A 57,671-nucleotide genomic window follows, 5' to 3' on the forward strand; every position below is an offset into this window, starting at 1 on the left:
TTTTTGGGGTGTGTTTTTTCCTCCGCGCGCCCCGCTTTCCCCCCCCCCCCCCACCTCTCCAAAAGAAGACCCCGGTGGCCGAGCTTGCCGAGGCCCATTTAATTTGACTTCAATGTCAATCCACTTCTGAACATTATCAAACTGTTTTAAACGCAGAACCCGATGTCATTACATTTCTGTAAATGCCAATTTTGATAACTATCATTGACAAAGTTCAATCAGAGAGCGAGACAATCTATAATGGAAAATATTTTCCGTAATTGTGACTTTACTGGAAAATAATATCTTTTTACGTAATAACTTTCATTTTAATGGAAAATTTTTGCCCATTCCAAAATTCATTATGTTGGAAAATATTATCAAAAAATAAGCTTTTACTGGAAAATATTTTCCAAATTTATCTCAATCAATGGATTTAATGGAAAATATTTTACCAATACATCTTCAGGAAGTGGTTTTTTCTTCCAGCGAACCACAGGTAAGCAAACAAATTTCCAAGCTGGAAAAAGCAGGTAAATTGAGGAAAATAGCTCCTCGAATTTATACTCCTAATTTCACAGAAAGCCAGGAAACAATCATTAGACGAAACCTATTTGCCATTCTTGGTAAATTATATCCAGGTGCCTTACTCAGTCACAGGTCTGCATTGGAATTTAAGCCTACATCAGAAGGGCACATTTTTCTTACTTACACTTACACAAAAAAAATTAACCTGCCGGGAATAACCCTTCGGTTTATGGAAGGTCATGCAGCGATTGAGGGGGATAATCGGTTTTCCGGTGAATTGTTTGCTTCTCAAACGGAAAGGGCATTGTTGGAAAACTTACAAGTAAGCCGCCAAATAGGACCTCAATCAAAAACACTCACTCTGCCTGAAATAGAAGAAAGATTGGAAGGCATTATCAGGGTAAATGGCGAGGAAGGATTAAATGATCTGAGAGATAAGGCAAAGGAAATAGCTGACAAATTGGATATGAAAAGTGAGTTTGAAAAATTAAACAAACTCATCAGCGCTTTACTTGCTACACATCCATCAAAAATATTATCCTCTCCACTGGCAGTTGCGAGGGCATTTGGCAATCCTTATGACCCGGCAAGATTGCCCATATTTGAGAAATTGTTTGTTGCATTAAAGCAACAGGAATTCACTAATCGGCCAGAAAAAAATACAAGTAACCGATCATTCCGAAACTTTGCTTTTTTTGAAGCCTATTTTTCCAATTACATAGAAGGGACAAAGTTTGAAGTGGAGGAAGCGAGACGTATCATAGAAACAGGAACACCAATGCCCACCCGTGATGAAGATTCACATGATGTGTTGGGAACTTATAAACTTGTGAGCAATGAAACTGAAATGAGTATCACCCCGGCAGATCCCGGGCAAATGCTGGAAATACTTTTATACCGACATCAAGTTTTATTAAGTGCAAGGACATCCAAGAACCCGGGGCAGTTCAAAGATAAAAACAACAGGGCCGGTGAAACCCATTTTGTTGACCATACCCTGGTAAAAGGCACGCTTGCAAAGGGTTTTGACTACTATCAGGCGTTAACTCACCCCTTTTCCAAAGCGATTTATATGATGTTTTTGGTTAGCGAGGTGCATCCTTTTTTGGACGGCAATGGAAGGGTTGCAAGAGTTATGATGAATGCAGAATTAGTAAAAGGAGGGCAAACAAAGATTATTATCCCAACTGTTTACCGTGATGATTATGTTGGTGCATTGAGACGGCTTACTCGTCAAAATGACCCTGCTGCATATATCCGAATGATGGAAAGAGCCTGGGAATTTAGTGCAACTGTATATGGCGAAGATATGGATGCCATGGAGAATCATTTGGAAGCAAGTAATGCATTTAAAGAACATGATAAAGCCATGTTGAAAATCATTAGTACTTAAAAAAATACCCATTAGATGGACAGCATTGAAATCTATCTCAATGCGAGGCTTTACTTTACGGTGGATGTTTCGGTAGAAAAATAGGGGACATAAAACGTCACTTTACCACGCGTATATAAAGAATGGGCTTTGGCACTCAGTTGGTCGAGTTGCTTACCCGTCAGATCGATGGGAAACTGATTCAGGATTTAACTAACGGGACAATGATTTTAATCAACTTTAAAAGGCAGGAAGCGGTGAGCGCCTAGTATTTATAAAGTAAGGGGATTGATTTCCTGATTGTCATGCAAACAGGTCCTCAAGTCGAAATTGGAGGGTTCCAGCCTTGCCGGCAGATTTCTAAAGAATTTTATAATTTTATCTTTATTGAAATAAAACTTCTAGTCCTCTAACTGTTCATTAATTTTTAGAATGATGGCTTTAGCGCTTTCCTTCATATTATTTAATGATTGGTTTAAACTCATTTTGCGATACATATTCATTTTTATTGAATTTCTGAGGTCAGAAGAGTTCATTTGTTCAATGAATATAGCCTTTCGTGTAGCTTCGCTATGTGCAAATTTTATGTCATTTTCTTTGTAAAGTGTACCTTCAAAAATATCAATTTCAAAGCCCCTCGCAAACCATTGTTTACCGTCGTTTATAGTGTCGTCAATATCCCATTTTGTAGCGTTATTATATAAGTCAGATTGTACCGTGAAATAGGTATTTATGTCGTCGAAAAGGTCGTTGAATTCAAAGAAATCTGTGATGCCTGCATTGATGACTTTTTGATAACTCTGGTTTTTAACTCTATAAATGAAAGTAGTATAGGGTAGCCTATCAAATAATGAATTTGCAGATAAGGTATCTAATGCTGAGCTATTCAGAAGAAATTTGGCATCGCCAAAAATAACTGGAATGCGTTTAATGTCTGATGAGAATTTCACGGTATCTGCCACTAAATCGTATCGGATATTCTTCAATAGATTTTTAACTATTGATTTCTCTTTTCGTTCTTCATTCCAGGTGTTGATGCTTAATGCTATTAAAATACCTATGACTACGAGGACGATTTCGCCAATTGCGTAAGTAAGGTAACTGCCTATCTTGTTTCCTGCCTGTTCGGCAGGCAGGCTTTCAAGGAGATTTTGTCTGATTTTTCTGAAGAATTTTATCATTGGTTAGTGGTGTTTTCCTTTAAAAATTCCTCTATCAAAGGGTTAGCCTCTGATTCCATTTGTACAGTCCAACCATCGAATACCTCAATTTTTTTCATTCCTTTTCTTCTCCAAGTATTCATAGTGGCTGTTGTCCTGAAGAGTCCTTGACACTTTACTCTCTGGTAAAGGGCCCAATTGTTTTACGGAAAGCTCCATAGCCCGCATCATTTGAGCAGTCTTTTCTGGGTTTTCTTTAGCGAGATTGGTGGTTTCTCCGGGGTCATTTTTCAGGTTGAATAAAAGCGTGTCATGAGCATCCACTTTTTTCATACCCCTAGAACCTCCAAATCCAGCATAAGGCCGCTTGATTTTCCAATCACCTTCCCGATAGGCTTCCTGACTGGCAAGCATGTAATAAATGAAGGAATCTTCTTCCCGGTTTCCGTTTTCAAAAAGCACCGGGCCAAGGTCTTTGCCATCAATCTCCCGGTCTTGTGGAATTTCTGATCCTACCAGTTTGCAAAAAGTTGGAAACCAATCCATCTGCGTAGCCAAATCTTCATAGACTTGACCGGCATCAATTTTACCTTTCCACATGGCAACAGTCGGAACGCGTACTCCACCTTCAAAGGTATATTGTTTGCCTTCCCGAAGTGGACCTGCCGAACCTCCATGATCTTCCATCACGAGCCAAGGCCCGTTATCCGAGGAAAAGACGATCAAGGTATTTTCAAGGATTCCTTTCTCCTCCAACTTTCTCAGGACTTCCCCCACACTCCAATCGATCTCCTGAATCACATCTCCATACAATCCCCGATTCGAGGTTCCTTCAAACTCTGGTGAAGCGTAGATTGGCACATGAGGCATGCTGTGCGCGAGATACAGGAAAAAGGGCTGATCCCCATTGGAATCAATGAATTTTAAGGATTCCTCCGTGTAGGTTTTGGTGGTAAAGCGCTGATCGACCTTGAATTCTTCCACGTCATTTCCTCTCATGTAGACGACCGAGGCCATGTCATTGGAATAGGGGATTCCAAAATATTCATCAAAGCCCTGATTTAGGGGAAGATATTTTTCCATATGCCCCAAATGCCATTTGCCGACAATTCCAGTGCGATATCCTTTGGTTTTTAGAGTTTCTGCGATGGTGATTTCCTCGGGGTCCATTCCTGTCAGACTTTCAGGAAAAAACACCGAGTTGATGCCCATTCGCTGAGGCATACGTCCTGTAAGTAATCCTGCACGTGAGGGACTGCAAACGGGAGAAGCGGATAAGAAAGAGGTGAATTTTATTCCTTCAGCTGCTATTCGGTCGATGTTTGGAGTGGCGATATCTGAAGCGCCAAAACACCCAATATCACCATAGCCCAGATCGTCGGTGAAGATGAAGACGATATTTGGCAGACTGCCTGAAACTGATTTTTCTTCCTTTTGTCCACAAGAAAAAAGCAGAAATACCAAGAGGTAAAGAATAAGACGGTCCTTCATATTTTTTAGTGTTTATGTTCCAATCGATGTTTTTTCAAAATATCCTCTCCAAAGTCATTTCCATTTTCTCTCCAGATGGTATGAATGTGATTTGCATTGTCCAGAAAACCGACGTTGTCATATTCGATCAAAAAGTCCGGGCTGTGAATGACGTAATAGTGGGCTTTCATCGGCTCATAACTTCCGATCCAAGCAAAATAGACCTCGCCCATTCCTCGGGCATGTAGTTTATCAAGGTATTCTTCTGCCTTTTCTTTATCTAGGTTTCCAATGTACTCCTCGATCAGATAGTGAAGGATTTTCTGTTGGCCATCATTGAGTTCGGAGCCTTTGATTCCTTGGAAATCCTCCAGCCATTGAGGCCGATCTGGACTGGTAATGATATCCCCAGGGACTTTGTCACTTATTGTGGCCTTGGCTTTTTGGCTTTCATCCAGTGCATTGATCAGCCAAAAACCATAATCCTCTTCTTTGCTCAAAGGCCGTAATCCAGCATATTGAGTTTCCTCAACCACCGCAGGATCGGAGCCGAAAAATAGTGGTGTCATGGTGAATTCATCTCCGGCCACGGTCAAGTTGATGGAGATGTGGTGTCCTTCAAATTTCAAGCCCCAGATAGCCTCAGTTTCGGGATTTCCGGCGATGGCGACGTAGTAATTTCCATAGTCCCAGTTGAGCTTTCGGATAAATTCCATGGTCCGCTCAGGGACTTTCCCCTGTTGAAACTGAATCTCAAAAAGCTCATGCAAGATGTCATCCACCTGCATGATCGCAAAAGTTTTGAGATATCCCTGAGAGCTAAAAACCGAACTAAGAATTTTATGAAAAGCGATTTTGCTTTGCTCCGAAAGGTCACCATATCGAAGTCCGGAACGTGCGGCAAGTCCAAGGGGCAGATTCGTCCAATTGGTTCGGGCGCTGTCTTCAATTTTAATATTCAACACCAATTTTTCACCCTCATCTAGAGTTGAAAGAAAACTTAGGGCTGTTTTTTTCAATTGATCGGTGGATTGGGACCAAGTCAATGAAGTGGAGAAGATGAAAACTAATATGATCAGGTATTTATTCATTTGAAATCAGGTTAATAGGAAGCTGATTAATTTCTCCCAAGTGGGAGTTTGGGTGAGTGTTAAGTAAAAGATTTGCAGGGATATATAAAGTGCCAATGCCGTCAAAATTGGCCATGTACTTTTTTTATTTCTAACATCAAGAAAAAGGAGATAGAACAAGATTAGGTCAATAATTATAAACGATACTGCTTCAATGGGAACCCCAAAACCCATTGTTTCAAGGCCAAACCAAAAATATAATGTCCTGTCTAAAGTTGGTCCTAAAAAGGTAAGGACAGCAGCAATCATAAACCTGGCATGGATGGAAGCATTTTTTCTGAATCCCACTCCTAAACCATAAAAAGCACTTAGCCAAAAAAGGTAAACGAAGGTTAGAGCCGAAAAAGAAGCGATCATAATTTTTCCCTGCTCATAGGATAGCTCTGACAATCCTGCTTGGAAATCTTGGTCTAAAGCGGCCAGTTGAGCGAGGTAGCCGTTTTTCATTACAATCCAAGTACTCAAAATCACCATTGGGAGGAGCAAATAACTCAATTTGCCAAGACTCCGATGCAAGAGGAATTTTTTGTTCCGAATCAATAGGGGTTGAGTAATCGCAATCACCATCCAAGCCGCCATTAAGCTAAAATGAACATGGATAAGCGGGGGATTAAATTGAATTTTTGTGAAGTACGTAAAGTAAAAACCTCCGAAGGTTAAAGGCACGAATAGCATAAGCCAATACCCCAAATTCGGAAAAATTTTAGTTACAGACTCTTGCGCCTTCATACCATGAGGAATTAGTGGTAAAGTGAAATTCTTTTACAACGGAAATGGCTTGATTCCTTCGAATCGATAAAATTGAAGTAGTATTGCCCGAAAAGTCTGAGGCTAAATAGGTTGGCTCAGTAAAAGGTAAGGCAAAAATTCAAATTCTCAAGTGAGGACACCCAAAATCAAAAACAGTAAAATCAAAATTACCCTTTGGGACGAATTCTTTGGATCAAAGAGAATAATTCCTGTGCAAAGCTGGTAGAAAAGTGTAGATCTGTTAGCCTATGATTGGATAGGCAGATAAATTAAAAAACTGGTCCCTGAGCCTTCTTTCGAATCTACCTTCAATTCTCCACCGTGTGCCTTGACGATGTCATAGCTCAGACTCAACCCGAGTCCTGTTCCTTTACCAGAAGGCTTTGTAGTGAAGAATGGTTGGAAGATTTTGTCTTTAATCGACTCCGGAATACCTGGTCCATTGTCTTTTACTGTGATGATAATCTGATCTTGCCATTTTTGGGTTGAAATCTTCACAAGAGGCTTTATCTCAAAATTTTCTCGGTCTTTAGATTCACCGTTCTGATTGTGATCAGTACAAGCGTAGAAGGCATTGTTGATCAAGTTGAGCAAAACACGACCGATATCTTGAGATACGACCGCTATCTGTGGAAGACTTGGGTCAAGATCAGATTTGAAGTCAGCATTGAAGGATTTGTCTTTGGCTCTAAGGCCATGAAAACTCAGTCTGAGGCATTCGTCTGCCAGTTGATTAAGGTCGGTAAGCTCTTTTTTACTTTCACTTTTTCGACTGTGCTCAAGCATCCCTTTGACGATTGAGCCGGCTCTTTTCCCATGGTTGCTGATTCGCGAGAGATTCCCCTTAAGTTCTGATGTGAGGAATTTTACCTCTTCAAAGTCTCCTTTTTCTATCTCCTGATTGATGTCGTCCAGCATATCCATGCTGAGTTCGGAGAAGTTATTTACGAAGTTGAGTGGATTTTGAATCTCGTGTGCAATGCCGGCTGTGAGTTCTCCGAGAGAAGCCATTTTTTCAGATTGTATAAGGAGTTGTTGGGTTGACTTGAGTTGAGTCAACGTGTTTTCTAACACCGTATTTTTTTGTTCGATTTCCCGACTTTTTTCCTTTAGGCTGTAGTAGGCTTTGTTGAGTTGATTTCTGTTTCGGAAGACCAAAAACAGAATAACCAGAAAAGTGATCAGGCCAACACCTGTGGAGATAATCAACCAACGTTGCCTTATGGACGATTTTTCAAACTCAAGTGTTTTTTTAGAAAACTCATATTCAGACTCCAAAGCAGTAGCAAGTCGTTTTCCCTGAGCATTATTGATGCTGTCGCTGAATTGCTTGAATAATTTGTATTTATCCAAGGCTTCTTCAAAGTTTCCTTCTTTTTCAAGGATTTTTGAAAGTAGTTCATTTGCATTGCGGAGCTGCATGGGTTGTCCCATTTGCTGTGCCTGAATTAGTCCTTCATTGGCGAATGCGCGTGCCTCTTGATATTTTCCCTGATTAAAGAATAAGTCTGCCAAGCCAATCAATGAATGAGAGTAGGGAACTCCATATCCTTTTTCTCGGGCAATTTCGATGGATTGACGATAGAATCGCTCTGATTTTTCGGTGCTGTCAAGCGCGCCATAAATACCTGCAAGTGTACGGGCTGTCATCTCGATAAATTCCGGACTTTGGAGTTCGAGAGCGGAGCTATGTGCAATAGTCAAATTTTCGAGTGCCTCAAGTGGTCGGTTTTGCTTTAATTCTACGTCCCCGATATTGTTGTATGCAAGGATCATTCTGCCTTGATTTTCTAGCTTGCTGTAGATCTCCAGCATTTCCCTGTACTTGGTTTTGGCTTCTTCGAGTTTTTCTTGCTCAAAATAGATCGAGGCGATGTTGTTGATGGCAGCGGCCTTGACATACAGATTTCCAATAATTTCGGCCCCTTTGATCGCTTCATAAAACTTGCTCAGCGCTTCTGCATAATTTCCAAGGTTGTAATTCACCAAGCCTATATTATTCAGGATCCCCGGAACAAGCTTCTGCTCTGATAAACTCTCTGCGATCGTAAGGGCATCTTGGTAGTAGCCAAGTGAACCAGAAAAATCCCCCTTGTTTTGGAGCGCATTGCCATAGATCTTTAAAGCTTCGGATTCACCTTTTTTGTAGTTGGCTTTTCTGCAAAGCTGAATTTGTGTATCGAGAAAAGAGAAGGCACTGTCCGGATTAGTTTCAGCCAATAAAAAAGCAAGTTCATTGGCTTTATTTAGATAAACGGTGTCTTTAGCAAAGTTTGAGCTTTTGGCAAGCTGCTGAAGTTCACCTTGGAGACTTTGGACACTTTGGCCATTTACCCTAGCAGAAAAACTCACACAAAGAAGTAAAGCCAAAAGTGGAACTAAGTTTGCCTGTACTATGCGGAACACAAAACTAATTCTCAAAGAAAACCTCATTGATGAAAAGAGTGTAGATTAAAGAGGGTGATTTCCAGCCTGAAATGTAATTAAATTTGGAAGGATTCTTAAACAACCTATATTTAGTATAAACTATTTCGAAAATAAACGAATAATCATGAAAAAACTTAATGATAATGCGCTCAATACTTTCACCTTGGTTTTAATTGCTAAGTTATTATCTGATTATAAGGCGATAGAATTATCCACTGATGAGGAATCCGATTCAAATGGCGAGAATTCTCCAGAAGAGGAAGCGCAAGAACCTGAACAAGAAGAAAGCCTGACAAGAGGAGGCAGAGTAGATCCCGCTCGGACAGTGGTAGATCCGGCGCGTACTGCGGTAGATCCGGCCCGGACAGTGGTAGATCCCGCTCGAACCAGGTAATTCAAGGAAAAGAAAATATTTCTTAAAATACCCCAAAAAAGAAATTGACCCAATAGCCAGGACTTTTCCTTTTTCAAAACTTGGGTAAAACAGGGGGCTTGCGATGCTTGGTCCCCTGCTCATACCCATAAGCCAATTTGATCAAAACAGGCTCCGACCACATTTTGCCAAGAAACTGCAATCCTGCTGGAAGGTTTCCGGAGGTGAATCCCATAGGCACCGTAAAGGCAGGCTGCCCTGTATGCGGTGCAATGATTTGCGAATTATCCCCCAAGTATTCCTCTTGAAATCTGTCAATCCGAGCAGGCTTATGATTCCAACTTGGATAGACCAGTGCATCCAATCTGAGTGAATCCATTACTTTTTCGATCGCTTCTCGAAAAGCAATCCGCTTCAGGTCGGTGAAGGGATCTCCGCAATTCTCGCCCATATTTTCAGGCAAAGTGCTTTCCCGAAAGCTTTCCAATCCATTCCTTGAATAATCAGATTTTGTTCCAACTCGGATTACGTCTTCGAGCGTTTTCATTGTATCCCGCTTGACGTAGTCAGTCAAAAATTTCTCCAGATCCTGACGAAAGACCGGACACCATTGATTTCTTCTCAATGAATCGAAGTCCTTTACTTCGACAGAATCCACAATCACTGCTCCAAGAGCCTGCATGTCTTTTAGAGATTGGTTGAAAAGCGCAGCTATTTGAGGGTCAGGATTCGATTCGCTTAGTGTTCGGAAGATGCCGATTCTTGCCCCTTTCAAACCGTCTTTATCGAGAAATTGAGAATAATTCTCGGGGATTTTTCCTTCGGAAAAACTCGTGATCGGATCTTTTGAATCAACTCCAGCGATAGCTTCCAAGACTTTGGTCGCATCCTCGACAGTTCGGCACATCGGGCCAACGACATCATTTCTCAGGTAAAGCGGCACAATTCCTTCCCGGCTTACCAATCCTAAAGTTGTTCGAAATCCTACCAAAGAATTGTGTGAACTTGGTCCACGTATGGAATTTCCGGTGTCTGTTCCTAATCCAATCACACCAAAGTTTGACGCGATAGAAGCTCCGGTTCCGCCACTTGATCCAGCGGGGACGTGGTCAAGGTTGTAAGGATTTCGTGTGGTTCCTTTAGTAGAACTCTCGGAATGCATCGGGCTAAATGCCCATTCTGCCATGTTGGATTTGGCAATGATGATGGCTCCGGCCTCCACCAGTTTTTGGATGATAAAGGCATCTTCCTCAGGATAAAAATCAGCCAAAGCCAGTGAACCTGCCGTGGTCGGAAGTCCGACAGTATTGATGTTGTCCTTTACGATGAGTGGAATTCCATGAAGGGGTCTAAGTTTTCCGGTTTTTGAAAACTCTTTATCTAGTTTTTTAGCGATTGCCAAAGCCTCCGGATTGATGACCGAAATAGAATTGAAAGCACTGTCGTTTGCATCAATTCGGGCTAAGTATGCCTTCACTAAGTCTTCAGCGTTATATTTACCTTTGGAAAAACCTAGGTGAATTTGGGCAATAGTGAGTTCGTCGAGGTCAATTTGCTTCGGCTCGGGGCTTTTGCAAAAAGAAAAAAGGCCGAGGAAAAGCAGTGTGTAAATCTGTTTCATGTTGAAAGATAATTAACCAGAATTTTATTCACTACTGCTTAGTCTTTGTCAATTTGGAAATCCTTTTGATGGCCAATAGCTTATCTCATCGGAGGTGGAGGTGTCTTTTTTCTCCTAAGGAGGATAAAAAGAACAAGTCCAAAAACCAGGAAGAATGGCCAAAGATTTACTATGAATACGATAAACCATTGCAAGTTGGTCCAGCCATTTTTGATGCCCTGCTTAAGTTTTGAAATGAATCCAAATGCTCTTTGTCCCTCGACAAAGAAGGTCACATTGAGCGTACTCATGCTGGTTCGGTCGCTCAAATAATTGAGCCTTCCCTGAAAGGATTCAATTTCTCCGCGGATATTGGACAGTTCCCGCTCGATGCGGAGGATTTCATCCACATTCTTTGCCTGTTGCAAGAGGCTGAGATAGCGTGTTTCCAGTTCTTTTTTCGTTTTTAGCCGGGCTTCGACATCGATAAATTGCTCGGTGACATCCTCGCTTCGAATATTGGTATTTTCAATTCTGACAGCGTGAGATTGGATTTTTTCGATCAGCCCGTCCAGTTGATCCGAAGGAACGCGGATACTGAGCCGCCTTTCGGTACGCTCACCGTAACTGTTGGCCGATTCATTTGAAATATAACCCTTGACATTTCTGACCTCATTTTTCAGAAAAGTCTCAGTTTCCTGCACATCTCGGCATTCGAAATAGATTTCTCCTTCTCGGATGACCTTGCGTTCGATGAATTCGGCTTCAGGAGCCGACTGCTCGGTGGCTGGGACATCTGCAATTTTCCTGTAGGATTCACCAGAATCAGCCGGAGCCAAATCCAAGGTGTCCTGAGTACCACATGCAGCAACAATAAATCCGAATAGAATAGGGAGTTTGAGTAGGAAAAGCTTCATAGCGAGAGGATTTGGATAAAGATAAAAACGTTAAGGGTGAATTTTTCGCTACTTACCGAAGATTAATTAACACTTACCGATCCAGCCAATCTTTGAATTCTCCGACTTTTTCACGGCTGATCAGAATATCAGAATCCAGGCAGTTTTTTAGTTTTACTTTCAGTCGACTGTTGGAGTAGCTTAAAACTTCAGCGACGGCATCAACTCGGCAAAGGTATTTTCTATTGATCCGAAAGAAAATAGTCGGATCAACGGCTGCTTCCACCTGCTCCAGCGTGGAATCAAGAACAAACTTTTTCCCTTCCGAAGTTTGGAGGAAGGTGACTCGCTCCTCACTGAAAAAGAAGGCTATTTCCTCGATGGCGATGCTTTGAATTTTTTCGCCAAATCGAACCAAAAATCTGCTTTTGAATGATTTTTTTTCTGGCTGAAGAAGAGATTTCAACATGTCCAAATCCAATGCTGGTTTGACTTGCCTCGCTTTAAATTTTTCCACTGCCTTTGCCAACTCAATCGGATCAATTGGCTTGAGTAAATAGTCAATAGCATTGACCTGAAAGGCTTTGATCGCATATTGATCGAAAGCAGTCGTGAAAATCACCGGTGTGGATAACTTGACTTTTTCGAAAATTTCAAAACTGATTCCGTCGGCTAGTTGTATGTCGCAAAAGATCAGATCTGGTTCAGGATTTTGTTCAAACCAAGTCACGGCCCGAGTCACTGTATCCAAGTTGGCGATGGGCGAGATGCCAGGAAAATGTGGTTCCAAAAGCTTAATCAGCCTATTTGCCGCAGGTTTTTCGTCTTCGATGATTAAGATCTTCATTTGGAAATTTCTAAAAGTGGGAGCCTAACCAAAAATTCATTTTCATCTTGTGCAACTTCAATTTGTTGATCACTGAGGAGCCTGTAGCGCATGCTAATATTGTTGAGACCAATCCCGGGGGAGTCATCTTTTGGGGAGGATTTGGGTTGAAAAGAATTACTTATCCACAGTTCTTTTCCTTTTTGGGAAATGTGGATAAGTAGCGGATGATCTTGAGATGCCTCATTATGTTTAATGGCATTTTCGAGCAATAGCTGAAGGGACAATGGCGGAATGAAAAACCCTTTTTCGTTTTCTAAATGGATTGAAAAGATTAGATTTTCTTCAAACCTGATTTTCTGAAGTTCCAGATAATTCTTTGCGAAGTCCATTTCCCTGTTTAATTCTACCAGTTCCTCCTGCTGCACATCCAGGACGTAGCGGTAGATTTTGCTAAGCTTTTGGATGAATGCTGCGGATTTATCTGCATTCTCATAGACCAGATTTGATAGCACATTCAGAGAATTGAAAAGAAAGTGCGGATTAAGCTGGTCTTTTAGACTTTGATATTGGCTGGCTAATTTTTCTGAGCGAAGTTGTTCGGCTTCGATAGCAGATTTTCTCCATTCCAAAAGCCATGATCTGGAGGTGAATAGTGCCAAAAAGACCAAAGCAATGGTCATTGGAGTAAGTGTAAATTTTAAAATGCTGCGCCATGGTATCTCGCTAGGCACAAACTTCCATTCGAACCATGCATAAAAAAACACAATGATAAAGCTGGCAAAAAAAGCGTAGATCATGTAGGTAGAGACGGTCGCAAAAAGCCTTTTTACAGGTTCATGGATCCAAGATATCCTTCGATCCCAATAATCTTCAACCCGGCTACCTCCAAAACTCAAGGCCATAGACACGCAAAATGAAAAAACAAAATCCGGAAACAGACTAATCAAATCACTAACACTCAAAAAGCAGATTGGACAAAAAACGACCTGCAAAAACAGCGCAATGCAAAGATTAACAAGCAAGAATTTTTTCAGGTCTCTCCAGATTCCTTTGTTGTCTTTAAAGTCAGCGGTGGCTGATGATGCTTGGGTCATTTGGGAATTTAAGAAAAAGCTGATGATTTCGGATTTTTGTAATTCCAAACTCCACCGAAACATGGTCTCGGTGGAGTGAGTTTGGTTTAGGTTTTCAAATCAGTCCTTACTTACAGGCACTGACTACTTGCTCGGCGTTCATTTTTCCCCAAGTTGGAAGGAGATAGTTTTCATTGATTTTGGCTTCTTCTTTTGCGAACAACTCCAGCCCGACTCTTGCCAATCCACAAGCCTTTTCAGGACCGCTACCGAAAAACTGAGACATCCCGAGCTCCATTTGAGCCATGAGTGTTGTAGCTCTTGGGTTTTCCTTGTCCAGTGCGATAGCTTTTCCAAAGGTTTGCATAGCCAGCGGACTCATTTCCTGGCCTCGGTTCATGGGATCTACAGATAGTTTGCCCATGATGACGTATCCTTTCAGAGTAGTGATTTCTGAATTATTCGGGGCGATTTTGTCGGCTTTGTTCACAAGTTCCATCGCCTGGTCAAAGTGTTGATCTTTGTTCACATCAAATCGAAAAGCAGCGGTGGTTTGAATCCAAGCGGCATAGTATAGCGGCAGCCATTCCTCAGATTTTGCTTCAGCTATTCTCAGAAATGCATTGGAAACAGCTTGAGATTCTTCTGCAGTTTGGATGGTCTTCATTGCAGCAATCTGCTTTTTCATTGCATTTTCATAGGCTGGATCTGCAGCGAATACAAGAGTTATCCACATAAGGGAAAGTGCGAAAGTTAAGAAGTACTTCTTCATGATAGTTTGTTTTAGAGATTGTTTAATTGATTTGCGTTTTTGTCTTTGGAAAGTGTTAGGAATATGCCGAGGAAAAGGAATCTTGGAGCCGGCTGTCCAATCGGAAGCGATTCGAAGCTTCCTTGCTCATTCGGCTTTTGGGCAAAGGAATAGCCGAAGATGTTTTCCGTACCGAGGACATTTGTTATTGCGGCATGAATGATCAGATTAGGTCTCGGTAAGTAACTCCAGCTGATGCTTAGGTTTTGATAAGCTGTGGTTTTGGAATTCATTTCTCCCGGAAGATTGGGATCGGTGAAGGTGTAGCCATCATTGACCGAATAGGAGGTTCCAATTTGAGATTTGAGTGATGGAACGAAATGCTTCACTACGATTGAGAAATTATGCTTTGGAGCAAAATCAGGCTGGACTCTATTCTCGAATTGATTGTAGCTTCGCTCGCTGTCTACAAAACTGTAGGTGATCCAGTAATCCGTGTTTTTGATGGTTTTCTGATCTCTAAAGAAGATATCAAACCCTTTGGCAAAACCTGAACCTTCATTTCTTAGATTTTGCGGAGCTTGGGGAAATCCTTCGAACCTGACCAGATTTTCATAGGATTTGTAGAAGGTTTCAGCTCGAAAAGTTCTTCCTTCCTTTTGGTACAAGTAATTTAAAATCAAATGCTTGGACTCAGAGTTTTGCAGATTTTGATTTAAAATCCGAAAGTTATCCACAGGCAATTGATGGAACCTTCCCGCTGCTAAAGAAAGCGTGCCGCTATCCGAAATTTTATAAGCCAAAGAAGCTCTCGGGTCCAGCCATTTCTCATCAGCCAGTTGAGAATGTCCGGCACGTATTCCACCTCGAACCACAAATCTTTTGCTCAGGTACCAATCCCATTCGGTGAAGAGGTAGGCTTCTCTTTCATCAAAAGAACGATCTAAATTTTCTTCCACTAATAGTTCAGAATAGTCATGAATGAAATATTCTACACCTGTTTTTGCCGAAATGCGATCGCTGAAATCCTTGACTGTACTGAATTTGATATGGCTGAGGTTATTTGTGCGCTCCACATCCAAATCATCCAAGTTGATGAAGTCTTTGTTGTGAGAAAAAGAAACTCCACCAAACAAAGTCCAGCCATTTTCATACGCCTTTCTCCAATTGGTCTGAGCATAAGAGTAATTGTTAGTCAAATCGATTAGGATTCCCTTTCCTTTTACACCAGGTTGGGGCTGCCAGAGTTTCATGCCGCCTGTTTCGGTGCGAGCCAGGACCTTGATCAATCCACCTTTGTTCAGCTTTTGCTGTGCAGCTACCTCCAAGTCCAGTCCGTATGGCGCTCTTTCCCAGTCAAAGTCCTGCTTGATGATATTTTGGTAGGGCTTCAAGTCAAATATGTTTCCACTGACACTGATGCTTCGTTGATCATTTGCCAAAGTGTGTGCATAACCTCCACCGACTGACATGATAGACAAGTCCCCTTGGCTTCGGATCGCAAGGTCTTTGGTGTTTAGTGCCAAAGCTGAGGAAAGTGCTTGGCCAAATTCGGCCGAGTAGCCTCCTGTGGAAAAGAAAGTTCCTTTGAAAAGGTTTGGATTGAATCTGGTGCGAGTTGGGACATTTCCGGCAGTAGTTCCATAGGCATTTCCCACTCGCATGCCGTCGATATAGATTCCGACTTCGCTGGCATCACCACCCCGGACGAACAGGCGACCGTCATTTCCTACTGTGCTCGTGCCGGGTAAGGTCTGAAATGCGCCGACGATATCTCCCATTGCTGATGGAGTGGTGACAATATCCAATGGACGAAGAATCACCGATTTTTTCTCATCTGAAGCTTCCATTGCTCCAGCTGAAATGGTGACGGTATTCATTTCATTGAACTCCTCAATCAAGTTGATTGGAGCAATTTCAAGCTTTGATCCAGAAAGTACGATGGGTAATTCCCGAGTTTTGAACCCCATCATGCTAACCACAAGCAATTGATCACCCGATTCGGTGGACTCTATTTCAAATTCACCGGTGATGGCACTGCTTGCTCCGTCAAAACTCCCTTTGATATACACATTGACGCCTGGCAGAGCTTTTCCTTTTTCGTCAAGGATTTTTCCAGAAATCTTGGTTTGGCCAAAAGTGAATGTTTGGCAGAGGAAAAAGTAAGATAAAAGAAGAAGTCGTGAGTTCATTTCGATTCAGATATGAACCAAAAGTGGGGATGATATTCAGGTCGAAAAATTGAAGTTGACTGAAGTGTCGTAAACTGCGACTGAAGTGTCAGTTTTTTTACCATTGAGGATATTGAGGGCATTAAGTTTTTGGAATCTTACCTGAACCCTTAAATTCTGTAGAGAATATCCTTAAAACGGGGAGAGATAGGTTTGATTTCTAGTTCTTAATTTTTTAAATACTCTTAATGGTTAAAAAATAAAAGAAGGTTAAACCATTGAGGATATTGAGGGCATTAAGTTTTTGGAATCTTACCTGAACCCTTAAATTCTGTAGAGAATATCCTTAAAACGGGGAGAGATAGGTTTGATTTCTAGTTCTTAATTTTCTTAACTCTCTTAATGGTTTAAAAAAAACAGTTCTTAAATTAATTTCAATTTTTTTTTTAGATATGAATTATTTATCAAAAGCATCTGTGACAAAACTTTCTTATGAGATTACTGGCTGCGCCATAACAGTTCATAAGGCGCTAGGACCTGGTCTGCTGGAAAGTATTTATGAGAAATGTCTTTGCTTTGAATTGGAAAAAAATGGATTTGAGGTCCAACAGCAATTTCCGATCACCATAAATTATGAAGGAAATTTAATTGATTCTGAGCTTAAATTAGATCTCCTTGTTGAGGACACAATCATTGTCGAGCTCAAGACAGTAAAGGAGTTATTGCCAGTCCATTCAGCACAGTTGTTGAGCTACATGAAATTGCTTAAAAAGCCACAAGGCCTCTTGTTCAATTTTTATTCAGATAATATCACCAAATGCATGAAACCTTTTATCAACGAGTACTTTGAAAGATTGCCATCATAAAGATTAGTTCGAGCTTTCGCTCTAATTCCTGTTCTAGTCTGATATTGAGCATTTTGAACTTCTTTTTTCAATGTAATACAATTGTACTTCAAGATTATTTCTAAAAGAAAAAAATTCAGTTTTTAAGAACGGAATCCCTAAATCTTCAGATTTATCCATAAATTCAGAAATGAAATTGGAGTTTCTCCAAAGTTCCTATTGTCTTTTACTCTTTCTACTTTGAAATGAAATTTTTTTTTAAGGCTTTCTTTTTTCTTCCAATCCTTTCTGTTTCATGGATTGGAGTTTTTGCACAGGAAAATCCTCCAATCGCAAAAAATGATTCGATTATTCTGGCACAGGCTTACATCAACCTAACGCTGACCAAGGAATATTTTGAGGGACTGAGTGAAGAGCGTATTTCAAAAATTCTTCAATTTGAGACAAACGAATTAGCCTCAATCGAGGACAAATCATTTCTCAAAGACAACGCGGCACTCTATAATTTTTCTTATGCCTTGCTTTATTACAATCAGGCAAAATTTCAATTTCGAACAATATCCAAAATAGAGCGGGAGGAACTAATCGAGTGGAAAAACTCGCTTGAAAAGGCAATGATTCATTTTAATCTCTCTGAATCAAAAGCTTATTGGGATCAGCCAAACGAATTTTTTGAGTTGATTAAATTTGAAGAGGAATCTTTTGCCAAACTTCATAAGGAGCTTTTTGATCTGAAAAGTTTATTTACTCCCTATTTTAATGAGAACATATACCCCGAATTCAAGCGGATATTCTTAAAGGCAAAAAACTTGGACAAGTATGAAATTGACTCGCTAGCCTACTTGGCTGCTATTTTCAATATCGAGTACAAAAACTCCATAGCCAATATGGAATACGATGTTGATAACTATAACTACGGACCAAATATCTTGACTCTCAAGTCAGAATATGACTACACCGAACGGGATTATGATTACAACCCCATTTCCAAACCCATCGAAACCGCCTTTCTCCTGGATCAAAAATTAGATCTGATCTCCAGGTTTGTCCAATTGAAATACTTGGCATCGGAAAGTTATTCGGACTCGCTTTCTTGGTTTGAGAGCTACAGACTGTATAATGATTTTTTCCTTTTCAAGGATGATAGTCAGGATAAACTCTTCATCAATAAAATCACCAAAGAGCTCGATTCATTCCTAAAAACTGAGTTGGACCAAAAAGAATTGGACAATTTGCATCAAGCATTCAGGCATAAATTTTCTTATTCTCCTTATTCCACAGCTCAGGCTTTTATCAATCTGTCTTTGGTTCAGTCCAATTTTGATGCACTGAGTACAAGTCAAATTACTTCGATACTTGCTTCTCATGAAAGTGAATTGAATGAAGTGAAAGATGAACTATTCATAGCTCAGAATTCAGCACTTTACAATTTTACCTATTCTCTTCTTTATGAAAATACCGCAAGGCTACTCTTCCGATCCAGACAAAATATATCCAGAAAAATCCTTGTGGAATGGAAAGAAACTTTGGAACAGGGAATAGAATATTTTAATGTATCCCAAGATAAAAGAGAAGAAACGAATGATCAAAAGCTGTTTCATCAGCTGATTAAATTTCAGGAGGAAGATGTTAAATCACTGTCCAAAAAAATCAATGGTTTAAAAGACCAAGTTACTCCCTTTTTCAACGAAGATATTTACCCTGATTTTCAGCGGATTTACTACAAAGCCAAAAATACAGGCGAATATGATTTTGATGGTTTAAAGGGTTTTGCTGGAATTTTTAATCTGGGAATAGACTTCACTATTTTGGAAAACAAGAGGGGTTTCTACAAATATTTTTCCGGAATAGGGAAAGAATATCAACTTCAAAACAAACTGGACTTGGTTTCTAAGTACTTACAGTTTAAATTTTTAGCATCGGAAAAAATTATAATTCCAAGGGGATTTGATGTGGACTTATTGTATTCAACCTACAATGAATTTCTGAACAAGCTCGACCTAGAAGAGGATGAGTTTATTATGAGAGAATTGACTCCTGAAGCAATTGAGAGTCTGTTTGAAGAATTGCAGAAAAAATTTCCATATAGTTTTGAAAGAGAGCCACCCGAAGGTATTTATGGAATACCAAGAGATCAGGATGGAGATGGAGTTGTTGATTTCTTAGATACAGAGCAGTTATTTTTCTTCCCTGAACTAGCTCCGAAAGCATCAGCAAGCTTTATCAAAAGAAATTTTAAACCGGAACTGAAGACCCTTGGCAGCGTGAATGAATTTCTAAGAAGAGAGTTCATTTCTGCGGGATATAAGGATCAACTAAATTATTACTATGCTTCCGATGGGTTTGCAATCACTACCAGTTTGGAGCGGTTTAACTTGAATGGCTCCGCAGTTCCAAGCGATAGCCGATTTGTAAAAAGCCTTACCGAGGTTAGAAAATTCTCCTATTATGAGATTTTCAAATCCATGTTTTTTGACTTGGAGTACAATTATCGAATGTTTGCGATGGTCATCGCATCCAATGCGACGAAGGAAAGTAAAGATGGGATGACTCCGGGATTTGCCACGCAAATCATCGCAAACAGCTATGATGCCTTACCGGAGGTCTTGACCAACAGGGAACTTCCAAATAAGACACTTTCCGTTTTTGTCTATCATTTCCGTCTGAATGTGAATAACGGTACCGTAGAACTTGATCTCACCCGTAAAATCACCGCTCAGGACTACCTAAAAAATGCAGGATTGCTCCGAATCATTCAGTAATTCAGGAGGATAAGTTTAATCCGTCAGCGGATTATTTTTAAAATATTCCTCAAAGGAAAAGTCCTGCCGCAGTGTATCACCACTAACTAGAATAATGTCGATTTTCATCATGGGACAATAACTGAATCCCAAATAACCAATGGAAAAAGAGGAGCTAGGGTCTCGGGAAATTCTCTTTTGATCTATAAATCCACGGCAGAAATTGTATTGGACTTCCTTGATTTCGTCCTTTCGAAAAGAAGGCATGTCCAGCCACATGGTATAGTTTCGGTTGTTGCCTCCGCCTGCATTGGAAGGGCTGACGGAGGCTCTGATTTCGATCAAACTATTCAAAGGAGCTGTTCTTTCGACATAAATAATTGACTTAATCTGTTCGGGAGTAAGATTTGAATACTTCGGACCTCTTCCTCGCACCACTAAGCTTAATAATTCCTCTGAATATGCTTGGGCTTCTTCAGCTTTTTGTTTTTCCCGTTTGGCCTCTTGGGCACTTTCTTGAGCCTTGATAGCCAAGAAAACAAACAGCCCTGCAATCACCACAAAGACACCTACAGCGATTTTCAAAAGCTTTGACTTTTTGCTTTTGATCAAGTCATCGTATTTCTGCTTCGCTTCTTTTTGCTTTTCTTGCCTGAGGTTCTCCTTACTTTTTGCAATCCAATTTCGCTCCTCCTCACTTAGCTGCACCTTACTTAGAAATGGCTCGACATAGTTCAGTTGCTTTTCGGTAAAATAAGCCCGAGCTTCTTCTTTTATTCCAATCTGACTTTTGATCAGTCGCTTGATCTCAAGCAAGGTGGTTTCTTCCACACTTCTCTTTTCTGCGATAGGTTTGGCAAGAGAATCATGTGAAATCTCATAGGTATCCATGTTTTCATTGTAGCGGAGCAATCGACTATTCGAAAACGCCTCTACCATTTCATTGATCATTTGTTGATCCAGATCGGGCAATCGCTCAAATAATTCCTTTTTGGTGATCGGCTCTTTGGTGCCTTCCAAGGTGGCGAAGGGAGAGATGATTTTCCAGGTGAGTTCAGGGCTTAGTTGGGGATATTTTATTTTCAATTCCTCGGAAATTTCAGCCACCTGCTCTTCGAGAAAATTGCTCAGGATGTCTCCAATCTCACCCATTTCGTTCACTTTTTCCAAAGTAAATTCCGCAGGCTTTTCCCGCTTTTTATCCCCTGTGATAGTTAGGTAAAGCTTATCCAAGAAAACCTGTAAAAACGGAAGCTGTATCGTGAGTGATTTTTTGTCTCCCTTGATTTTGTGAAAAATGCCTTCAGCTACCGCATCTTCTTCTCCATTTTTTATGGAAATATTGGAGCCTTCGTAAGTTGCAGCACCGATGATAACCTGTTTCACCTTTTCGAGATTCATAGGCTCTACTCGCAGCTTTTTTTGAAGCAACTGTGGTATGGCTCGCTCAAACTCAAACAGGTACCCGAGATACTCTTCCCGGATCGAAAAAATCAATTTGACAGGCTGACCCGATTGAAGAATTCCTTTCACCGTTTCAATAAAGTGCTGCTGCTCGGTGAGGGAACCCAGAATAAACAACTCCTCAAACTGATCAAAAATCAAATAAATGGGCCGAAATGATTTTAGGTAAACAGCACGGATGGATTTACTGATGGGGGTTAATTCCTGTCCGTATTTTTCACTATCATCACCCCATACATCCATCCATTTTTTATCATCAAACCCGGCCTCAATCTTTCCTCCTGCTTTCTCCAAGGCGGAGACCAGCGAATCATTGATATTAGCACCTCTCCGAACCATCAATTCCAGCCAATCATGAGGCTGAAACTTGCCCGCTAGTCCGCAATTGATCAAACTTGTCTTTCCGGTACCGGAAGCTCCATAGACCAGTACCACAGAAGACTGGAAAACCATCTCGTACAAGGCTTTGATTTCCTCATCTCTTCCAAAAAACACACTTCCATCTTCTCGTGCGTAGGAGTCCAGAAATTTGAAAGGATATTTTTGCATGGGAATCAATGATTAAAATCTTGAGAATGGCTTAAAATGAGTCTTCTTGAATCTCTTCTTCGATTCCGGTCAGGGTCTTTTTTGCTTCAAAAAACAGGTTGTAAACCTTATCGAAATTCATGTCTTTTCGGTTTTCCTTTTTTGCCAACCAGCCATTGAGTGCATTGAGGTTGGATTCATCCGGTTTTGGATTGCTGGATTTTGTGATGGTTTCCTTCGTGTTATCCTCGATAAAACTGAAGTTTAAACTCTGATCCTCATAGGTATTGCAATGGGAATAAAAGCAGATTTTTGACCCTCCTGACAAAGCCAATCCATTAAAATCCAAGACAAAAGGGTCCAGATTGATATTCTGCTTATAGTTGTCTTTGAAGATAATCACAGCATGCGAAATCAGGGGTTTAGACTCCTTTCGAACACTATTTTGGCTTATCGTATTGGATTGGATTTCGCCTCCAAGTAGCGTGTAATTATGCAGATACAAGCCTTCCAAATCATTCCGCTGCTGATTATAATCAATCTCATTGATGGAAATCATTCGGTATTCTGCCAGGAAAGCCAGATTTTCCAAAACAATGCTGATGTTTTCTTCAGCCTTCAAGCAGTCGCTCACTTCAAAGACCCCACTTTTCAAAATCCGCGATAGCTCATTCAGTTCCTTGCATGCAGTGTGAAGCTGTGTTCCTTCCTTGATTTTGGGCAGTAGTTCCATCGATTCCGAAATCAGGAAACTCAACTTGTTGGACGCGAACACTTCCAACAGGTTTGTCAATAATGCTACAAATCCGAGGATGTCCTCCTCTGCAGCATTTCTGAAAAACTTGATCAAGCTATCCGATTGGGCTTTGGAGAAATCCACTTTACCAGCTATCCGATGATCCCATAAGGTTGATATGAGTGCAAAGCAAATTAACTGTAATCCCCTTTTTGCTGTGATTTGGCAGTTTTCGAGGTATCTTTTCACCTTACTCACAGAGTAATCTTCTTCTCCGATTGATATCAATTTTCTGATTTGTCGGCCAATTACCCCTACGTATCCGCTGATGATTATTTGCTTCGCCGTCCTTACCAATTCAACGTTTTCTGCCCAGTCGCCATTGATGGAAAGGAAGTCCTTTGCTTTCCTGTTGTGAGGACTGATGGCCTCCAGTACTTTTGCCGTCAGTAAGTCGTTGAAGGTGTTTTTTGTGGGTTTTGGATCAGTTGATTTCGTGGGCTCTGTGACTTTTCCAACCCTAATTGATTCAGATTCTGCCTCAAATTCAGGTAAAATTCTGTCCAGCTGACTGCGGTATTTATTGATCAGATTGTCAATATTGGTGTATTCCGTATAAAAATGGCCTAAGTCTCCAATCTTCTTCTTAAAAGCCAAAAGCGTCATAATCTGATCCGTTATCGAGCCGGTATCGATTTGTGAGTTTTTAAAATACGTCCAGATGTAGGGTTTGCCCTGATCTTTGAAGATCTCATAGGCGGTGTCAAATTCTTCGGCAGTGTACTTTCCGACTTTGGTGAAAAAGAGGCATAAGACGATGTCGCAACTCCTGATTGCATTGTTGTACTCGCTCTGAAGTCGGGTGTCGGAGATGGCATCGAGAAAATATTCCCATTGTACCAACTTAAGGTAAATTCCTTTGGAATGCAGCCGGTCATTTTCTGTACTTATAAAAAGTCTAAATTGATCTCGATCCTCTTTTAGCTCCGAAGATGATGCTAGAAAAATCCGGATTGTTCGCATGATGAAAATAATTTATAACAGTAGCCTCTAAATTATTTTACCCTGAGGCTTTCTTTTCAATTAGTCTAAAGTACAGAATAATTCCAAAATATTATTTTGAAATTATTACCTATACTGCTTTGATCAACTTCCAATAATGAAAAATGTTAATTTTGGGTGGCAGTTTTGGCGATTGGTTAGAATACTGCTTTAAATTAAAGCTGAAGTGATAGGTTAATAGTTCCTAAAATTAGACGTAGACTTTTCTGGTTATTGGAGCGATTTTGTAACTAGTTATATGAAAAATATTTTTTAAATCCGATGAAAAAATTAAAGCCTATATGTCTCCAAATCAAATTTTTCTGTTTAGCGTTTGGCGTATCATTTTTAGTTTCCGGTGGACTTTTTGGTCAAACCGAACGGGAAATCACGAATCTCAAAGCCTTCGGAAAAGCGTATGGATATGTCAAGTATTTTCACCCTAGTGCAGAAGGAGACGAAATGGATTGGGGTTGGTTTTCAGCCTATGGAGCACAACAGGTTCTTGATTGCAATTCTGATGAAGAGTTGATCAATACGCTTAATTACATTTTTGAATACCTCGCTCCATCAGTTGTTTTTTCCTCTGAAGCTCAACCTGAAATTAAGCTTACTGGCTTACTAACTCCAAAGGATCAAAAGGGCTATTCTCCGGTCTATTGGCAACATTATGGAGTTGGGAAGGACATGACCAACCCAAGTAATCTGTATAAAAGTGTCAGAGTAAATGCATCCCAAAAGATTGAACGCACAGAGGACTTTGGAGGAATCGTCACGCAAATTGATGCTCAGCCGTATTTGGGAAGAAGGATCAAAATCAGCTCCAAAGCTAAATTGGCCACTGAGCGTGGAGGCACTGGACATATTTGGCTGAGAGTCGATAAGGAAGATAAGTCCATGGGATTCTTTAACAACATGGATGATAGTCCGATCCGGAGTTCAGATTGGAAAGCCTATTCCTTTGAAGGAAAAGTAGACCCCGCGGCATCAACAATCAGCTTTGGTGGTTTTTTGAAAGGTGAAGGTGCATTCTTTATAGATGAGCTCGAACTGTTTTATGAGGAAAATGGGGCATGGATTCCGATTGCTGTAACAAATGGTTCATTTGAGGACACTAGTCTGAAGGGAACCAGCTGGTCTTTTATAGGAGGTGGTGTGGACATAGCAACAAATTCTAAAGAAAAAACACAGGGACTTAGATCTTTGGAAATCCGCACCAAAGAGCCGGAGTACAGGATTTCCAAGCCAATTTTTGACAAATCTCCTGAGAGGAACAAATTCTGGAATAGGGAAATTTCCCCTAATATCTGGATAAATATGTCGCTGTTGCTGTATTCAAAAGAAAATAACACCTATCCAAAAAGTACTATTCCCATCAGTGAATTCATCAATATAAATCGAAAAAACACTCCAAATACTCCCGATTCTGTGGAATTCAGGATCGGCAATCTAATCAATGCATGGAATGTATTTCAGCATTTCTACCCCTACTTTGATGTCGTAGAGGTGGATTGGGAAATGGTGCTGGAAGAAAGCCTGATCGCAACATTTAGTTCTGACCGATCCCTCCATCATGATGAATTGAAAGTGCTCACTGCTAAACTCAAAGACAACCATGTCAATGTCTACAGTGCCCAAACCTCCTTTTTTGCTCCTCCAATCAGATGGGAATGGATCGAAAACCAGCTGATTATCACGGAAGTTTTTGAAGAAAATGCAGGGATTAAAATAGGTGATCAAGTAGAAGAGATAGATGGTGAATTACCTGATCTTTACTTTGAAAAAATAGAATCAGGCATCTCTGCTGCCAGTGAAGGTTGGAAGAATTATAGAGCAGCAATTGAAAGCTTGATGGGGCCGGAAAACTCAAAAATCAGAATTAAAGTGAACGGTAAAATTCAGGAATTGACCCGAGATTCAAACTTTTATCAAAAAGATTCTGAGCGCTCTGTTTCGTCTCCGAAATTCAGGTTTTTTGGCGAGAATAATGAGATTGTATACCTCAATCTAGATCTGATTCCAATGGATACCATCAATTCCTTGATGGCCCAATTGGAAAGGAGCAAAGCCATCATTGCAGACCTTCGTGGCTATCCAAATAGTAATCATCAGTTTATTCAACACCTTTTAGACAAGCCCGATAAAGATAAATGGATGCAAGTAGATCAGCGGATCTATCCTGATCGGGAGAATCCAGCTGGGTTTACTTTTCAAGGTTGGAATCTAAGCCCCAAAAAGCCGTATTTGGGAGGGAGAAAGATCATTTTTATCACCGATGGTAGTGCTGTCAGCTATGCTAAAAGTTATATGGGTTTTATAGAAGGATATGAACTAGCTACCATTGTAGGTCAGCCTACTTCCGGCACAAATGGGAACATAAATCAATTTATATTACCCGGAAACTATTCGATTTCTTTTACTGGAATGAGAGTGCTCAAGCATGATGGTTCCAAATTCCATGGAGTGGGAATTATTCCGAATGTTTTGGTAGAAAAAACAATTGAAGGAGTCAAAGCGGGGAAAGATGAGTTTTTAGAAGAGGCCCTAAAGTTGGCCAATCAGTAAGAGTTTTTCATTTCTGTGGGATATGGTTAATTTGTTCCAAATCTGAAACCTATAAGATGAACCTTAAAAACCTCATTCCATTCATTGCTATAACCCTTGCCTGCTCCTCTCCAAAAACAGAAACACAAGTAGAACCCAAACTCTCAGGAAACCCGATTTTCGAAGGTTGGTATGCCGATCCGGAAGGAATTGTGTTTGGGAATGAATACTGGATCTATCCAACCTATTCTGCTGCTTTCACCGATCAGCTACACTTGGATGCTTTTTTGTCGAAGGACTTGGTGACTTGGGAAAAGCACGAGCGAATCCTTGATACTGTGGCAATCAAATGGGCGAGACAAGCGATTTGGGCTCCTGCTGCGATCGAAAAGGATGGGAAATTTTACCTATTCTTTGCGGCCAATGACCCGCTTACTCCGGAGAGACCGGGCTACGATCCCAACAATGATATCAATCACTTCGGAGGAATCGGTGTGGCTGTGGCAGATTCACCTGCCGGACCATTCCAGGATTTGCTTGGAAAACCACTTCTTTCCGACTTTCATCATGGTGCTCAGCCAATAGATCAGTTTGTCTTTAAGGACACCGATGGCACCCATTACTTTTTCTACGGAGGATGGAGTCATTGCAATATCGGCAAGCTTAACGCAGATTTCACCGGTTTTGAACCTTGGGATGACGGAGCGCTTTTTCATGAAATCACTCCCGAAGGCTATGTGGAAGGTCCTTTTATGTTTCTCCGAAATGGAACCTATTACCTGATGTGGTCTGAAGGTGGCTGGACCAATGATACCTACAAAGTAGCCTATGCTATGGCGGAAAAAGCAACCGGACCCTATCGACGGATCGGTACTATTCTCGAATCAGATACTACCGTTGCGACTGGAGCAGGTCATAACTCGGTCATTCAAAAGCCGGGAACTGACGAATGGTATATGGTGTATCATCGCAGACCGATTCCCAATGAAGGAAGAGATCACCGGGTGACCTGCATCGATGTAATGGAGTTCAACGAAGACGGGACGATCAAGCCGATCAAAATGACTTTTGAAGGGGTGGAGGCGAATCCGATTGAATAAAAAAATGAGGCTGTCTCAAAATGCTTCTTGGTGTCAGCCTGACCCTTCGACTGCGCTCAGGGTGACAGGAGTCGAAGGCCATTTCTGTAATTAGGCCAACATTTCGACTTTGCTCAATGTAACAAACACTACTTATGAGACAGGTTCCTTTTTCAAAGGATTACTATATTAAAACTTCACCACCGTCTCTACTTGCTGTCCACTTCTTTCGATTATCACTTTAGTCTCGTCACCTTTTTGAAATGCACTCAGTGCACGCATGTAGCTCATCATGTCATAGACCGTGGAATCTCCTAGCTGCACCACAATATCACCTTTCAGCAAACCGGCGACTTGCGCGGGTTTTCCTTCAGAAACTCCGTCTACTCGCATTCCTTTTCCATCATACATGTAATCTGGAACTACACCCATCGAAACCGTAAATCGTGGCGAATCGCTGGAGTCTTTGGTTTTGGTGAAAGCCAATTTTGGCTCAGAATCGAGTTGTTTTATGACTCTGGAGATGTAACGGACTACTTTCACCAATCCTTCATAGTTGATCTTGTCCGAATCATCGCTTGGCTTGTGGTAATCCTCGTGCTGCCCAGTGAAAAAGTGCAAAACAGGCAAATCCTGAAGGTAAAATGAAGTGTGATCTGATGGACCTACGCCCGATTCGGTGGTGACAATTTTCAAGCTATCAGAATTAATCGGATCCAAAATAGAAAGGAAACTTGGGCTGGTTCCTACGCCATACACGGCAAGGGACTTTTCCTCATTTAATCTGCCCACCATATCCATATTGATCATATAATTCACGCTGCCAAGGTCAATTGTTGGATTTTTGACAAAATAATTCGAACCCCAAAGCCCGTTTTCTTCTCCTGAGAAAGCGATGAAAAGCACATTGCTGCTTAATTCTTCATGCTTGAGAATTTCTGTCAAAGCCAACAAAGCTGCTGTCCCGGAAGCATTGTCGTCTGCACCATTATGAATCGCCGAATCGCCTCGGTGGAGTGAACCCGAACCGCCCATTCCTAAGTGGTCAAAATGTGCCCCAATCACGATAGTTTTATCAGATTTTTTGTCCAGAAATCCCACCACATTTCGGCCGGTAATTCCTTCTCCGTCGGTTCCGATTACTGCTTCTTCATGTGGGTTTGATGGTTTTGAAACTGTAAAGGGCTGGAAAAATCCTTCAGTGCCTTTTGGCTGAAGTCCCGCTTTTTTAAATGCTTTAGCAAGGTAGTCAGCGGCCTTTTCTTCACCTTCGGTCCCAATAGCTCTACCTCCCAAATCATCCGCGGCGAGGAAAGTCACATCCTCATTAAGATTTGAGAGGAGTTTTTCATCGTTTGGAGGTCCATCACATGAAAAAAGGAAAATTGATAAAATAGAAATTAAATAGAGGGAAAAACGATATTTCATTTTATGAGATTGGGAGAAATTATATATTATCTTATAAGGCAACCTTAAGACTAGGTTTTATATTCCCTCCTCGTTTTGCCTTTCTTCTAAGTATTCTTTGTAAAGTCTTACAGCCCTTTTTAAGTGAGATTTCGTACTTGAAGTAAGCTCTTGAAATTTTTCTGATTTTGAAAGGCCATAAGTTATTTCAGGTTCCCTTAGTGTCATATCCTCAACATCAATAATTTCGTCTGCTCTTAAAAGGTGTGATTTCACGTCAATTGAACTTCGTCTCTTAAGATTTTTTGCAGCTTGCAGCCACTCTACAAATTTAGAATCAATTGTTCTTTTTCTTCTGGGCATTTTTCAGACAAATGATAGTTCATCACCGCTTTTGCAACGTATTCTGCGAGTTTAACAGGAACTGCATTACCAATAAGTTGCTCATTTATAGTTTTGGATTCTGAAGGAAAAATAAAGCTTTTTGGGAAGGTTTGAACAAGTGCTCTTTCTAATGTTGAAAGTTCTCTTACTCCAGCTGCTATCACAGGATCATTTGGGTGGCCTGGATATCCTGCAGGTACAGGTCTATTGACACCTCGAATTGTCGGTGACGGTTCATCTATCGAAAAAATACCTCTCCTGTTGTAATTTCTTGGATGTCTATAATAGTATTCGATTTCAAAATTTCCGTTAAAAAAACTTCTTATGGTCATTGGAACTTTTGATAAATTTTTCTCTAATGAATGATTTAAAAATCCGTCATTAGCATTGATTAGACCAATTGAAAAAAATCTTTTTCTTTTCTGAGGTGCTCCACAGAGACTAGCGTCTAATACAATTTCTGTTACTCCATATCCTGCTTTTTTGAAAATCTTTCGAGCATTTGTGTAGGCCGAACTTTTCCGTGATCGATCCACATTCTCCATCACGTACCATTTTGGCTTTACCCTTGAAATGATTTCGGCATATGCAATAGTTAGATCTGCGTTATTTCCTTCGCGTCTATTTCCTGCTTGTGAAAAATCTTGACAAGGAGGACCTCCAAAAATTATATCTGGATTTAAGCAGGATATTTCGTCTGCGAAAAACTCGAATTTGCTGAGGTCTGCCTTTTTTATTGGATGCTGAAAATTTTTCTCATAACATTTAATGGCTTCATCCCAAAATTCATACGCCCTATCTATTTTTACCCCGGCCATTTGAAATCCTAATGCCATACCTCCACAGCCGGAAAAAAGATCAATACCTAACATTTTATTGTCGTTTATGGGATTTTTAATTTAATTACCAAACATATAAACAATTAAATTGACGTCAAAATTTTGACGTCTTCAAATTTTATGACAAAAAGTACACCCGGCTTGTATGGAATCCACAAATCCAATCGCTCTGGAATTGATCTTTGGGGCAAAAATCAATTCAACAGTACTTTTCCAGCATCTCTAGCCTGCTATATGAGAGACAAAAAGATAAAGGCAGTATATTTATCATTAAACTCAAATTTACAAGTAGAAGCTTCGGAAATCAGTATTGATGAAATATTTAATACTAAAGTAGAAAATCAAAAATTGTCTTTTGATTTTGAAACCCGATTCGAACCTTATCAAAGGTTTGCTTTTGATGATATTAAAGGAATAGATCTGGTAATCAGTGATGAATTCAGACAACTGCGTGCATTAGAGGTCAAATTGACTGTACTTCCGGATAGTAGTACATGTAATCAAAATGAAAAGAATTGGGGTTCTGAAATAGTAATTCGACCTGCCACAACATCATACTCAGCTTTAGGAATAGCGGATTCTTGCGAGGAGAATTTTGGACGAATTCGGGAAATTTTTGAGCCAGTGTGCGCTGCAATCCAACATTGGGATAGTAGGATTGAAATCGATTCAAAAAGAAAAGAAATTATAACGGGTCTAGATACTTTTCAGTCTGAATACAGGCATGTTCAAAAACCATTTCTTATTCAACCTATTTGGAAAACTAAGGGAAAATCGCCCATTTTGGATGAAAATGCATTTGATTTGTTTGTGTGGTCTGATTTTGCAATCTGTAGACCTTTTCTTGACAGATCACTTGGAGGTGAAGGATATGTCAATAGGTATTTGCGAAGTTCCGCAAGACTAATTAGAATCCTTTACGAGATTTCAACTTCACGAAAAACCAATATTCAAAGGATTTATACAGAAATGGCATTTGGACTACAAAGTGATAAAGAGTTCGCCTTAAGCGGAAAGGTAACAAGATATTACATGGATCATGAAAGGAGGACCAAACCAATTTTGAAGCCTGACATTTTAAAGGATATTATTTTAAACGGCGGAGAAAAAATGCTTAGTCCTGAGAGAAGGTTTGATCAAACAATTTATTACACCGCAGAAAGTCTTTTTGGAGAACTTTGAATTATAAGAAATAAAAATAAACAGAAGTTTTTCAAAAGCTATTTGAGAACGTTTTTGATAATTATTTTAAAGTTTCAAACCTAAATTCTTTCAAATTTCACCGTTTAAAATGAGAAAACTCCTTGTTCCAATTTTGATTGCATCTTTTGCTTGCAATCCGAAAACTGAAACCGTTCAAACTCCTGAACTCCATTCTTCTTCAGATTCCTTGCTTCTCCATCCCGAGGAAATGAAATACCTCAAAAATGTCAAACAATTGACTTTTGGTGGTAATAATGCTGAGGCTTATTGGTCATTTGACGACTCTATGCTCGTGTTTCAATCTGACTATGCAGATTGGGGAAATGAGTGCGACCAGATGTTTTACCTTAATTGGAGAGAAGATGATCTTGCTCTTTCTCAACCAAAGCGAATAAGTACCGGTCTTGGACGGACTACTTGCTCCTATTTCTTACCCGGAGATAAAACTTTTGTCTATGCCTCAACTCATTTGGTAGATCCAGCCTGTCCACCGGTCCCCGAAAGAAGAGCAGATGGAAAATATGTGTGGCCGATCTATGAAAGCTTTGACATCTTCACAGCAGACTTAGAAGGTAAAATACTTTCCCAATTAACCACTGAACCTGGCTACGATGCCGAGGCGACCGTTTCTCCAAAAGGCGATAAAATCGTTTTCACTTCCATGAGAACAGGCGATTTGGAACTTTATACCATGAATATTGATGGAAGTGATGTAAAGCAAATCACATCAGATCTTGGCTACGACGGTGGAGCATTTTTCTCACCTGATGGTAGTAAAATCGTCTGGAGAGCTTCCCGTCCTCAGACCGAAGAAGAAATATCCGAATACAAAGACCTGCTGAAGCAAGGTCTGGTGAAGCCAACCGATATGGAATTATACGTGGCCAATGCAGATGGCACCGATGTCAGGAAAATCACAAGTTTGGGCAAAGCGAATTGGGCACCTTTCTTTCATCCCTCTGGAGAGAAACTCATTTTTGCCTCCAATCATTTGACTGAACGAGGTTACCCTTTCAATCTTTTCATGATAAACTTGGATGGAACAGGTTTGACAAGAATCACCCATGACGGCACCTTTGATGCATTTCCTGTTTTCTCAAATGATGGGAAATACCTGGTTTTCTCATCCAATCGAAATAATGGAGGAACTCGGGATACTAATCTTTTTGTGGCAGAGTGGATTGGAGATTAAGCCTAAAGAATTAAATAAACACTATGATAAAAGTTTCACCTCGACTTCGCTCGGTGTCCGTTAGTTTTTTTGGCGGAGGGGAGGAATATGCGGCTGCACCGCATAATCCTCCCCTCCCTTTAATAAACTGAAATCCGGTGGCCGAGCGAAGTCGAGGCCATTTTGATCTACTGGCAAAGAAGCGGATATCCAAATTCTATTTTTTCCGCTCTACATAATACATCAGAATTTCGCCTTTGTTTTTGGCGGCGATTTCCCCTCGTTCTTCGAAATCAAAATCCTCCTTGCACTTCATATAGGTGGAATGGGAAACGTTTACTTTGCCAGCGCTACTACCCTGTTCCATTCGTGCCGCGGTATTTACTGTGTCTCCCCAGATATCAAAGGAGAATTTCTTTAGCCCTACGACTCCAGCTACCACCGGGCCTGTATTGATGCCTATTCTTATTCTGAAGTATTGACGAAGATGTTCAGGTTTTTCTTTTCGGTATTCTTCGATGAAATCCCGGATTTCCAAACCCGCATGGATCACATCAGAGGCTGTACCACCTTCCCCGGTTACTCCACAGGCGCTCATGTGGGCATCACCGATGGTTTTGATTTTTTCAAGCCCATACTTTGTCGTGATCATATCAAAATACCTGAAACAATGGTCCAATTCAGCGACCAATTCCTCAGAGGAAATCTGCGATGAAAACTTGGTGAAATTCACAAAATCGGTGAACATTACTGTCGCGTTTTCCTGAAGTTTGGCTTTAGCAAAACCATTCTTTTTGAGTTCGTCGGCTGTTTCTTTTGGAAGGATATTTAGCAATAAATCCTCTGATCTTTTCTTTTCTCTGGATAGCTCCTGATTCCGAATCCGCAGATCTTTGGTTCGCTCTGCTACTCGTTTTTCCAACTCGTGATTATAAGCTTCAAGTTCTTTATTTGCTTTTTCGAGACTGGAATATAGAGAGGCATTTGCCAATCCTGCCTCTATAAATCCTCCGATGGCCACCAAGGTATCCATGTCGCCTTGATCAAGCGGAGGATAAAAGGGCCAAGCCTCCCTATCTCTTGCGCTTAGCATCCAACCCTCGATTTGACCTTGAATTCGAATGGGTATCGCGACGAAAAACTGAAGGAGAAAATTATTTCTGATCTGAATTGCAATAGAATTGGGCGTGCTTTTTTGGTTGAAAATGAAAGGTCGAGTTAGCGAGTCACCATCCAGCTTGAATTCTAGTTCCTTGGTCTGAATTTGTACCGACTCATCTTTGCTGTACCCCATCATCCATTTAGGAATAAATACAGTTGGGTTCTCCGGACTTTGCCAGAACACCAGTGTTTTATCCATCTTCAGGGTGGTAATGATTAGCTCGAGGGTGCTGGTAAAAAATTCCTTCTCGTAGATCTGTTGTCCAAAGACATCGTGCAAGTCCGAAAGAATAGTAAAACCGTTTTGCTTTTGATCAAGCTTTCGCTTAAGTAAAGATAGCTGGGCATCGCTTCGGATATTTTGTCCTGCGACTTCATCGGAGAGTCTTTTATAATACTCTACCTGTCTTTTTAGCTCCTCAATTTCCTCCTCATTCATCTGAGCCTAATTTTTTGCTTCGCTAAACAAACAAAATAACCCTGTCCAATCCAAGACTTGAAGTTCGCCGCCAATCATGGCCAATTCTCCCGCTTCATAAATTCCCAACAGCGGAAATTCTCCGTTGATAGCCTCTTGAACGTGCCGGATGTCCTCGTCCGTATTGTTGGAATAAGCAGCAGCCCTTCCGGAGCAATTGATGTACATCCCAAAAATTATTCGACGGTCCGATGCCTTAACTTTTTCAATCAGTTTTTTGGTCCTTACCGAGACATATTCCATCTCAAAGCTCCTTCGCATCAGTTGTACCTCCATCCCTTCTTCCAAATCCATCTCAGCCATATAGAGCCCTCGTGATTCTGTATCCACTCCCACGCACATCCGATTAATGTAATTTCCAGGATTATAATTCTCCCATTTATCTCCAATGTTTTTGCCTAGTGTGACAAAAAACTTGAGTTCCTGATAGTTGTCTCTAAGATCTTCTCCCAGAATTTCCCCCACTACATCGAGTGCAGGCTTGTGGTCTAACTCCAGAATATTTGCACCATTTATAGCGGTGACCTTGTGATATGCGCTGGCAGGATGACATCCGTGCATGATCTGGTAATCCATTTGGATATTGCCCGACATAATCAAGGCCATGGCAGCGTTTTGTGTCATTCGATCTCCCAGCCACTGTCGGGTAGGTTTGAATTTCATATCTCCCAAAAGTCTTGCTCCGACCACCTTGGGCCAAGTTCCGATGGTTTCATTCATGCCTTTAATAAAAGGCGTTCCATAATTCATTCGAAACTTGCCCTCCAGCCTGTTTACAGCATCAAATAACAAGAGCATTTGTGCAGGCTGCTTGTATTTCTTTTGCTGGATTTGTTGACCTAAGGCTTTTCCCGTTTCATATTCCTGAAAGGCAATGCCCTCTTGGATCAATAAATCAAACGTGATATCTGTTTTTCCCCAGACTCCAACTACGGTTTGATATCCATCATATCCGACTTGGTCATTGGTACAGGTTCCGTTGGCATAACCCCCAAAAAACTTGGTTTGGCTCCCAAGTTCTCTCTTTACCCCCTGAAAAAAATCATCAGGATCATGTCGGGAGGTACAAAATAAAAAGCAAAGCTGAACTTCCTCGCTAGAAAGTTCAGCTTGCCTTAAAGCCTCTGATACAGCATAATTGCCTGCCTTCAGTGAATTGGAAGATTCAGAAAATCCTACCCCAAAAGAAGAGCGTTGGGTTGTCATTTTTATTCCTCGACTACCACTTCGGTTGTGACTCGCAGCGGAAGCTCGATGGTGTTTTTGATCGGAGATTTTTTGTCCAGTGTTTCTTTTGATTTGATGAGCTGGTCGACGTTTGCACCATTCTTACCTTTGAGCGTCACCTTATAGTGAAGATCCAATGGCCCACTTGGCTTACTTCTATCAAGGCCAAGTACTCCGTGAATATCAAAGTTGACAAGCACTTCAACATTGATTTTTTCGAGTTCTGTCCCGAAAAGTGCCGCATTGGTGGCAATCCCTGCTGTAAGGCAACCACAAAGTGCCGAAGCCAAGTATTCGACAGGATTTGGATATTCGTCCTTACCTCCTAAAACCGCCGGTTCATCGACGATCAAATTGAAATTCCGCTCTGGCCCGAACATGTTTTGGCCATTGGAAAACATTTCAGAAATCGTCACTTTGGCTTGCGTGCCGCCGTTCCATTCTGACTGTGCTTTAAACTGAACTTTTGCTACGTTGGGGTCTTTTTGGATAGCTCCTACAAGTTGCTCGATGTTGTCGAGGATCACCCCGTTTTTGATGTTTGGCATTTGAGAAAAAATTTTAGGTTAGATGATAAAATATTTCATTCCAAGATAGGCAAAATCCAAACTAGCCCAAATAAATCATTACTTTTAAAATGCTGATTTTCTTAAAGATCGGAAACTATTTAATCAAATTTTTCTAACATGTCCACCAAAACGCTCCCCAAAATTGTGCCTGATGAAGAATTGCATCAACTGCTGCAAAACCTCGATGAATCAGGTAAAAGTGAATTGATCCAATTAATCATGGATCTGCTAAAGCAAGCAAGTACGACAGAGCATTTGCTTGCAATGCAGTACTTGTTCACCTGCTTTAGTATTAAAAAGTATCCCGAGGAATTTTCGGATTATCTTCCCAATCCTGACCCAAATGATGCGAAGCAGATTCGAATCAATCAAATCAGGATGGCCCAGATCGAAAAATTGCGACGCTGGGAGGCAAATATCCTGATGGTCGCCCGAGAAGAGATGACACACCTGACTTATGTGATGAATCTGCTTGCTATTTTGGACAAAGAACCGTTTCTGTTCAGACCAAATTTTCCAGTTCCGGCTGAGACTTTTCCTTTGCAAAAACCGGTTAATCTGATGCCCTTTGGGCAGTTTGCCTTGGAGATTTTTAGGTATTGGGAAAAGCCGGATCACCTTCCCGTGCCCGATCCATTAATTGGGAATAAGATTCCTAAAAAAATCCAGGCACTTTTCACCATTCCACATCCTAAAGTGGAAACGTACAAACCCTTTGAGTCTCAGGAAAAAGCCTTGACCTTCCTTAAGGAATTTCTAAAGGATGCGCATGATCCCGCTAAACTCAGTCAACTGACTGCCCCATTGGAAAATGGCACTTATTTTAAAAGTATTGAGGAACTGTATACGTTTATTCGTGCCCTGATGCTTGTTTCCCTGAAATACAAAATCATTGAGGGGAAAAATATGGAGCGGATCGTGGACGAACACTATGGGTTTAATATTAACTTGAATCCTTTGGTTCTGGGTAAATACGAGGATTACGTCGAGGAAGCAATAAATCAGATTATCGAAGAAGGTGAAGGCGTTTGGGGTGTTCCTCCGGCCTTGGGAAGTCATTTTTGGGTCTTCCAATCGGTTTTGGATGAGGTGCAAAAAGAAGTGCTGGAAACTGGATTGCCATTTGAACCAAGCTTACCTGTCGCCTGGAATCCAAGCTATGGGGTTCAAAGCAATCGACATTTGATTAAGCAACGAGCTGGAATGCCAAGAGCCGCAGTCACCAAAATCGACAATCAAGTATCGGTAGCAGCTATGAAGCTTTTTGACCAAGCCTACAATACCATGGTCAGAATGCTTAGCGGATTTTTTGCCAACTATGAAATCGATCAAACTACAGGAATTCACCCACCGGAGGTCAATGCTTATTTCCAAACCGCATTTTATCCATTTATGACCAATATCATTCGTCCCTTGGGTGAGTTGATCTGTAGACTTCCCGCCAATGAAAGCTATCAGCCGATACCTGGCAAAGTCCCCGATCTCTGTGCTGGTCCAGATTTTTTATTCAATATTGAACAAATAAATCAACAGGCTCAAATGAAGGTCACTCAGGAGTTTTCCTCGCTTGATCCTTATTTGAAGGCTTTTTCGGAGATGTCCGCAAAAGCAGTGGAAATTGGCCTTGTCTGCAAAAACCGCAAGTATCATGTTGCTTATTTTCAGCAACCTGATGCAAGGGATTTTGATGTTTGTTTCAACTACCTGGCTGAGAATTTTGAACGGATAGGTAAAAATTTCGAAGCGTACTGGAAAGGTCAAATGGTAGCTCCCATTTCTTCCAAAGGATTCCAAAACTATTCTTCCACTTTTAATTGATCTGATATGCCTACTTTAAGTATTTCTTTTGAAGGATATTGGTTGTGCAGACTGGCTACCGATCCAGACCCATCTATTGAGCAACGAGGTGTCAGTGGTTTTACATTTGCAGTAGCAGGGGAGACGCTGCTCGAACCCTCCATTTGGACCCAGGAGTCAGATGTAAAAAATGCCTACGGTCTCAAAGACCCTGACTTCATCGATCCCTTAGCCTGTGATCCCAGATTCAATATCAAAAATATCCGAGAAGCTTCACCTGATCGAGAGCACTATAATACCCGGGGGATTGGGATAAAAGTGAGTAAGGTCGAGGTTGATGGATTTCAGGATTCCGCTTTGGAAGCAAAGCTTATGGGTGGCCCTTGTCGGTTTGTAAATCGGCCTGCATCCAATGGGCCTTTTCGAGGGCCAATTTTTGAAGGAAGAAACCAAATCACCTCCGATGGAGATCCCGACCGATTTTCTGTAAATCCTTTTGTTTTCACTATTTCTACACCAGGTAATGAAAGCAAAACGGTGCTTTCACGCTTTGATCCCATGGACTTTGACAACCCTGATTTCCAGCTTTACAAGATTTTCCCAAATGAAAAAGTAGACCGAAGACTTCCTACCCAGCGATTTGCACTTTCTACAGAGGGACTGCAGCAGATCGGAGTGGATCCGGATAATTTGAATTCTTACTTCACCAATCGGATGAATTGGCTCCAAGGAAAAATTGTAGAAGCAGAGGCTATTGGAAAACTAGCCTTGGCAGAAGCGTATCGATCCAGATTATTTGGTGTAAACTTTTTCACCCAAGCAACGGGTCCCACCGTTTTGGCAAACCGCCTTCTAAGCCGGATTCCGCTCAGGCAATTGTATCAGCATACCATTCGCGGAAATGCAGGAATGACTCCAGCTCCAATTGTTGATTCAGATTTCTTCGCGCCTTACCAAATAGACACCGAAAAGGAATGGGAGATCCTTTATTATATGGGACAGTATGATGGAGATTTGATGACTGGATATTGCTCAGGGACGCTTGATATTCCTTTGAAATAAAAAGAATCTAGATAAACTCTAGTTTGAGGATGATACCAAACCTTCATTTGAACTATGTGGACTTGTCCGAAGTGTGATAGAGATCTGCTTCGAGAAAATCATTGGCATATTTGTGTCAAAGCAGATTTGGATTCACTTTAGAACTCTTATGATTTTTTGTGATAGAATAAATGATGCTGGCTGGCGGAGGATTTCAAAATTCAGGAAGTTGAAAACATAAGATTTACAAATCATTTATTTGCTCCAAGTATAACTCTGCCTGTTTGAGGAGTTCCGTTTTGTTATTCATCTTATCCCAGGTTCTGTAAGCCATTCCAATCCGCGGATTTTTCTCGAGTTTTTCGCGATTTCGGTCGTAAAAGTGCCAATACAAGCTATTGAATGGACAAGCCCCATGACCTGTTTTTTTATTGGAATCATAGGCACAGCCGGTGCAGTAGTTTCCTTGTTTTTTGATGTAGTTGGCTGAGGACACATAAGGTTTGGTGCCTACGATGCCTCCATCAGCAAATTGGCTCATTCCACGGGTGTTTGTGATTTCGACCCATTCAATCGCATCGATGTATATGCCGAGGTACCATTGATCCACTTCATCTGGATGGATTCCTGCCAAAAGGGCGAAGTTGCCAGTGACCATCAGTCGCTGGATGTGGTGTGCATAAGCAAGATCTAAGGACTGGCCGATGGCTTGACTAAGGCAATTCATTTTGGTCTTTCCGGTCCAAAACCATTCAGGAAGTTTTCGATCGTGTCCAAAGAAGTTCATTTCTCCAAACTCAGGCATCTTCGCCCAGTAAACGCCTCGCATGTATTCTCTCCAACCGATGATCTGTCGGATAAATCCTTCCACTTGGGCGATTGAAATCTGATCCTGATGCTGATACCAGTATTTTTCCACCGTTTGAACGACTTCTAATGGAGAAATCATTTTCGAATTCATCGAAAAACTCAAGCGGGAATGGAATAAATAGGGATCCCAAGTGGTCAGTGCGTCTTGATACAGACCAAAGGTGGGTAGTAAATTTTCGCAGAAATAGGCTAAAACTTCGAGGCTTTCTGCTCTGGAGGTTGGCCAAGGAAATTTTTCTGTATCAACACTTCCTATGGTTTTCACGCCGGATTTTTTGAGCAGGGCAACGATCTCGCTTACATCTTTTGGTCGGATGAGGGCCTTTTTGAGGATTTTTTTATCCTTCAGAGCCCCTCGATTGTCATGGTCATAGTTCCATTGTCCTGTTAAGGGTTCTTTCCCATCCATGAGAATGTCGTACTTCCTTCTCATCTCTCGATAGAAAGTCTCCATCAAGTAGGTCTTTTTCCCTTTGAAAAAATCCTTCAGAAAATCCCGTGAAGTCAAGAAGTGCTCTGAATCGATAAATGAGGAAGGAACTGGAAGCTTTTCACAAATGTCTTTTAAGATTTTATCCAATCGGTATTCATCCGGAAGCTGGTATTCGAAGCGTGTAAAATCTTCTTTTGAAATCAAAAAGTCCAATTGATCTCTGAGGTTTTGCCGATTCTCTGAATGATCCAGTGTGAAATACAACACTTGATGTCCGGCAGATTTCAATTCTTCTGAGAAATTTCGCATCCCAAGAAAAAAGCCAACTACTTTCTGAATGTGATGAGGGACATAATCTGTCTCCTGACGCATTTCCATCATGAGGTAGGTGACAGATTCATCTACCTTTTGAAACCAACTGTGCTGATAATTTAGCTGATCTCCCAGGATCAGACGGAGTGTTTTGGCCATAAAAAAGGACTTTACCAAAGTAAAGCCCTTTTTGAAACCCATTGTTTATGAAAAAATTAATATTTAAAGCATGGCATAGATGAAGTTCTTCCGGCACCTTTAGCGGATCCTGCCAGAAAGCTATATCTGAGGGATATTTCATTCGCTCCGCCGGTATTTCCATTCCCTAAAGATGAGATAGTGAAGTCATGGCTGAAACCTACGTCAAGGCCATTTCCAAGAGAAATACCTACCAAGGCAATGATTGATTCATGATTGGCTTGAGTGACTTCAGAAACAGGAATTCCTCTATACCAGACGCCTAAGACGAGAGGCTGAATATTTACTTGTGCACCAAAATCCAGTTGGGTGAAAGGGCCTTGGTTTTTGTAATTGAAAGCTAAAGTCAAATCTTTTGAACCGCTACGGTCATTCATAAAACTCTGGGAAGAGCCACCTGATAAGTCAATTCTATAGCCTCCATGAGCGGAGAATTTAACTGGCAATTCACTGATTTGCCCGTCCACGAAAGACATATTGGGTCGGGTGATATGATGTGCTGATATTCCAAACCATAATTTTTCATTGTTGAATACCATTCCAACGCTGTAATCTACAAACTGATGTCTGAAATCAGCACCTAAGTTTTCTCCTGAAAAGCTTCCCACGGCACCTGTCTGATCGTCGATCTGACTTCCAAAGATCAAATTGCCAAAGTATACATCGCGATCCATGTAACTGACTTGGCCTCCAAATCTGAGGAAGGAGCGAAAGCCCAATCTTGCACGATAGGAATAGGTAGCGCCTATTTCAGTGACACTGAGATTAGCCATGCTTTGCTCGGACCGGTTAAAAACTACGCCGATACCACTGTTAATATTAAACAGGTAGTGATCCAAGTGCGCAGAATACGAAGTAAATGACTGGTCCAAGCCGGGCCATTGATTTCGATAATTCACCCCAATGCGGGTCATCTCACTCGCCCCAGTCATTGCCGGGTTGAGGTAAAGGGGATTCGCATAAAACTGGGAATATTGAACATCCTGCGCTTTTAGGCTTTGTGTTGTCCAACAAAGGGACAATATCACAAGTGTGATGAGGGTAGATGATTTTCTCATATCCTATCTGATAAGGGTGATGCCACCAGAACGATTGACCAATTGTCCGTCTCGGGTAGTGAAGGTGATTCGATATAAATAGTTGCCGGCAGGTACCAGCTGACCTCTGTAGGTCCCATCCCAACCTATACTTTCAAGGCTATTGGTGATGTAGAGCTTTTCTCCCCAGGTGTTGAAGACTTCCATTTGGAAGGAGGAAATAGCTCTAAGTTTGGGGAAAAACGTATCATTAAGACCATCGCCATTTGGTGTGAATGCATTAGGGATGGTAATGAATTCGGTAGGAGTAGTGACCTGAATTTTGTTTTTTTCTACGGAAGAGCAACCAAATACATCATAGCCGATCAGGTTTACTTCGTATTCGCCGGCTTTTGAGAATATGTGGATTGGGTCTTTTTCAGTGGATTTATTTCCGTCTCCAAACTCCCATTCCCAAGCAATGAATTCTGGAGAGATTTCACTTTCAAAAAGAATCTCTTCTTCTACCATTACCTCAGGTTCTGAGGTGATGGTAAGTTTTCTGTACTGGAAATCCAGTCTACCTCCTTGTGTGTTTTGGAGAGGGAAATCCACTTTTGATTCAGTTTCCACACTGCAACCCAATGCATCAGTCACGGTAGCTTTTAGGATACCGGATTTGCTGAAGTTTATTTCCCGTGAGGAAGAGGTGCTCGTGTTCCATTTAATTGTGTAAGGTTCTCTACCTCCTTGTATTGAAACCCATGCTACACCTGTTGCTTTGCCTGATACACAATCCACATCCAGAGCAGTTTCGATCCGAGCTTGGATTTTTGTTGACTCTTCAACAATTACTGGTACAGAGATGGAACATCCACTTTCGTCCGAGACGGAAATGGTGTACGTGCCAGCCATTAGGTCCTTTCTTTGGGTAAGTCCTTCTTTCCCGTCAGACCATGTTATTTTAAATGCACCCTTGGCACCGGAGATTTTCAGTGAGACACCTCCATCGCTTTGTCCTGAGCAGGATACCGGAAGGTTTTCCAAAATTTCAAGAGAAAGGCTTGAGGAATTGGTCAACGAGAATTGTTTTTCTACTGAGCAACCTAAGGCATCTTTTACAGTTACTGCATAACTTCCCACACCGAGTTCAATTGCTTTGGCGGAGGTTTGACCGTTACTCCAAAGGAAGGTAAATGGTGCTTTACCACCTTTTGGGAGGACTTCTATTTCCCCGGTGTTTGAACCTTCGCAATTAGGCTGGGATACTTTAGAATCTAATTCTAAGGAAGCCGGCCCGTTCAGTTTGTAAGTAGACTGGAAGCTGCATCCTTTAGTATCTTTTACAAGTACTTGGTAATCTCCTGCAGGAATATTTGTGAGATCCTTTGTTGTGGCACCGTTACTCCATGAGTATGTGTAAGGAGCATTTCCTCCGGTGACATTAAGAAGTATACTTCCTGATGAGGAGGATTCGCAGGATGGGTTTTGGCTATTGGATGAGACATTTATACCTTCTGCAGCTGATTTGATATCGAAAGTGATGCTTACATCACAGTTATATTTGTCTGCAACGACTACAGTGTAAGTGCCAGGAGCCAAATTATTAGCTTCCCATACATCCTTCAAGCCATTGCTCCAAGTTACTTTATAAGGAGGACTATCGGCCTCGTAGTCATTTCGGCCTATTTTTACACTTACTTTGGCATAGCCGTCTTTTCCTGATCCGCAGGCAGCATCTTTTTTATCTACGGGATTAAGAATCAGAGGAAATGGAGGCTGAACAATAATTCTCTCAATATGCTCGCTTCCTTCAGCATCGGTAATATTTACCGTGTAAGTACCAGCATTTAGATTGACTCTGTTTTGGGTTGTTTCGTTAGTATTCCATCTAAATTTATAGGGGGGTTTACCTCCCGTCACATTCAAATTAATACTTCCTCTTTCACTATGAGAGCAAAGTGCAAGTTTTCCGCTGACAGCCACATGAATAGATCCATAACCATGGACTCTTTGGTTTTCACGGCTTGGAATATTAAAGGCAAATTGAGACCAGGCACAATAATTGATCGTCATACCGAGCACCAGTAAAAGAATCTTTGCACCTGCTATTTTATTTAACCCTTCCATTTTTGCACTTCGTAAACCTTATTAACACTTTTGGACTTAAATTTTTGCCTTACAAAATCCTTTTTGTGTATTTCATTTTTAAGAATAATATTTTTTGTAAGTCATATACAACAAAATGATATTCTTTAAAAACGTTGATTTAATGAAAATTAGAAGCTAAAAATTCTATTTTCCAAGTGTGGTGAATTACGATGTAAATGAAATGGCAGCCTTAGAAAAGTCTAACTTTTCTTTAAAATGTCTTATAATTAAAAAAACTGTTTAGGTGATACTTTTTTTAGGATGTGAAATGAAAAAAGGCCTTCAAAAAAGGACTTAAATATTTTTTAAAATAATTTGGAATTTTTTCCGTTGGGCAAATTTTTGGCTTAAAAATCAGTACCTAAAGCACGGAATCACTCTGGATCTTTGGTTTCTTGACTTGGGATCACCCCATAAAAAAGTATATCTAAGAGAAATTTCATGTGCGCCACCGCTGTTTCTTTGCCCTAATTTAGAGGTAGTGATATCATAGGAGTAACCGATATCCAGTCCTGAATCGAGCGCAACACCTACCAACGCTATAAAAGCTTCATTATTTGGAAGGTTGTTTTTCATAGGTAGTCCACGGTACCAAAGACCAAGAACTAAAGGTTGCAAAAATAATTGGGCACCGACATCCAATTGGCTAAAAGGATCTTGTTCCTTATAATTAAATGCAAATGCGAGCGATCGTTCCTGATAGGCATGTGTGAAATAGTCCCGACCACCAGGTGCCAAATTTATTTTATACCCTCCCTGAAGTGATACTTTCATGGGAAGTACGCTTGTCTGATCGTCCACAAACGAAATATTCGGTTCTGAAAGATGATGTGCTGAGGCTCCCAGCCAAAACTTATCATTGTAAAACATCCCACCTACAGCATAATCAACGAACGAATGTCGGCTGTCTATGGGTACCCCATTGAGTTCATCCGTAATGCCCCCCACGGTTCCATTGACAATATCGATCATGGAACCGAATACCAAGTCAGAGAAGAAGGCATCCCGCTGCATATAGCTAACCTGTCCACCCACCCGAAAGAAGAATTTATCACTAAATCTAACTCGATATGAATAGCTTAGGCCGATTTCATTGGTTGACAAATTTGCTAAGGTTTCTTGATTTCCATTGAAAATCAACCCTATACCACTATTGTAATCAAAAATATAGTGGTCTATATAAGCTGAATAGGAATTGAAACTGTGATCCAAACCCGGCCATTGATTTCGATAATTGACTCCAACTCGTGTTAGTTCGGAAGCGCCGGTAAGAGCAGGGTTGAGATAAAGTGGAGCTGCGTAAAATTGAGAATATTGCACATCCTGAGCACTCAGGGAATTTGCACCCAAGAGCCCTATCAATACTATCAATATCCCAATAAATTTCCTCAGCATAAACTATCCATCAACCACGAAACAAAGTTATAACCATTAGTTTATCCATGATTGAATTTTATTAAAAGAGACGATGAAACTACCAGGGCTTAGGATTGAGGCTAGCAATCTTATGGTTTCATTCTTTACCAAGAAACGAATGAAAAGTACTTTTCGCTTCTTAGCTTTAACCTTTTGTCAATAATTATACCAAAGGCGTAATAAAAGGCTTTTTAGCTTTAGAAATCGAGGATTTCCTGGTTCCTGATTAAGTCCTCAAATAGTTCACGTCTTCGAATCTGATAAGCCTTTCCCTCCCAAATTAAAATCTCTGCAGGTCTCAGCCTGGAGTTGTAATTTGAAGCCATGCTATATCCATAAGCCCCGGCATTTTTGATCACCAACAGATCCCCTGCTTTTACTTCATTTAGTTCCCTGTGTGCAGCAATCGTGTCCGTCTCACAGATATATCCAACAATATTGTATTTGCCTTTTTTACCCTCAGAATTGCTCAAATTGTAAACACCGTGGTAGGCATCATACATCATGGGGCGAATGAGATGGTTGAGACCAGTATCCACACCGACAAACGTAACTGTGGTTGATTCTTTCACTAGGTTGGTTTTAACCAAAAGGTACCCCGCTTCACTCACAAGAAATTTCCCCGGTTCTATCCACAATTCCAGCTGTCGACCATACCGCTTACAGAATTCCTGAAATGCTTCCCCTACTTTTTTTCCCACTTCCATCACATCAGTAGCGATGTCGTTAGGCTTATAGGCTACTTTAAATCCACCCCCAAAGTCAAGAAACTTTAATCCAGAAAATTGAATCGCCGCCTCAAAAAGCACATTTCCACCTTGCAAAAACACTTCGGCATCCAAAATATCCGAACCTGTGTGAATGTGAAGACCTACTATCTGCAAGTTGTATTTTGATACTTTTTCTAGGATTAGAGGCAGTTGCTCAATGGAAATTCCAAATTTACTTTCCTTGTGACCGGTAGATATTTTTAGATTTCCTCCCGCCATGATATGAGGATTGATTCGGATGCAAGCAGGAACAGAATCCCCATAAACTTTACCAAACTCCTCCATGAGCGGAAGACTGTCCAGATTGATCATGATTCCAAGGTCCACAGCTTCCCTGATTTCTTCAAATCCCACGCCGCTTGGAGTGTACATAATTCCCTCAGCCGGATGTCCTGCCATCAGACCCAACTTTACTTCCTCAATTGACACGGCATCGACTCCCGCCCCTGCCTTTCGGATAAGCTTTAGGATACTGATATTAGACAGAGCCTTTGTGGCATACTTGATTCTCAAAGGAACAGCAGAAAATGCCTCCTGAAGAGTTTTGACCTGATTGGTGATTTTTTCACCATCATAAATATATAGTGGGGTTCCAAATTCGTCTGCCAAAGCAGCGAACGATACACCTTGGATGTGCGAGGGATTTTGCACTGTGAATAGGTTTTTAAGATTTGAGGCCGCAAGTTACCTATTCAAAAAAAAAGGAAGGCTAGAACCCTCCCTTTTTTTGGATTTAGTGTAATTAAGAAAATATAAATGGTAACTGTATGCCTGCTTCTGTTGTTCAAAAATGCGGAATCCTGAAAAAACACCTGAGTTAAAACATGTTAACAGTTACTACTAGCCTGTGAATCACAATAAATTTGTGAAATGTCAAAAGGCAACATCACCCTCATTGTAGTTCTGATGTCCCTCGCAAGCTTCGGCCTGATGGGATTTCAATATTATTGGGTGAGAAATGCGGTGAGGATCAATCAGGAGCGCTTTGACCAAAATGTCCTACAGGTGCTATCCAGCACTATTGCTGAACTTGAAAAAGAAGAAACCAGCAATGTTTTGCTCAGCCAATTAATGCAGGATTCTGCACTCCAACAGACGATTTTTAAGAAAATTGATCCCATAGAACTTCAGTTACAAACCTCGCCAAGGTATACTCGCCCATCTGTGATAGACACGATGTTGGCATTACCGGCACCACAGGTCAGTGAAACTTTCCGTCGGATGATGTCAGTCCGTGGAGTAGACATCTCCGAATTGGAAAACTTTTTTACGTTCATGACCCCGGAGATTGCATCCTCGATGTTTACCCCTGATGAAATGGAAGTCCTTCTTCAAGAAAAGGAACGACAGCTGGAATATATCAGCAAGAGTCAAGGCTTTCTACAGCGCAGGAGACAAAGTAGGTCAGAATATTTAGAATTCAGAACAGAGATAAATCTCTCGGATGATGCCTTGGATAAAATTCTGAAAACCAATCTCAAAATTGAATTAATGAATCAGGCATTTGCAGAATTGGCAGAGGGTCATCAAGCAATTTTGGATCGCTTGGATACAGGAAGTGTCAAACAGATGCTTAGAAAGCGATTGCTTGAAAAGGGGATTTCTGAGGATTTTGAACTGGGCTTGTTGAATGACAAAGAAGAAATAGTTTCGATTGGCCAAGTGACTGATGTCCTGAGACTAAAAACTTACGGAGTACAAGCCAAGCTTTTTCCAAATGATATTTTGGGAAAAGACCATTTCCTTTTTATTTTTTTCCCTGAAAAAAACAATCACGTCATCCGACAAGTCTGGCTTCCAATCGTTAGTTCTATAGTCTTTATTTTTGTGATTATTTTTTGCTTTATCTATGCGATCAAAGTCATAATTCGCCAAAAGGAGCTTTCTAAAATCAAGAATGACTTCATCAACAATATGACCCACGAATTCAAGACACCGCTTGCTACGGTAAGTCTTGCTGTGGAGGCACTTCAGGATCCGGAATTGTCAAATCAGGATAAATTTCGAACCCGGTATTTGGGGATCATTAAAGATGAAAATAAACGCTTGGTTTCTCAGGTTGAGAAAGTTCTTCAGGCAGCAGCATTGGATAAAAAGGACTTCCAACTGAAAATCGAACCGATCAATTTGACCGAGTTACTTGAAAGTAACGTAGAGCATATTTGCTTGCAGGTGGAGAATAGAGGGGGTAAAATCAATTTCATCAACAAACTTCGGGATGGGGAAATTGAAGGAGATGCATTTCACCTCACACACATTTTTAACAATTTGCTGGACAACGCCAATAAGTATTCCAAGGAAAATCCACTGATCCGCGTGGAGGCTTGGGAGGAAGGAGATCAGGTCCTAGTAAGTATTCAGGATCAAGGAATCGGATTAAATAAAGAAGCAATAAAAAAGATTTTTGATAAATTCTATCGGGTTCCTACCGGAAATGTTCACGATGTCAAAGGCTTTGGCCTCGGGCTTTCCTATGTTAAAACCATGGTGGAGGCCCATAAAGGAGAAATCCATGTGCAATCAGAACCCGGAAAAGGAAGTACCTTCACCATTAACCTACCCAAAAAACAATGAGCAAGGCCAAATTATTAGTCGTAGAAGATGACCCAAACTTGGGTGATATCTTAAAGGAATATCTTGAAATGAAAGGCTACGAACCCACACTATGCAGAGATGGGGAAGAAGGCTGGAATAAATTCAAAAAAGACAAATATGATCTCTGCTTGCTTGATATCATGATGCCAAAAAAGGACGGTTTCACCCTTGCTAAAGAAATCAAGAAAGTGCAGGAAAACCTTCCCATTCTCTTTTTGACTGCAAAAAATCAAAAAGACGACATCATCGAAGGCTTGAAAATCGGTGCGGATGATTACCTCACCAAGCCATTTTCGATGGAGGAGTTGCTATTGAGGATCACTGCGATTCTCCGCCGAACTCAAAAGTCAACCGAAATATCAGCGCTGAAAACGTACACATTTGGCGACTTTGTGCTCCACTACGATGAGCAGTTTATCGAAGGGCCGGAAGGAAGACATAAGCTTACCTCTAAGGAGAATGAGCTGATCCGACTTTTAGCCTCGGAGATCAATAAGTTGGTTAACCGAAGTCATGCACTTAAGCAGATTTGGGGCGACGATAGCTACTTCAATGCACGATCAATGGATGTGTACCTCAGCAAAATCCGAAAAATCCTCAAAGACGACCCCAAAGTACAGATCATCACGATTCATGGAGAAGGGTTTAAGTTGATTGTGGGAGAATAATTGCATGATAAAATTGGCTCAACTCATTGGATTTAGGACATTTTATTGTGAAACCCAAAATAAAAAGGTTACAAGTGTGATGAAATTATCTTAAAGTCATTCCTATTCTATTATTTTTGTCGTTTAATTATTGACATAATCTAGCTCAGATTATTAAAAATTAGGTAATTAAGATTTAGTTCTTCTATATAAGAAGAATGTGAGTTAGAGTTCTGCATAAAAGTTTTGCCAAACAAATTTTCTCACAAGCTTTTTAAAGGATATATACTATCTTTCAATCCTGATTTGCTTTCTAATAATTTTTTCTTGGTAATAAATATGTAAGTAATAGAAACCTTCCTTTAGATGACGGACAACAAAAGTTGTCTTTGGAAATGATGTGGTTTGTGAGTATAGCTCTTTTCCTGCATCATCATATAGTTTTATTTCATAAGGAAAATCAGAATTTTCTTTTACCTCCTCCTCCTTCTCATTTTCCATCATAACTGTAATTTCTTCGGAAACGGGATTTGGGAAGATTGAGAAACCAATTCCTCCACCAATTCCGCAAGAAGGATCATAAAAGCATTGGCAATAATAGCCATCCGTATATGATGACATGGTTTGGCTAGTGGTACACACACCATCTGAAATAGTTAAAGTAATATTAAAGTACTCTGGATTATTACTCAAAACTGATGTGATATGAGAACCATTGGAAGTGAGCCATACATTCGAATTATCTACAGACCAACTATAAGTTACACCTGGTATTTGTTGAGTGGAATAAAAAGGATTTGCAGTACACGGATCTTGACCTGGCGGACTGTAAATAATCTGAGGTTTACCGACCCAGACATTTTTAGTAATTTCCACCTCTCCACAATCGTTCGTAATTGTAAATGTCAAAGTGGCTTGGCCTGAAGTAGATGAGTTTGCCGGTGTCAGATTTGCCGAACTTCCTGAGCCAGAAGTATTTCCTGAAAAAAGCCTAAAACCATCTACCGTCCAGCTAACAGTGCTGGAAATTGGGACATTTTGTAATGTAAAATTACTTGATGAACAAAGGAGATCTGGACCTGTAATCGTAATGCCATTAGGGGCATCAATGAAACTGTTTCGAACGCCTCCTGGTGAAAATACAGACCTCATACGGTTTCTCTGCCCCTGAGTAAATATATTCATACAGATATCATCGGTATAATCCATATAATTCATAAACATATCATCGCTCCCACACGATGAAGTTGGATGGATTGGACAATCTTCACTAAACCATTCCTGAACGGGTGTATCGCTTACCAAATCATTCCCGCATACGGCATCCCCCCAAATATGACGAAGATTTAGCCAATGCCCAACTTCATGAGTTGCTGTTCTACCAAGATCATAAGGTGCCAATACAAACCCTATTGTCCCAAAAGAACTTGTATTTATAACTACACCGTCGGTTGTTGGTTTTGAAGCAAACTGATCTGGAAATTGTGCATATCCTAGAGCAGGGCCGGTTAAATTAGCCACCCATATATTCAAATACCTCTCAGCTGGCCATGCAGTGGAACCGTTTGCACCAAGTTTAATTCCTGTAGCTGTTTCATTTATCGTACCATCTTGGGAAAAAACAATTGTATATTCCGATGCTCCAAACTATCTTATTACTCCATCGGACGGATTTCCATCGGGGTCAATACATGCAAGATAGAATTCGATCTCTGTATCTGCGGCCACAGGCAGGAACTCAGCGGGGGTATTTGCAGCATCTGTATTTAAGCGTCTAAAATCTTCATTTAGCACCTCAATTTGGGATTCTATCTGAGCTAAGCTAATATTAAGACCATTTCCAATTGGTTCGCCGTTATGTAAAACATGAACCACTACAGGTATCCTTATTATAGCTGGAATACTTCGCAAATTGTTTAAGTCACCTGCTTCAAGATTAAGCTTTACATGTTCCTCAATCTGTAGAATTCTTTGATAACGGTCTGGATCATATTTTTGTATATTGTCCAAATTTAGAATACTTGCACACTTTTCTTGCGCATTTCCGAACAGGTAGAAGCAAAACAACACCAAAACAGATAAAAATAGTTTTTTCATATCTAAAATATAAATTATGTTAAAACAATCTAATTCCGAATATAATAGCTCGCATCACCAAATGCAGGATTGGATAAAATTAAAGTATCGGCTTTAAATGATAAAACCATTCTAGAACCTGTTTCGATAAACAATAACTCAAAAGAGTTTTCAGAGGCTTCAAATCGATATTCTGAACTTTGGACTACGATTTCGTTTTCAAGAATCCGAAGGATTCTGTCACTTTGGAAAATAAATTGTTTGGTTAATCCCTCAGTTTCAGGAGATTTAACTAAGATCCCTGGCCGAGCCGGAATGATGGTTTTTTCCCAATCCCATTCCCCCACGATGAAAGTGTATAAATCATCCAGTTTTTTTACTTCATTCGTAGGCTCCTCATTCTGACATCCTACTATCATTGGAGTGAGCAAAAATACGGACATAATAAAAATAAATCCTGATTTGACAATCGCAAAATTTTTCATATTAACTTTCTGTTTTATAGCTATTTAATTTAAAAACGATAGTAGAACCAGAAACGCTTCATTATCAAACTTAATTTTTTAACTTTAAAAATCCAATCATTTAACTAAATATGAATTGGAAAATTTAGCTTCTAAAAAAATAATTTTTCTGAAGCATGATATTTGGTTCTTAAATCCTCTAATTAAAAATGAAATCTACTAAACATTTTTTAATGCCCGCAAATCTGTTTGCAGCTGGGATCTTTGCTCATAGATAGAAGATGATCTGTTAGGAGAGCCAGGTTTCCTCAGATTTCGAAAAAATAAAAAAATCAAACTAAAATTACTAAACTCTATTACAACTTTTGTTTGTCGCGTCAAGCAGTTTGAAAAATTAAGTTCTGATCTTGGATTAAATGATTTAAGAATTCATTCGATCTTTCACTTTTTCCCATGACGAAAAATTAATTTCCCCGCGCTCATATTTTTCCAATCTCTGGTCCAATTCCAAAAGCTGTTCTTCAGATAATTCTAAATTCTCTTCTTTAGAATCTCTAATAAATTGGATCTTTTTCAGAAGTGATTCATCTTGAATTTGGGCTAACCATTGAATCAAGTCTAATTTTAGTGCAGCTACATCCATCTTTTCTATTTTATTTCAAGTTAACGAAAATCAATCTTGATGGATGGTGTAGTAATAGGAAAAAATCAAACCTCACCTTCCAACTTACCGACTTCCATTCTCCCAAACCTCCCTACTTCCCTACCTCCCTACTTCCACTCCCTCAAACCAACTCCGCACCAATGCCCGGCCCTTCTGGGAAAGTCACTTTTTCGGGAGTAATCGTCACACCTTTTGCGGGATCTTTGGTCAGGAGCATCGCTCCGTCCATATCTACATAATCCAAAAGTGGAGCGATATGAGCTATAGCCGTGATACCCACAGAGGATTCGGTCATGCAACCGACCATCGTTTTCATGCCCAGTGATTTGGCTTCATGGATCATTCGGAGTCCGGGTGAAATTCCTCCGGCTTTGACCAATTTGACATTGATGGCGTGAAAAAGGCCATGGCATTTTTTCACGTCGCTTTCTACGATGCAGCTTTCATCCGCCATCACTGGAAGCTTGGAATACTTGAAAACCTCCTTCATTCCTTCCAAATCGTCTTTTCCCAGCGGTTGCTCCATGAATTCTACTCCGAGTTTGGCCAGTTCTTCAGAGTTTCGTATCGCTTGATCAGCGGACCAAGCACAATTGGCATCGATTCTGAAAATTGAGTTGGTGTGCTTTCGGAGTTCCCGGACGATTGCCAAATCGTTATCAGTTCCTAACTTGATTTTGTAGATCGGCCAGTCCACTTCCTTCATTTTGGAAACCATTTTTTCTATTGTATCAATTCCGATGGTGAAATTGGTGGTGGGAATTTTTGCAGGATTCAGGCCAAGGTATTCGTAGAGTTTTTTGCCTTGCTTTTTTGTGAAAAGATCCCAAGCTGCCATATCCAGTGCGCATTGGGCAAATGGATTTTCCTTGAAAACTTCACGCCCCAATTCCCACAGCTCTTGGGGACTGTTCCAGTTTCCGGATTCGACAACAGGCCGAAATCGTTCAAGTACCGTTGTCATATTCTCTATCGTCATCCCGTAGAAAGGATTAGTGGTCGATTCCCCAAATCCATAGACTCCATTTTCCTCCAATTTCACGATCAAGGTATCCTGAATGTCCCTGCTTTGGTGGGCTATGGTAAAGGTATGTTTGAGCGGAAGATCGAAGACCTGATAGCTTAATTGCATGGCATGATTTTTAGAGCTTTGGCAAAAATAAGCCAAATTATTTCCTACTAATGGCTAGTTTTAAAATTGAAAGATCTGCCTTATCTCATGAAAATCAAATTCACCTTAACTCTCCTTCTGTTCCTTATTTTTTCACTCAACCATGAGCTTTTTGCCCAGGTCGCCTATTCAAAAATTCCGATTGATCGACTAGAATCGGCTTATGAAAAGTATAAAGAGTCTGCCATCACAGATCGCCGATTTAAGCATGCTGACCTTCAGCCTTTGATCCAAAAGCACTCAGATGAATTCAAAATCGAGAACTTAGGAGAATCTGTAGAAGGAAAAAGTGTGACAAGTATGAGTTGGGGCAATGGACAAACCAAAGTGATGCTTTGGTCACAGATGCACGGAAACGAAAGCACAGCTACGATGTCCCTTTTTGATCTTTTCAATTTTCTGGAGGGGAAAAATGACGGACATGATGAGCTCCGAGACCTTTTGAAAAATCAAATCAACTTGAAATTTATCCCAATGATCAATCCTGACGGAGCAGATGCTTTCAAGCGGAGGAATGCCCTGGATATCGACTTGAATCGGGATGCGATTTCTCAGATTTCTCCCGAGGCGGTGATTTTGAAGAAAGCGAGGGATGATTTTGAGCCTGAATTTGGCTTTAACCTGCATGATCAGCAGATCTACTACAATGTGGCCAATACCCCAAAGCAAGCGACGATTTCGCTTTTGGCGCCAGCCTACAATTATGAGACAGAAATCAACGAAGTTAGGGGACGTGCGATGCAGACCATCGCTGGAATGAATGAATTGCTTCAAGAACTCATTCCGGGTCAAGTAGGAAAATACGATGATGCATTCGAGCCAAGAGCATTTGGAGACAACATCCAAAAATGGGGTACGAGCACGATCTTGATCGAATCCGGAGGATACTTGGGGGATCCTGAGAAGCAGTATATCCGCAAAATCAACTTCATGATCATCCTCAATGCCCTGCATCAGATTGCGACCAAAGGCTATGAGCAATACACCACCGAGCAATATTTCGCCATTCCTGATAATGGCTTTCAGTTGATGGATTTGATCATCAACGAAATGCAAGTGAAAGTCAATGAAAAGTGGTTTCCTTTGGATTTAGCCATCCGAAGAAGAGAGTCAGAGAATGCTTCCGGATATTTTATGAGTGGATTGGTGGAGGATGTTGGAGATATGCAGGTTTTCTTCGGGTTTGAAACCTTGGATGCCACCGGGCTTCAATACACCGAGGGGAAGGTTTGCCCGACCGCCTTTGAAAGTGCGGACAAAATTTCTGGGGCAGAAGCGATGGATTTGCTCCGACAGGGTTTTCTGGGCGTGAAAGTCAAAAATGGAGAAGCTAGAGCAGTTCATGGACTGCCTATTTTGGTATTGAAAACTACAGAAAAGTATGCTGGAGGTTGGACCACGGGTTCAGTTCCCAACTTCTTTTTAGCCAAAGAAGGAGCCTTGAAATATGCCGTAATCAATGGCTATTTGATTGATTTGGAAAATCCCAAGAAGCAGGAATTTCGGAATCGGGTTTATTAAAGAATCGTGATCTAATCTATTTAAATTGTATCAGCAAACGTCCACTTATATGTTTACAATTCGGGTTTGATGGTGAAATTAGGGCAACTTACCCTTTTTAAAGGGGGTTGGGGGGATTTGTTTTTGTTGACTATGAACTTTGAGATAAATAGCAGAATCTTCTACATAAAAATATTTACTTTTAAACATGATGCAATTCCAATTGATTGTAGAAAAAACCAAAACAGGATTTTCGGCCTATTCACCAGATTTTCCTGTGTTTACCACAGGAGGTTCGAAGGATGAATTGCTTGAGAATGCGGTGGAGGCATTTAATCTGTGGTTTGAGGATGAGGGACAAGTCCTTGGTATCGACCAAATCAAACTCATCTTTAATTAAAGTTAAAAGCCACTAACTAGGTCGGTTTTTTGCAAAGATCTCTTTGTAAATTGAGGTAATTTCCATTCATTTTTCTCTAATTATTATGAAAAGAAACCTTTCATCTCTGATTTTTGCAATTGCCATCGTAATTGCAGCAGCGGTACTTGCCAACTCTGTTATCAACAGAAACCGCCCCCAAGGCACCATCAATGTGACAGGACTTGGAGAGCAGAATTTTACTTCCGACTTAGTCGTTTGGGAGGGGAATTTTTCAAGAGAGAGTAAAGATCTCAAGGAGGCCTATGCAAGCTTGGAATCAGACCGAACCGCCGTCACCAACTACCTGAAGTCTAAAGGAATTCCCGCAGAGCAACTGGTATTCAATGCGGTCAGCACCAATCCAGTCTATCAACAAAATTATACTGCAAATGGTAATTATGCCGGGCAGACGTTTCAAGGATATCAACTCAGCCAAACTTTGGTTATTGAATCCAAGGAGGTAGAAAAAGTCGAAAAGATTAGTAGAGAAATCACCGAACTACTCAATCAAGGGATCACATTTTACTCCCAAGCTCCACGATACTATTACACCCAACTTGAATCACTTAAGCTTGAAATGATCGCCAAAGCAACTGAGGACGGAAGAATCCGCGCCGAGCGGATTGCGGAAAACGCCAAATCAGACCTCGGAGATCTGATCACTGCAAACATGGGGATTTTCCAGATCACGGGTCAAAATTCAGGAGAAGATTATTCCTGGGGTGGCACTTTCAACACTTCCGCCAAAAATAAAACTGCATCGATTACGATGAAGCTGAGTTTTGAGGTTGACTGAGTTACCATTTCGGGAACTTTTTACTACATTTCTTTCAATGAAACCAATTCATACCGAAGCCGAATACGAGTCTTCACTTTTGCGAGCTGAAGAATTGTTTGAATCAAAAAGAGGGACAGCCGAAGGGGATGAACTAGAGGTGTTGTTGATTTTGATTGATAAATATGAAAGGGATAATTACCCCATTGAATTGCCAGATCCAATTGAAGCGATAAAGTTTAGAATGGATCAACTTCAAATTAAGCCAAAGGACTTGGCTGAATTAATTGGTTATAAAAGTCGTGTTAGTGAGATATTGAATAGAAAAAGAAAATTGACTTTAGATATGATTCGGAAACTTCATCACGCTTTGAATATACCGACGGAGGTTTTGGTACAAGAGTATTAAGGCAAAGTGAAAGAAGAATTCTCACTCCACCCCCGCAATATCCACCAAGGACGGTACGACTTAGAAGTCCTTTCTGAGACTTCTCAGGATTTGAAAGAATACATTTTCATCAACGAGTTCGGGAGTCTTACCCTTGACTTTTCAAATCCCAAAGCAATAAAATCCCTCAACAGTGCCCTTCTGAAACATTTTTATCAAGTAGAGTTTTGGGACATTCCAGCTGGATTTCTTTGTCCGCCTATTCCGGGGCGGGCGGATTACATTCATTACCTGGCGGATTTATTGGCAGAAAGCAATGCTGGGAAAATCCCAAAGGAACCAAAAATCAAAGTTTTGGATATCGGGACGGGAGCTAATTTGATTTATCCACTTTTGGGTTCGGCGATATACGACTGGAGTTTTGTGGGTTCTGAGCTAAATCCATTGGCGATTCAATCTGCTCAAAAGATCATTGACCTTAACCCTGCCTTCCATGGAAAAATTGAACTTCGGACTCAAGCCGATCCTTTAAAAATCTTCACTGAAATCATCCATTCGGACGAGTTTTTTGATCTGACAATTTGCAATCCACCATTTCACGAGTCAGCCGAAGCGGCCCAAGAAGGAAGCAAAAGAAAGGTGAAAAATTTAACCGGAAAGTCCGTTTCCAAAGTGCAACTGAACTTTGGTGGTCAAGCGGCTGAACTCTGGACTGAAGGTGGAGAACTTGAATTTATCCGGAAAATGATCCAGGAGAGCACGAAATTCAAGAATCAGGTATTTTGGTTTACGACTTTGGTTTCCAAATCCGAGAACTTGAAATCGATAAATCGTCAACTAGAAATGGCTGGAGTTACTTTTCAAAAAACCATTGATATGGCTCAGGGCAGTAAGCAAAGTCGATTTGTAGCGTGGACTTTTTTGACAGGAAAGCAGAGAAAAGCTTGGAAGGAATTCCGTTGGAAGTAAAAGAAAATGAGGCGGTTTCAAAAGCTTTTCAGCATAAGGCTGAGTTTGAAAAATTGCCGGTTTTAAAATTT

Annotated in this window: 46 protein-coding genes; 17 read left to right on the top strand and 29 right to left on the bottom strand. The window is 40.8% G+C overall.

Annotated elements, in window-relative coordinates; genetic code table 11:
• The first annotated feature begins 736 nt into the window (after window positions 1-736).
• Window positions 737-1,900, top strand: a complete 1,164-nt coding sequence (locus ACK4HU_RS06275; RefSeq protein ID WP_409804413.1) for a Fic family protein — start codon at window positions 737-739, stop codon at window positions 1,898-1,900.
• A gap of 380 nt (window positions 1,901-2,280) precedes the next feature.
• On the opposite strand, the gene ACK4HU_RS06280 is transcribed toward ACK4HU_RS06275, so the two are convergent.
• The 5 genes from ACK4HU_RS06280 to ACK4HU_RS06300 all read right to left on the bottom strand — a co-directional run bounded on the left by ACK4HU_RS06280 (window position 2,281) and on the right by ACK4HU_RS06300 (window position 8,795).
• On the bottom strand, window positions 2,281-3,060 hold the full coding sequence (locus tag ACK4HU_RS06280) for a DUF6090 family protein (protein ID WP_409804415.1): 780 nt from the start codon (window positions 3,058-3,060) through the stop codon (window positions 2,281-2,283).
• 84 nt (window positions 3,061-3,144) lie between these two features.
• Window positions 3,145-4,530 carry a sulfatase gene (locus ACK4HU_RS06285; protein ID WP_409804417.1) on the bottom strand — a complete coding sequence of 462 codons (1,386 nt, stop codon included), beginning with the start codon at window positions 4,528-4,530 and terminating at the stop codon, window positions 3,145-3,147.
• A gap of 5 nt (window positions 4,531-4,535) precedes the next feature.
• Complete coding sequence (locus tag ACK4HU_RS06290) at window positions 4,536-5,600, bottom strand: DUF3500 domain-containing protein (protein ID WP_409804418.1); 1,065 nt, start codon at window positions 5,598-5,600, stop codon at window positions 4,536-4,538.
• A gap of 6 nt (window positions 5,601-5,606) precedes the next feature.
• Window positions 5,607-6,368 (bottom strand): hypothetical protein, encoded by a 762-nt coding sequence (locus tag ACK4HU_RS06295; RefSeq protein ID WP_409804421.1) that lies wholly within the window; start codon window positions 6,366-6,368, stop codon window positions 5,607-5,609.
• A 267-nt stretch (window positions 6,369-6,635) separates the two neighbouring features.
• Complete coding sequence (locus ACK4HU_RS06300; protein WP_409804423.1) at window positions 6,636-8,795, bottom strand: tetratricopeptide repeat protein; 2,160 nt, start codon at window positions 8,793-8,795, stop codon at window positions 6,636-6,638.
• A 145-nt stretch (window positions 8,796-8,940) separates the two neighbouring features.
• Between ACK4HU_RS06300 and ACK4HU_RS06305 the strand changes: the two genes are divergently transcribed.
• Window positions 8,941-9,210, top strand: a complete 270-nt coding sequence (locus ACK4HU_RS06305; RefSeq protein WP_409804425.1) for a hypothetical protein — start codon at window positions 8,941-8,943, stop codon at window positions 9,208-9,210.
• Between the two features lie 73 nt (window positions 9,211-9,283).
• Here ACK4HU_RS06305 and ACK4HU_RS06310 read toward each other — a convergent pair whose 3' ends face one another.
• The 6 genes from ACK4HU_RS06310 to ACK4HU_RS06335 form a co-directional block, all read right to left on the bottom strand.
• On the bottom strand, window positions 9,284-10,810 hold the full coding sequence (locus ACK4HU_RS06310) for an amidase family protein (RefSeq protein ID WP_409804428.1): 1,527 nt from the start codon (window positions 10,808-10,810) through the stop codon (window positions 9,284-9,286).
• An 80-nt stretch (window positions 10,811-10,890) separates the two neighbouring features.
• Window positions 10,891-11,706, bottom strand: coding sequence for a DUF4349 domain-containing protein (locus ACK4HU_RS06315; protein ID WP_409804430.1), 816 nt, complete (start codon window positions 11,704-11,706; stop codon window positions 10,891-10,893).
• 73 nt (window positions 11,707-11,779) lie between these two features.
• Window positions 11,780-12,532 (bottom strand): LytR/AlgR family response regulator transcription factor, encoded by a 753-nt coding sequence (locus ACK4HU_RS06320; protein WP_409804433.1) that lies wholly within the window; start codon window positions 12,530-12,532, stop codon window positions 11,780-11,782.
• Window positions 12,529-13,608 (bottom strand): sensor histidine kinase, encoded by a 1,080-nt coding sequence (locus ACK4HU_RS06325; protein WP_409804436.1) that lies wholly within the window; start codon window positions 13,606-13,608, stop codon window positions 12,529-12,531. Before ACK4HU_RS06325 ends, ACK4HU_RS06320 begins: the two co-directional genes overlap by 4 nt.
• Window positions 13,609-13,714: 106 nt before the next feature.
• Window positions 13,715-14,359, bottom strand: a complete 645-nt coding sequence (locus ACK4HU_RS06330; protein WP_409804439.1) for a hypothetical protein — start codon at window positions 14,357-14,359, stop codon at window positions 13,715-13,717.
• Between the two features lie 11 nt (window positions 14,360-14,370).
• Window positions 14,371-16,530 (bottom strand): TonB-dependent receptor, encoded by a 2,160-nt coding sequence (locus ACK4HU_RS06335; protein ID WP_409804442.1) that lies wholly within the window; start codon window positions 16,528-16,530, stop codon window positions 14,371-14,373.
• 431 nt (window positions 16,531-16,961) lie between these two features.
• Here ACK4HU_RS06335 and ACK4HU_RS06340 point away from each other — a divergent pair, with 431 nt between their 5' ends.
• Together ACK4HU_RS06340 and ACK4HU_RS06345 are read left to right on the top strand one after the other, a co-directional pair.
• Window positions 16,962-17,375 carry a GxxExxY protein gene (locus ACK4HU_RS06340; RefSeq protein WP_409804445.1) on the top strand — a complete coding sequence of 138 codons (414 nt, stop codon included), beginning with the start codon at window positions 16,962-16,964 and terminating at the stop codon, window positions 17,373-17,375.
• 224 nt (window positions 17,376-17,599) lie between these two features.
• On the top strand, window positions 17,600-20,116 hold the full coding sequence (locus tag ACK4HU_RS06345) for a hypothetical protein (RefSeq protein WP_409804448.1): 2,517 nt from the start codon (window positions 17,600-17,602) through the stop codon (window positions 20,114-20,116).
• 15 nt (window positions 20,117-20,131) lie between these two features.
• On the opposite strand, the gene ACK4HU_RS06350 is transcribed toward ACK4HU_RS06345, so the two are convergent.
• Entirely contained in the window at window positions 20,132-22,108 is a 1,977-nt protein-coding gene (locus ACK4HU_RS06350; RefSeq protein ID WP_409804450.1) for an ATP-binding protein, read from the bottom strand.
• Window positions 22,109-22,139: 31 nt separating this feature from the next.
• A complete protein-coding gene (locus ACK4HU_RS06355; protein WP_409804452.1) occupies window positions 22,140-23,846 on the bottom strand; it encodes a hypothetical protein in 1,707 nt (568 codons plus the stop codon).
• 300 nt (window positions 23,847-24,146) lie between these two features.
• Between ACK4HU_RS06355 and ACK4HU_RS06360 the strand changes: the two genes are divergently transcribed.
• Window positions 24,147-26,429, top strand: a complete 2,283-nt coding sequence (locus ACK4HU_RS06360) for a S41 family peptidase (RefSeq protein WP_409804454.1) — start codon at window positions 24,147-24,149, stop codon at window positions 26,427-26,429.
• A gap of 56 nt (window positions 26,430-26,485) precedes the next feature.
• On the top strand, window positions 26,486-27,508 hold the full coding sequence (locus ACK4HU_RS06365) for a glycoside hydrolase family 43 protein (protein WP_409804456.1): 1,023 nt from the start codon (window positions 26,486-26,488) through the stop codon (window positions 27,506-27,508).
• 168 nt (window positions 27,509-27,676) lie between these two features.
• Here ACK4HU_RS06365 and ACK4HU_RS06370 read toward each other — a convergent pair whose 3' ends face one another.
• The 3 genes from ACK4HU_RS06370 to ACK4HU_RS06380 are packed head-to-tail and all read right to left on the bottom strand — an operon-like array spanning window position 27,677 to window position 30,150.
• On the bottom strand, window positions 27,677-28,915 hold the full coding sequence (locus ACK4HU_RS06370; RefSeq protein WP_409804458.1) for a M28 family peptidase: 1,239 nt from the start codon (window positions 28,913-28,915) through the stop codon (window positions 27,677-27,679).
• A 57-nt stretch (window positions 28,916-28,972) separates the two neighbouring features.
• Window positions 28,973-29,257 (bottom strand): hypothetical protein, encoded by a 285-nt coding sequence (locus tag ACK4HU_RS06375; RefSeq protein ID WP_409804460.1) that lies wholly within the window; start codon window positions 29,255-29,257, stop codon window positions 28,973-28,975.
• A complete protein-coding gene (locus ACK4HU_RS06380; protein WP_409804463.1) occupies window positions 29,218-30,150 on the bottom strand; it encodes a DNA cytosine methyltransferase in 933 nt (310 codons plus the stop codon). Before ACK4HU_RS06380 ends, ACK4HU_RS06375 begins: the two co-directional genes overlap by 40 nt.
• A gap of 87 nt (window positions 30,151-30,237) precedes the next feature.
• Between ACK4HU_RS06380 and ACK4HU_RS06385 the strand changes: the two genes are divergently transcribed.
• Window positions 30,238-31,299 carry a HindVP family restriction endonuclease gene (locus ACK4HU_RS06385; RefSeq protein ID WP_409804465.1) on the top strand — a complete coding sequence of 354 codons (1,062 nt, stop codon included), beginning with the start codon at window positions 30,238-30,240 and terminating at the stop codon, window positions 31,297-31,299.
• A 109-nt stretch (window positions 31,300-31,408) separates the two neighbouring features.
• Window positions 31,409-32,512 (top strand): TolB family protein, encoded by a 1,104-nt coding sequence (locus ACK4HU_RS06390; protein ID WP_409804467.1) that lies wholly within the window; start codon window positions 31,409-31,411, stop codon window positions 32,510-32,512.
• A 196-nt stretch (window positions 32,513-32,708) separates the two neighbouring features.
• Here the strand turns inward: ACK4HU_RS06390 and ACK4HU_RS06395 are convergent, their stop codons facing one another.
• From ACK4HU_RS06395 to ACK4HU_RS06405, 3 genes are read right to left on the bottom strand one after another with little or no spacing between them, the layout of a single operon-like run.
• The gene (locus ACK4HU_RS06395) at window positions 32,709-34,091 is read right to left on the bottom strand and encodes an adenylate/guanylate cyclase domain-containing protein (RefSeq protein ID WP_409804470.1); all 1,383 of its coding nucleotides are present in this window, start codon (window positions 34,089-34,091) and stop codon (window positions 32,709-32,711) included.
• 6 nt (window positions 34,092-34,097) lie between these two features.
• The gene (locus tag ACK4HU_RS06400; RefSeq protein ID WP_409804472.1) at window positions 34,098-35,336 is read right to left on the bottom strand and encodes an FIST N-terminal domain-containing protein; all 1,239 of its coding nucleotides are present in this window, start codon (window positions 35,334-35,336) and stop codon (window positions 34,098-34,100) included.
• A gap of 2 nt (window positions 35,337-35,338) precedes the next feature.
• Window positions 35,339-35,905, bottom strand: a complete 567-nt coding sequence (locus ACK4HU_RS06405; protein WP_409804474.1) for an OsmC family protein — start codon at window positions 35,903-35,905, stop codon at window positions 35,339-35,341.
• A gap of 138 nt (window positions 35,906-36,043) precedes the next feature.
• Here ACK4HU_RS06405 and ACK4HU_RS06410 point away from each other — a divergent pair, with 138 nt between their 5' ends.
• Window positions 36,044-37,744, top strand: a complete 1,701-nt coding sequence (locus ACK4HU_RS06410; protein WP_409804477.1) for a ferritin-like domain-containing protein — start codon at window positions 36,044-36,046, stop codon at window positions 37,742-37,744.
• A 6-nt stretch (window positions 37,745-37,750) separates the two neighbouring features.
• On the top strand, window positions 37,751-38,785 hold the full coding sequence (locus ACK4HU_RS06415; RefSeq protein WP_409804480.1) for a hypothetical protein: 1,035 nt from the start codon (window positions 37,751-37,753) through the stop codon (window positions 38,783-38,785).
• A 223-nt stretch (window positions 38,786-39,008) separates the two neighbouring features.
• On the opposite strand, the gene ACK4HU_RS06420 is transcribed toward ACK4HU_RS06415, so the two are convergent.
• The 5 genes from ACK4HU_RS06420 to lysA all read right to left on the bottom strand — a co-directional run bounded on the left by ACK4HU_RS06420 (window position 39,009) and on the right by lysA (window position 46,581).
• Entirely contained in the window at window positions 39,009-40,538 is a 1,530-nt protein-coding gene (locus ACK4HU_RS06420) for a cryptochrome/photolyase family protein (RefSeq protein WP_409804482.1), read from the bottom strand.
• Between the two features lie 56 nt (window positions 40,539-40,594).
• A complete protein-coding gene (locus tag ACK4HU_RS06425) occupies window positions 40,595-41,635 on the bottom strand; it encodes a type IX secretion system membrane protein PorP/SprF (protein WP_409804485.1) in 1,041 nt (346 codons plus the stop codon).
• A gap of 3 nt (window positions 41,636-41,638) precedes the next feature.
• Window positions 41,639-43,723, bottom strand: coding sequence for a gliding motility-associated C-terminal domain-containing protein (locus ACK4HU_RS06430; protein ID WP_409804488.1), 2,085 nt, complete (start codon window positions 43,721-43,723; stop codon window positions 41,639-41,641).
• Between the two features lie 375 nt (window positions 43,724-44,098).
• A complete protein-coding gene (locus ACK4HU_RS06435; RefSeq protein ID WP_409804490.1) occupies window positions 44,099-45,139 on the bottom strand; it encodes a type IX secretion system membrane protein PorP/SprF in 1,041 nt (346 codons plus the stop codon).
• 218 nt (window positions 45,140-45,357) lie between these two features.
• Window positions 45,358-46,581, bottom strand: a complete 1,224-nt coding sequence (gene lysA, locus ACK4HU_RS06440) for a diaminopimelate decarboxylase (protein ID WP_409804493.1) — start codon at window positions 46,579-46,581, stop codon at window positions 45,358-45,360.
• A 219-nt stretch (window positions 46,582-46,800) separates the two neighbouring features.
• Here lysA and ACK4HU_RS06445 point away from each other — a divergent pair, with 219 nt between their 5' ends.
• Together ACK4HU_RS06445 and ACK4HU_RS06450 are read left to right on the top strand one after the other, a co-directional pair.
• Window positions 46,801-48,504: a sensor histidine kinase gene (locus tag ACK4HU_RS06445; RefSeq protein WP_409804495.1), complete on the top strand. Its 1,704-nt coding sequence runs from the start codon at window positions 46,801-46,803 to the stop codon at window positions 48,502-48,504.
• Window positions 48,501-49,193: a response regulator transcription factor gene (locus tag ACK4HU_RS06450; RefSeq protein WP_409804498.1), complete on the top strand. Its 693-nt coding sequence runs from the start codon at window positions 48,501-48,503 to the stop codon at window positions 49,191-49,193. Before ACK4HU_RS06445 ends, ACK4HU_RS06450 begins: the two co-directional genes overlap by 4 nt.
• A gap of 267 nt (window positions 49,194-49,460) precedes the next feature.
• Here the strand turns inward: ACK4HU_RS06450 and ACK4HU_RS06455 are convergent, their stop codons facing one another.
• The 5 genes from ACK4HU_RS06455 to ACK4HU_RS06475 form a co-directional block, all read right to left on the bottom strand.
• Window positions 49,461-50,798, bottom strand: a complete 1,338-nt coding sequence (locus ACK4HU_RS06455) for a zinc-dependent metalloprotease (protein WP_409804731.1) — start codon at window positions 50,796-50,798, stop codon at window positions 49,461-49,463.
• Between the two features lie 21 nt (window positions 50,799-50,819).
• The gene (locus tag ACK4HU_RS06460) at window positions 50,820-51,269 is read right to left on the bottom strand and encodes a hypothetical protein (protein ID WP_409804500.1); all 450 of its coding nucleotides are present in this window, start codon (window positions 51,267-51,269) and stop codon (window positions 50,820-50,822) included.
• A gap of 29 nt (window positions 51,270-51,298) precedes the next feature.
• Window positions 51,299-51,733 (bottom strand): hypothetical protein, encoded by a 435-nt coding sequence (locus ACK4HU_RS06465; protein WP_409804502.1) that lies wholly within the window; start codon window positions 51,731-51,733, stop codon window positions 51,299-51,301.
• Window positions 51,734-52,133: 400 nt separating this feature from the next.
• Window positions 52,134-52,355: an addiction module protein gene (locus ACK4HU_RS06470; RefSeq protein ID WP_409804505.1), complete on the bottom strand. Its 222-nt coding sequence runs from the start codon at window positions 52,353-52,355 to the stop codon at window positions 52,134-52,136.
• Between the two features lie 142 nt (window positions 52,356-52,497).
• Entirely contained in the window at window positions 52,498-53,508 is a 1,011-nt protein-coding gene (locus ACK4HU_RS06475; protein ID WP_409804506.1) for a dipeptide epimerase, read from the bottom strand.
• Between the two features lie 87 nt (window positions 53,509-53,595).
• Here ACK4HU_RS06475 and ACK4HU_RS06480 point away from each other — a divergent pair, with 87 nt between their 5' ends.
• The 5 genes from ACK4HU_RS06480 to rlmF all read left to right on the top strand — a co-directional run bounded on the left by ACK4HU_RS06480 (window position 53,596) and on the right by rlmF (window position 57,600).
• Window positions 53,596-55,068 carry a M14 family zinc carboxypeptidase gene (locus ACK4HU_RS06480; protein ID WP_409804508.1) on the top strand — a complete coding sequence of 491 codons (1,473 nt, stop codon included), beginning with the start codon at window positions 53,596-53,598 and terminating at the stop codon, window positions 55,066-55,068.
• A gap of 187 nt (window positions 55,069-55,255) precedes the next feature.
• On the top strand, window positions 55,256-55,447 hold the full coding sequence (locus ACK4HU_RS06485) for a type II toxin-antitoxin system HicB family antitoxin (RefSeq protein ID WP_409804511.1): 192 nt from the start codon (window positions 55,256-55,258) through the stop codon (window positions 55,445-55,447).
• Between the two features lie 85 nt (window positions 55,448-55,532).
• A complete protein-coding gene (locus tag ACK4HU_RS06490; protein ID WP_409804512.1) occupies window positions 55,533-56,264 on the top strand; it encodes an SIMPL domain-containing protein in 732 nt (243 codons plus the stop codon).
• A gap of 37 nt (window positions 56,265-56,301) precedes the next feature.
• Window positions 56,302-56,652 carry a type II toxin-antitoxin system HigA family antitoxin gene (locus ACK4HU_RS06495; protein ID WP_409804515.1) on the top strand — a complete coding sequence of 117 codons (351 nt, stop codon included), beginning with the start codon at window positions 56,302-56,304 and terminating at the stop codon, window positions 56,650-56,652.
• A gap of 6 nt (window positions 56,653-56,658) precedes the next feature.
• A complete protein-coding gene (gene rlmF, locus ACK4HU_RS06500; RefSeq protein ID WP_409804517.1) occupies window positions 56,659-57,600 on the top strand; it encodes a 23S rRNA (adenine(1618)-N(6))-methyltransferase RlmF in 942 nt (313 codons plus the stop codon).
• The last annotated feature ends 71 nt before the right edge of the window (window positions 57,601-57,671 follow it).

Origin of the sequence: Algoriphagus sp. (assembly GCF_046296635.1) — a bacterium.
Lineage (GTDB): Bacteria > Bacteroidota > Bacteroidia > Cytophagales > Cyclobacteriaceae > Algoriphagus.

Excerpts from the sequence above, each read along its gene's own strand:
- ACK4HU_RS06480 (WP_409804508.1), top strand. The coding sequence starts at position 53,596 with ATGAAAATCAAATTCACCTTAACTCTCCTTCTGTTCCTTATTTTTTCA.
- ACK4HU_RS06320 (WP_409804433.1), bottom strand. The coding sequence starts at position 12,532 with ATGAAGATCTTAATCATCGAAGACGAAAAACCTGCGGCAAATAGGCTG.
- ACK4HU_RS06365 (WP_409804456.1), top strand. The coding sequence starts at position 26,486 with ATGAACCTTAAAAACCTCATTCCATTCATTGCTATAACCCTTGCCTGC.
- ACK4HU_RS06310 (WP_409804428.1), bottom strand. The coding sequence starts at position 10,810 with ATGAAACAGATTTACACACTGCTTTTCCTCGGCCTTTTTTCTTTTTGC.
- ACK4HU_RS06290 (WP_409804418.1), bottom strand. The coding sequence starts at position 5,600 with ATGAATAAATACCTGATCATATTAGTTTTCATCTTCTCCACTTCATTG.
- ACK4HU_RS06390 (WP_409804467.1), top strand. The coding sequence starts at position 31,409 with ATGAGAAAACTCCTTGTTCCAATTTTGATTGCATCTTTTGCTTGCAAT.
- ACK4HU_RS06280 (WP_409804415.1), bottom strand. The coding sequence starts at position 3,060 with ATGATAAAATTCTTCAGAAAAATCAGACAAAATCTCCTTGAAAGCCTG.
- ACK4HU_RS06465 (WP_409804502.1), bottom strand. The coding sequence starts at position 51,733 with ATGAAAAATTTTGCGATTGTCAAATCAGGATTTATTTTTATTATGTCC.
- ACK4HU_RS06405 (WP_409804474.1), bottom strand. The coding sequence starts at position 35,905 with ATGCCAAACATCAAAAACGGGGTGATCCTCGACAACATCGAGCAACTT.
- ACK4HU_RS06400 (WP_409804472.1), bottom strand. The coding sequence starts at position 35,336 with ATGACAACCCAACGCTCTTCTTTTGGGGTAGGATTTTCTGAATCTTCC.
- ACK4HU_RS06285 (WP_409804417.1), bottom strand. The coding sequence starts at position 4,530 with ATGAAGGACCGTCTTATTCTTTACCTCTTGGTATTTCTGCTTTTTTCT.
- ACK4HU_RS06375 (WP_409804460.1), bottom strand. The coding sequence starts at position 29,257 with ATGCCCAGAAGAAAAAGAACAATTGATTCTAAATTTGTAGAGTGGCTG.
- ACK4HU_RS06340 (WP_409804445.1), top strand. The coding sequence starts at position 16,962 with ATGAATTATTTATCAAAAGCATCTGTGACAAAACTTTCTTATGAGATT.
- ACK4HU_RS06445 (WP_409804495.1), top strand. The coding sequence starts at position 46,801 with ATGTCAAAAGGCAACATCACCCTCATTGTAGTTCTGATGTCCCTCGCA.
- ACK4HU_RS06485 (WP_409804511.1), top strand. The coding sequence starts at position 55,256 with ATGATGCAATTCCAATTGATTGTAGAAAAAACCAAAACAGGATTTTCG.
- ACK4HU_RS06395 (WP_409804470.1), bottom strand. The coding sequence starts at position 34,091 with ATGAATGAGGAGGAAATTGAGGAGCTAAAAAGACAGGTAGAGTATTAT.
- ACK4HU_RS06430 (WP_409804488.1), bottom strand. The coding sequence starts at position 43,723 with ATGGAAGGGTTAAATAAAATAGCAGGTGCAAAGATTCTTTTACTGGTG.
- ACK4HU_RS06450 (WP_409804498.1), top strand. The coding sequence starts at position 48,501 with ATGAGCAAGGCCAAATTATTAGTCGTAGAAGATGACCCAAACTTGGGT.
- ACK4HU_RS06415 (WP_409804480.1), top strand. The coding sequence starts at position 37,751 with ATGCCTACTTTAAGTATTTCTTTTGAAGGATATTGGTTGTGCAGACTG.
- ACK4HU_RS06335 (WP_409804442.1), bottom strand. The coding sequence starts at position 16,530 with ATGAACTCACGACTTCTTCTTTTATCTTACTTTTTCCTCTGCCAAACA.
- ACK4HU_RS06475 (WP_409804506.1), bottom strand. The coding sequence starts at position 53,508 with ATGCAATTAAGCTATCAGGTCTTCGATCTTCCGCTCAAACATACCTTT.
- ACK4HU_RS06380 (WP_409804463.1), bottom strand. The coding sequence starts at position 30,150 with ATGTTAGGTATTGATCTTTTTTCCGGCTGTGGAGGTATGGCATTAGGA.
- ACK4HU_RS06490 (WP_409804512.1), top strand. The coding sequence starts at position 55,533 with ATGAAAAGAAACCTTTCATCTCTGATTTTTGCAATTGCCATCGTAATT.
- ACK4HU_RS06360 (WP_409804454.1), top strand. The coding sequence starts at position 24,147 with ATGAAAAAATTAAAGCCTATATGTCTCCAAATCAAATTTTTCTGTTTA.
- ACK4HU_RS06350 (WP_409804450.1), bottom strand. The coding sequence starts at position 22,108 with ATGCAAAAATATCCTTTCAAATTTCTGGACTCCTACGCACGAGAAGAT.
- ACK4HU_RS06410 (WP_409804477.1), top strand. The coding sequence starts at position 36,044 with ATGTCCACCAAAACGCTCCCCAAAATTGTGCCTGATGAAGAATTGCAT.
- ACK4HU_RS06345 (WP_409804448.1), top strand. The coding sequence starts at position 17,600 with ATGAAATTTTTTTTTAAGGCTTTCTTTTTTCTTCCAATCCTTTCTGTT.
- ACK4HU_RS06370 (WP_409804458.1), bottom strand. The coding sequence starts at position 28,915 with ATGAAATATCGTTTTTCCCTCTATTTAATTTCTATTTTATCAATTTTC.
- ACK4HU_RS06275 (WP_409804413.1), top strand. The coding sequence starts at position 737 with ATGGAAGGTCATGCAGCGATTGAGGGGGATAATCGGTTTTCCGGTGAA.
- ACK4HU_RS06295 (WP_409804421.1), bottom strand. The coding sequence starts at position 6,368 with ATGAAGGCGCAAGAGTCTGTAACTAAAATTTTTCCGAATTTGGGGTAT.
- ACK4HU_RS06385 (WP_409804465.1), top strand. The coding sequence starts at position 30,238 with ATGACAAAAAGTACACCCGGCTTGTATGGAATCCACAAATCCAATCGC.
- ACK4HU_RS06460 (WP_409804500.1), bottom strand. The coding sequence starts at position 51,269 with ATGAAAAAACTATTTTTATCTGTTTTGGTGTTGTTTTGCTTCTACCTG.
- ACK4HU_RS06425 (WP_409804485.1), bottom strand. The coding sequence starts at position 41,635 with ATGAGAAAATCATCTACCCTCATCACACTTGTGATATTGTCCCTTTGT.
- ACK4HU_RS06420 (WP_409804482.1), bottom strand. The coding sequence starts at position 40,538 with ATGGCCAAAACACTCCGTCTGATCCTGGGAGATCAGCTAAATTATCAG.
- ACK4HU_RS06470 (WP_409804505.1), bottom strand. The coding sequence starts at position 52,355 with ATGGATGTAGCTGCACTAAAATTAGACTTGATTCAATGGTTAGCCCAA.
- ACK4HU_RS06435 (WP_409804490.1), bottom strand. The coding sequence starts at position 45,139 with ATGCTGAGGAAATTTATTGGGATATTGATAGTATTGATAGGGCTCTTG.
- ACK4HU_RS06330 (WP_409804439.1), bottom strand. The coding sequence starts at position 14,359 with ATGAAGAAGTACTTCTTAACTTTCGCACTTTCCCTTATGTGGATAACT.
- ACK4HU_RS06355 (WP_409804452.1), bottom strand. The coding sequence starts at position 23,846 with ATGCGAACAATCCGGATTTTTCTAGCATCATCTTCGGAGCTAAAAGAG.
- ACK4HU_RS06495 (WP_409804515.1), top strand. The coding sequence starts at position 56,302 with ATGAAACCAATTCATACCGAAGCCGAATACGAGTCTTCACTTTTGCGA.
- ACK4HU_RS06305 (WP_409804425.1), top strand. The coding sequence starts at position 8,941 with ATGAAAAAACTTAATGATAATGCGCTCAATACTTTCACCTTGGTTTTA.
- ACK4HU_RS06315 (WP_409804430.1), bottom strand. The coding sequence starts at position 11,706 with ATGAAGCTTTTCCTACTCAAACTCCCTATTCTATTCGGATTTATTGTT.
- ACK4HU_RS06325 (WP_409804436.1), bottom strand. The coding sequence starts at position 13,608 with ATGACCCAAGCATCATCAGCCACCGCTGACTTTAAAGACAACAAAGGA.